Origin of the sequence: Xanthomonas sp. NCPPB 2922 (genome assembly GCF_041520885.1) — a bacterium.
Taxonomy (GTDB): Bacteria; Pseudomonadota; Gammaproteobacteria; order Xanthomonadales; family Xanthomonadaceae; genus Xanthomonas; species Xanthomonas campestris.
Genome location: NZ_JBGOFY010000003.1, coordinates 55,975 through 111,552, shown reverse-complemented (window position 1 = coordinate 111,552; position 55,578 = coordinate 55,975). Strand labels below are relative to the sequence as shown.

At 66.0% G+C, this 55,578-nt stretch carries 58 protein-coding genes (2 of these 58 cut by a window edge); 34 read left to right on the top strand and 24 right to left on the bottom strand.

Annotation, left to right across the window (positions count from 1 at the left end):
• The 3 genes from ACD584_RS05290 to ACD584_RS05280 form a co-directional block, all read right to left on the bottom strand.
• Window positions 1–21: the 5' end (the start) of a response regulator transcription factor gene (locus tag ACD584_RS05290; protein ID WP_217694204.1), read on the bottom strand. 663 nt of this gene lie to the left of the window's left edge; only the first 21 of its 684 coding nucleotides appear in the window; it begins with the start codon at window positions 19–21; the stop codon falls past the left edge of the window.
• 139 nt (window positions 22–160) lie between these two features.
• Window positions 161–1,132, bottom strand: a complete 972-nt coding sequence (locus ACD584_RS05285) for an aspartyl/asparaginyl beta-hydroxylase domain-containing protein (RefSeq protein WP_076036651.1) — start codon at window positions 1,130–1,132, stop codon at window positions 161–163.
• A 58-nt stretch (window positions 1,133–1,190) separates the two neighbouring features.
• A complete protein-coding gene (locus tag ACD584_RS05280) occupies window positions 1,191–1,997 on the bottom strand; it encodes a MipA/OmpV family protein (RefSeq protein WP_040940955.1) in 807 nt (268 codons plus the stop codon).
• Between ACD584_RS05280 and ACD584_RS05275 the strand changes: the two genes are divergently transcribed.
• Entirely contained in the window at window positions 1,996–2,415 is a 420-nt protein-coding gene (locus ACD584_RS05275) for a hypothetical protein (protein ID WP_228437972.1), read from the top strand. The genes ACD584_RS05280 and ACD584_RS05275 overlap by 2 nt on opposite strands.
• A 196-nt stretch (window positions 2,416–2,611) precedes the next feature.
• Here the strand turns inward: ACD584_RS05275 and ACD584_RS05270 are convergent, their stop codons facing one another.
• Window positions 2,612–3,127, bottom strand: a complete 516-nt coding sequence (locus ACD584_RS05270) for a single-stranded DNA-binding protein (RefSeq protein ID WP_040940953.1) — start codon at window positions 3,125–3,127, stop codon at window positions 2,612–2,614.
• A gap of 281 nt (window positions 3,128–3,408) precedes the next feature.
• Here ACD584_RS05270 and ACD584_RS05265 point away from each other — a divergent pair, with 281 nt between their 5' ends.
• Window positions 3,409–4,407 carry a polyprenyl synthetase family protein gene (locus ACD584_RS05265; RefSeq protein ID WP_040940952.1) on the top strand — a complete coding sequence of 333 codons (999 nt, stop codon included), beginning with the start codon at window positions 3,409–3,411 and terminating at the stop codon, window positions 4,405–4,407.
• Between the two features lie 243 nt (window positions 4,408–4,650).
• Here ACD584_RS05265 and ACD584_RS05260 read toward each other — a convergent pair whose 3' ends face one another.
• From ACD584_RS05260 to ACD584_RS05240, 5 genes are all read right to left on the bottom strand, one after another.
• A complete protein-coding gene (locus ACD584_RS05260; protein ID WP_070690367.1) occupies window positions 4,651–5,451 on the bottom strand; it encodes a dienelactone hydrolase family protein in 801 nt (266 codons plus the stop codon).
• A gap of 153 nt (window positions 5,452–5,604) precedes the next feature.
• A complete protein-coding gene (murD, locus tag ACD584_RS05255; protein WP_076036649.1) occupies window positions 5,605–7,011 on the bottom strand; it encodes a UDP-N-acetylmuramoyl-L-alanine--D-glutamate ligase in 1,407 nt (468 codons plus the stop codon).
• Entirely contained in the window at window positions 6,992–8,347 is a 1,356-nt protein-coding gene (gene murL / locus ACD584_RS05250; protein WP_076036648.1) for a UDP-N-acetyl-alpha-D-muramoyl-L-alanyl-L-glutamate epimerase, read from the bottom strand. The genes murD and murL overlap by 20 nt, the downstream gene beginning before the upstream one ends.
• Window positions 8,344–8,802: a hypothetical protein gene (locus ACD584_RS05245; protein ID WP_076036647.1), complete on the bottom strand. Its 459-nt coding sequence runs from the start codon at window positions 8,800–8,802 to the stop codon at window positions 8,344–8,346. Before ACD584_RS05245 ends, murL begins: the two co-directional genes overlap by 4 nt.
• Entirely contained in the window at window positions 8,786–11,395 is a 2,610-nt protein-coding gene (locus ACD584_RS05240; protein WP_076036646.1) for a bifunctional aspartate kinase/diaminopimelate decarboxylase, read from the bottom strand. Before ACD584_RS05240 ends, ACD584_RS05245 begins: the two co-directional genes overlap by 17 nt.
• A 195-nt stretch (window positions 11,396–11,590) precedes the next feature.
• On the opposite strand from ACD584_RS05240, the gene ACD584_RS05235 reads away from it, so the two are divergent.
• Both ACD584_RS05235 and ACD584_RS05230 read left to right on the top strand, forming a co-directional pair.
• Complete coding sequence (locus tag ACD584_RS05235; RefSeq protein WP_076036645.1) at window positions 11,591–12,469, top strand: PhzF family phenazine biosynthesis protein; 879 nt, start codon at window positions 11,591–11,593, stop codon at window positions 12,467–12,469.
• Between the two features lie 31 nt (window positions 12,470–12,500).
• Window positions 12,501–13,382: a PhzF family phenazine biosynthesis protein gene (locus ACD584_RS05230; RefSeq protein WP_070690357.1), complete on the top strand. Its 882-nt coding sequence runs from the start codon at window positions 12,501–12,503 to the stop codon at window positions 13,380–13,382.
• Between the two features lie 394 nt (window positions 13,383–13,776).
• Here ACD584_RS05230 and ACD584_RS05225 read toward each other — a convergent pair whose 3' ends face one another.
• The 5 genes from ACD584_RS05225 to ACD584_RS05205 all read right to left on the bottom strand — a co-directional run bounded on the left by ACD584_RS05225 (window position 13,777) and on the right by ACD584_RS05205 (window position 17,302).
• The gene (locus tag ACD584_RS05225) at window positions 13,777–14,379 is read right to left on the bottom strand and encodes a glycine zipper 2TM domain-containing protein (RefSeq protein ID WP_012437811.1); all 603 of its coding nucleotides are present in this window, start codon (window positions 14,377–14,379) and stop codon (window positions 13,777–13,779) included.
• 152 nt (window positions 14,380–14,531) lie between these two features.
• Window positions 14,532–14,966 carry an OsmC family protein gene (locus ACD584_RS05220; protein ID WP_014508429.1) on the bottom strand — a complete coding sequence of 145 codons (435 nt, stop codon included), beginning with the start codon at window positions 14,964–14,966 and terminating at the stop codon, window positions 14,532–14,534.
• Between the two features lie 346 nt (window positions 14,967–15,312).
• Entirely contained in the window at window positions 15,313–16,260 is a 948-nt protein-coding gene (locus tag ACD584_RS05215; protein WP_076036644.1) for an aspartate carbamoyltransferase catalytic subunit, read from the bottom strand.
• Between the two features lie 15 nt (window positions 16,261–16,275).
• Complete coding sequence (gene ruvX, locus ACD584_RS05210; RefSeq protein WP_076036643.1) at window positions 16,276–16,743, bottom strand: Holliday junction resolvase RuvX; 468 nt, start codon at window positions 16,741–16,743, stop codon at window positions 16,276–16,278.
• Window positions 16,736–17,302 carry a YqgE/AlgH family protein gene (locus tag ACD584_RS05205; RefSeq protein ID WP_011037878.1) on the bottom strand — a complete coding sequence of 189 codons (567 nt, stop codon included), beginning with the start codon at window positions 17,300–17,302 and terminating at the stop codon, window positions 16,736–16,738. The genes ruvX and ACD584_RS05205 overlap by 8 nt, the downstream gene beginning before the upstream one ends.
• Before the next feature lie 78 nt (window positions 17,303–17,380).
• On the opposite strand from ACD584_RS05205, the gene ACD584_RS05200 reads away from it, so the two are divergent.
• The 4 genes from ACD584_RS05200 to ACD584_RS05185 all read left to right on the top strand — a co-directional run bounded on the left by ACD584_RS05200 (window position 17,381) and on the right by ACD584_RS05185 (window position 22,154).
• Complete coding sequence (locus tag ACD584_RS05200; RefSeq protein WP_076036642.1) at window positions 17,381–19,237, top strand: DUF4153 domain-containing protein; 1,857 nt, start codon at window positions 17,381–17,383, stop codon at window positions 19,235–19,237.
• Complete coding sequence (locus ACD584_RS05195; RefSeq protein ID WP_011037880.1) at window positions 19,234–19,773, top strand: DNA-3-methyladenine glycosylase I; 540 nt, start codon at window positions 19,234–19,236, stop codon at window positions 19,771–19,773. The genes ACD584_RS05200 and ACD584_RS05195 overlap by 4 nt, the downstream gene beginning before the upstream one ends.
• Window positions 19,770–21,032: a hypothetical protein gene (locus ACD584_RS05190; protein ID WP_076036641.1), complete on the top strand. Its 1,263-nt coding sequence runs from the start codon at window positions 19,770–19,772 to the stop codon at window positions 21,030–21,032. Before ACD584_RS05195 ends, ACD584_RS05190 begins: the two co-directional genes overlap by 4 nt.
• 222 nt (window positions 21,033–21,254) lie before the next feature.
• Window positions 21,255–22,154, top strand: coding sequence for a DUF72 domain-containing protein (locus ACD584_RS05185; RefSeq protein WP_076036640.1), 900 nt, complete (start codon window positions 21,255–21,257; stop codon window positions 22,152–22,154).
• Window positions 22,155–22,167: 13 nt separating this feature from the next.
• On the opposite strand, the gene ACD584_RS05180 is transcribed toward ACD584_RS05185, so the two are convergent.
• The 3 genes from ACD584_RS05180 to ACD584_RS05170 form a co-directional block, all read right to left on the bottom strand.
• Window positions 22,168–22,842: a YitT family protein gene (locus ACD584_RS05180; RefSeq protein WP_014508435.1), complete on the bottom strand. Its 675-nt coding sequence runs from the start codon at window positions 22,840–22,842 to the stop codon at window positions 22,168–22,170.
• Between the two features lie 279 nt (window positions 22,843–23,121).
• On the bottom strand, window positions 23,122–24,252 hold the full coding sequence (locus tag ACD584_RS05175; protein WP_005990431.1) for a PilT/PilU family type 4a pilus ATPase: 1,131 nt from the start codon (window positions 24,250–24,252) through the stop codon (window positions 23,122–23,124).
• Window positions 24,253–24,374: 122 nt separating this feature from the next.
• Complete coding sequence (locus ACD584_RS05170; protein ID WP_003489919.1) at window positions 24,375–25,412, bottom strand: type IV pilus twitching motility protein PilT; 1,038 nt, start codon at window positions 25,410–25,412, stop codon at window positions 24,375–24,377.
• Window positions 25,413–25,699: 287 nt separating this feature from the next.
• On the opposite strand from ACD584_RS05170, the gene ACD584_RS05165 reads away from it, so the two are divergent.
• The 7 genes from ACD584_RS05165 to ACD584_RS05135 all read left to right on the top strand — a co-directional run bounded on the left by ACD584_RS05165 (window position 25,700) and on the right by ACD584_RS05135 (window position 30,787).
• The gene (locus ACD584_RS05165) at window positions 25,700–26,383 is read left to right on the top strand and encodes a YggS family pyridoxal phosphate-dependent enzyme (RefSeq protein WP_076036639.1); all 684 of its coding nucleotides are present in this window, start codon (window positions 25,700–25,702) and stop codon (window positions 26,381–26,383) included.
• Window positions 26,384–26,423: 40 nt separating this feature from the next.
• Entirely contained in the window at window positions 26,424–27,284 is an 861-nt protein-coding gene (proC, locus tag ACD584_RS05160) for a pyrroline-5-carboxylate reductase (protein WP_016944106.1), read from the top strand.
• Between the two features lie 543 nt (window positions 27,285–27,827).
• Window positions 27,828–28,250, top strand: coding sequence for an HU family DNA-binding protein (locus ACD584_RS05155; RefSeq protein WP_076036638.1), 423 nt, complete (start codon window positions 27,828–27,830; stop codon window positions 28,248–28,250).
• 143 nt (window positions 28,251–28,393) lie between these two features.
• A complete protein-coding gene (locus ACD584_RS05150; protein ID WP_011037887.1) occupies window positions 28,394–28,984 on the top strand; it encodes a M23 family metallopeptidase in 591 nt (196 codons plus the stop codon).
• Window positions 28,985–29,076: 92 nt separating this feature from the next.
• Window positions 29,077–29,385 carry a DUF3861 domain-containing protein gene (locus ACD584_RS05145; RefSeq protein WP_175611605.1) on the top strand — a complete coding sequence of 103 codons (309 nt, stop codon included), beginning with the start codon at window positions 29,077–29,079 and terminating at the stop codon, window positions 29,383–29,385.
• Between the two features lie 53 nt (window positions 29,386–29,438).
• Window positions 29,439–29,978, top strand: a complete 540-nt coding sequence (locus tag ACD584_RS05140; protein WP_011037889.1) for a hypothetical protein — start codon at window positions 29,439–29,441, stop codon at window positions 29,976–29,978.
• Between the two features lie 212 nt (window positions 29,979–30,190).
• A complete protein-coding gene (locus tag ACD584_RS05135) occupies window positions 30,191–30,787 on the top strand; it encodes a DUF1439 domain-containing protein (RefSeq protein WP_070690340.1) in 597 nt (198 codons plus the stop codon).
• A 99-nt stretch (window positions 30,788–30,886) separates the two neighbouring features.
• Here the strand turns inward: ACD584_RS05135 and ACD584_RS05130 are convergent, their stop codons facing one another.
• On the bottom strand, window positions 30,887–31,429 hold the full coding sequence (locus ACD584_RS05130) for a type 1 glutamine amidotransferase domain-containing protein (protein ID WP_076037816.1): 543 nt from the start codon (window positions 31,427–31,429) through the stop codon (window positions 30,887–30,889).
• Window positions 31,430–31,536: 107 nt separating this feature from the next.
• A complete protein-coding gene (locus ACD584_RS05125) occupies window positions 31,537–32,004 on the bottom strand; it encodes an SET domain-containing protein (RefSeq protein ID WP_016944109.1) in 468 nt (155 codons plus the stop codon).
• Between the two features lie 173 nt (window positions 32,005–32,177).
• Here ACD584_RS05125 and ACD584_RS05120 point away from each other — a divergent pair, with 173 nt between their 5' ends.
• The 15 genes from ACD584_RS05120 (at window position 32,178) to ACD584_RS05050 (ending at window position 47,721) form a co-directional block, all read left to right on the top strand.
• Window positions 32,178–32,636, top strand: coding sequence for an SUF system Fe-S cluster assembly regulator (locus ACD584_RS05120; RefSeq protein WP_076036636.1), 459 nt, complete (start codon window positions 32,178–32,180; stop codon window positions 32,634–32,636).
• A gap of 15 nt (window positions 32,637–32,651) precedes the next feature.
• Window positions 32,652–34,109 carry a Fe-S cluster assembly protein SufB gene (sufB, locus tag ACD584_RS05115; RefSeq protein ID WP_011037894.1) on the top strand — a complete coding sequence of 486 codons (1,458 nt, stop codon included), beginning with the start codon at window positions 32,652–32,654 and terminating at the stop codon, window positions 34,107–34,109.
• 268 nt (window positions 34,110–34,377) lie between these two features.
• A complete protein-coding gene (gene sufC / locus ACD584_RS05110; RefSeq protein WP_076036635.1) occupies window positions 34,378–35,142 on the top strand; it encodes a Fe-S cluster assembly ATPase SufC in 765 nt (254 codons plus the stop codon).
• Window positions 35,142–36,404 carry a Fe-S cluster assembly protein SufD gene (gene sufD, locus ACD584_RS05105; RefSeq protein ID WP_076036634.1) on the top strand — a complete coding sequence of 421 codons (1,263 nt, stop codon included), beginning with the start codon at window positions 35,142–35,144 and terminating at the stop codon, window positions 36,402–36,404. Before sufC ends, sufD begins: the two co-directional genes overlap by 1 nt.
• On the top strand, window positions 36,401–37,642 hold the full coding sequence (locus tag ACD584_RS05100; protein ID WP_076036633.1) for a cysteine desulfurase: 1,242 nt from the start codon (window positions 36,401–36,403) through the stop codon (window positions 37,640–37,642). Before sufD ends, ACD584_RS05100 begins: the two co-directional genes overlap by 4 nt.
• A 128-nt stretch (window positions 37,643–37,770) precedes the next feature.
• Complete coding sequence (locus ACD584_RS05095; protein ID WP_076036632.1) at window positions 37,771–38,310, top strand: GNAT family N-acetyltransferase; 540 nt, start codon at window positions 37,771–37,773, stop codon at window positions 38,308–38,310.
• Window positions 38,307–38,636, top strand: coding sequence for a non-heme iron oxygenase ferredoxin subunit (locus tag ACD584_RS05090; protein ID WP_014508448.1), 330 nt, complete (start codon window positions 38,307–38,309; stop codon window positions 38,634–38,636). Before ACD584_RS05095 ends, ACD584_RS05090 begins: the two co-directional genes overlap by 4 nt.
• A gap of 343 nt (window positions 38,637–38,979) precedes the next feature.
• Window positions 38,980–41,298, top strand: a complete 2,319-nt coding sequence (locus ACD584_RS05085) for a TonB-dependent siderophore receptor (RefSeq protein ID WP_076036631.1) — start codon at window positions 38,980–38,982, stop codon at window positions 41,296–41,298.
• 48 nt (window positions 41,299–41,346) lie between these two features.
• The gene (locus ACD584_RS05080; protein WP_076036630.1) at window positions 41,347–42,033 is read left to right on the top strand and encodes a Fe2+-dependent dioxygenase; all 687 of its coding nucleotides are present in this window, start codon (window positions 41,347–41,349) and stop codon (window positions 42,031–42,033) included.
• On the top strand, window positions 42,026–42,784 hold the full coding sequence (locus ACD584_RS05075; protein WP_076036629.1) for a tetratricopeptide repeat protein: 759 nt from the start codon (window positions 42,026–42,028) through the stop codon (window positions 42,782–42,784). Before ACD584_RS05080 ends, ACD584_RS05075 begins: the two co-directional genes overlap by 8 nt.
• A 5-nt stretch (window positions 42,785–42,789) precedes the next feature.
• Window positions 42,790–43,434 (top strand): PepSY-associated TM helix domain-containing protein, encoded by a 645-nt coding sequence (locus ACD584_RS05070; RefSeq protein WP_012437791.1) that lies wholly within the window; start codon window positions 42,790–42,792, stop codon window positions 43,432–43,434.
• Window positions 43,435–43,455: 21 nt separating this feature from the next.
• Window positions 43,456–43,971, top strand: a complete 516-nt coding sequence (locus tag ACD584_RS05065; RefSeq protein WP_042598109.1) for a DUF2271 domain-containing protein — start codon at window positions 43,456–43,458, stop codon at window positions 43,969–43,971.
• Window positions 43,972–44,123: 152 nt separating this feature from the next.
• Window positions 44,124–44,927, top strand: a complete 804-nt coding sequence (locus ACD584_RS05060) for a DUF4198 domain-containing protein (RefSeq protein ID WP_076036628.1) — start codon at window positions 44,124–44,126, stop codon at window positions 44,925–44,927.
• A 218-nt stretch (window positions 44,928–45,145) separates the two neighbouring features.
• Entirely contained in the window at window positions 45,146–46,120 is a 975-nt protein-coding gene (locus ACD584_RS05055; protein WP_175611604.1) for an FAD:protein FMN transferase, read from the top strand.
• The gene (locus tag ACD584_RS05050) at window positions 46,117–47,721 is read left to right on the top strand and encodes a sulfite reductase subunit alpha (RefSeq protein ID WP_076036626.1); all 1,605 of its coding nucleotides are present in this window, start codon (window positions 46,117–46,119) and stop codon (window positions 47,719–47,721) included. Before ACD584_RS05055 ends, ACD584_RS05050 begins: the two co-directional genes overlap by 4 nt.
• A 152-nt stretch (window positions 47,722–47,873) precedes the next feature.
• Here ACD584_RS05050 and ACD584_RS05045 read toward each other — a convergent pair whose 3' ends face one another.
• Both ACD584_RS05045 and ACD584_RS05040 read right to left on the bottom strand, forming a co-directional pair.
• Window positions 47,874–48,470, bottom strand: coding sequence for a HutD family protein (locus tag ACD584_RS05045; RefSeq protein WP_029216841.1), 597 nt, complete (start codon window positions 48,468–48,470; stop codon window positions 47,874–47,876).
• A 474-nt stretch (window positions 48,471–48,944) separates the two neighbouring features.
• The gene (locus ACD584_RS05040) at window positions 48,945–49,319 is read right to left on the bottom strand and encodes a ComEA family DNA-binding protein (RefSeq protein WP_372357277.1); all 375 of its coding nucleotides are present in this window, start codon (window positions 49,317–49,319) and stop codon (window positions 48,945–48,947) included.
• A 157-nt stretch (window positions 49,320–49,476) separates the two neighbouring features.
• Here ACD584_RS05040 and ACD584_RS05035 point away from each other — a divergent pair, with 157 nt between their 5' ends.
• The 4 genes from ACD584_RS05035 (at window position 49,477) to murU (ending at window position 53,206) form a co-directional block, all read left to right on the top strand.
• Window positions 49,477–50,970: a M20 family metallopeptidase gene (locus ACD584_RS05035; protein ID WP_076036625.1), complete on the top strand. Its 1,494-nt coding sequence runs from the start codon at window positions 49,477–49,479 to the stop codon at window positions 50,968–50,970.
• Between the two features lie 163 nt (window positions 50,971–51,133).
• Window positions 51,134–51,406, top strand: coding sequence for a GlsB/YeaQ/YmgE family stress response membrane protein (locus ACD584_RS05030; RefSeq protein WP_011037910.1), 273 nt, complete (start codon window positions 51,134–51,136; stop codon window positions 51,404–51,406).
• A gap of 55 nt (window positions 51,407–51,461) precedes the next feature.
• Entirely contained in the window at window positions 51,462–52,499 is a 1,038-nt protein-coding gene (locus ACD584_RS05025; protein ID WP_076036624.1) for an aminoglycoside phosphotransferase family protein, read from the top strand.
• The gene (murU, locus tag ACD584_RS05020; RefSeq protein WP_076036623.1) at window positions 52,496–53,206 is read left to right on the top strand and encodes an N-acetylmuramate alpha-1-phosphate uridylyltransferase MurU; all 711 of its coding nucleotides are present in this window, start codon (window positions 52,496–52,498) and stop codon (window positions 53,204–53,206) included. Before ACD584_RS05025 ends, murU begins: the two co-directional genes overlap by 4 nt.
• Before the next feature lie 19 nt (window positions 53,207–53,225).
• On the opposite strand, the gene hda is transcribed toward murU, so the two are convergent.
• The 3 genes in view from hda to ACD584_RS05005 are tightly spaced (each overlapping or abutting the next) and all read right to left on the bottom strand, a layout consistent with a single transcriptional unit that may run on beyond the window.
• Complete coding sequence (gene hda / locus ACD584_RS05015; RefSeq protein ID WP_070690315.1) at window positions 53,226–53,927, bottom strand: DnaA regulatory inactivator Hda; 702 nt, start codon at window positions 53,925–53,927, stop codon at window positions 53,226–53,228.
• Window positions 53,924–55,090 (bottom strand): AI-2E family transporter, encoded by a 1,167-nt coding sequence (locus ACD584_RS05010; protein ID WP_012437783.1) that lies wholly within the window; start codon window positions 55,088–55,090, stop codon window positions 53,924–53,926. Before ACD584_RS05010 ends, hda begins: the two co-directional genes overlap by 4 nt.
• Window positions 55,087–55,578, bottom strand: partial view of a DUF2066 domain-containing protein gene (locus ACD584_RS05005; RefSeq protein WP_016944112.1) — the final stretch only. Its footprint extends 621 nt past the window's final position; the window shows 492 of its 1,113 coding nt (coding positions 622–1,113); its start codon lies beyond the right edge, outside the window; its stop codon occupies window positions 55,087–55,089. The genes ACD584_RS05010 and ACD584_RS05005 overlap by 4 nt, the downstream gene beginning before the upstream one ends.

Below are 55,578 nucleotides of genomic sequence, written 5' to 3'. Positions count from 1 at the left end.
CTCGATGATGAGGACCTGCAGAACCTGCGCCTGGGCGACCGGATGCGTCATCGACATGGCAATTCTCGGGAATGGAAACATCATACGCAGCGCGCGGTCCATGGCCTGGGCCGATGCCCGCAGGCCGCACCACCAGCGCACCGCCCAATGGTGCCTGCGCTCAGCCATGCAGCAGCCATCGCAGCACACCAACCCCGGCAGCAAGCAGTGCAAGCATGGCGCCCAGCAGACTCAGATTGATCGTCCACTTGAGCAACGCATACAGCGGGCGGTGCTGCGCGCGCAGGCGCCTTCCGTAGGCCATCAGCGGTGCGACAGCCGCATACAACGCGCTCACCGGGCCGCGCCGGTCGCGCGCGTCGTTGGGCGTTCGCGCTGCACGTGCGAGCTGCGTATAGACCAGGTTGAACCACCGCCCTGGCCAGCGCATCGGCCGCTCCACATCGCACATCAGGATCAGCCGCGGCGCATCGGTGTCGTTACGCACGAAGTGCAGGTAGGTCTCGTCGAACACGAACGCATCGCCGTCCTGCCAGGCACGGTTGCGTCCGTCCACGTTGATGAAGCACTGCGCCGCATTGGGCGTGGCCAGGCCCAGGTGATAGCGCAACGAGCAACCCAGCGGGTCCGCATGCGGCGTCAGCACCGAACGCGGCGGCAACACGGCGAACATCGCCGCCCGGATCTCCGGGTAGCCGGCCAACAGGTCCAGCGTGCGCGGGCAGCTGGCACGTGCGGAGGCATACGGCGCGCCATACCAGCGCAGGTAGTAGCGGCTCCACCCGTATTTGTAGAAAGTGCGGAAGCCCACATCGAACGCGGCCGGTGAGCCGTCGCGCCGCACCTCGTCGAAGCTGCCATCTCCCAGCAAGGCCATTGCTTCGTCGCGGATGCACTCCCAGTGCTGCGCCAAGGCCGGAAGCCTGCGATATAGCTCCAGCGGCACGAACGGCCCGCGCGCCGCCGTGCGGGTGAAGGCATACAGGATGACGTTCGGCAGCGCGAACACCGGCCAACTCTTGCGCAGGTACTGGCGCAGGCTGGCGTAGCGCCCCTGGCCGCGGAAACGGTAGACGTAGGTCATCGCCGCAATCCAGCTGGCGATCACGCACAGCAGCGTGGTGGCGATCATGTGCGGACCGTCCTGGCCGCGCGGCGGGCGGCGCCGGGCATCACTTGAGTGCGGCCCATCAGAAGCCCCGCGAGAACCCGATCAACACCGAGCCGACTCCGTCGCTATCCGGCGCGAGCAGCGGGCTGTCACTCAGCGCATCGGGCAACACGCTGTACTGCAGCCGGGTCAGGAACTGCCAGCGTTTGCCGATCGGCCGCATATAAGTCAGCCCCACTGTCGGCACGGTCGCCGCGCCCGGCTTGTAGTCCACGACGCCGCGCGCGACCTCGGCATCGAGCGTGCCGTAGTAATAGTTGGCCATGTCCTTGGACAGGTGACTGACACTGATGCTCGGTGTGAGCTGGCCACGTCCGACAGCGAAGGCATAGCCGTAACGGGCGGTCAGTTCATAGCCTTCGCTGGTGCCGGTGACATCGGCCTTGGCAGTGAGTTCCAGCTCGCCGGCGGCACCGCGCCACGCACCGACCAGGCCCATGTCCAGGCTATCGTCGCGGTCGTCCAACAGGGCACGGTCGATGCCGTTGCGGGCCAGTTCGGCCACGCCCAGATCGTCCGCAGCCACGCCATCCAGGCGCAGCGCCACGATGGCATCCAGGCCGAAGCTGTCGCCCTGGACCAGATGCGCCCCGCCGGTGATGCCGCGGAAGAAGAAGCGCTCACCTTCGAACAGGATCAGCGGGATCGGATTGGTGCGCGTTCCCTCGCCGGCAAACGGGCTGTCCGACGCCACCACGCCCACGCCGATGCCCCAGCGATACCGACCTTGCTCGGACAGCGATGGATCGGTCTGCGGGGTGGTCTGGGCGACGGCAATGGCGGGCAGTGCGAACAGCGCAGCGAGCGCAAGGCGGGAGCAAGTCATGGGCGGGCGTCTTGAGGGGAAGGAGTGCCGCGCTGTTGTGGCCAACCGGATTGGCGCCTATCGCAGCGGTGCGGCGGCAGCGTGCCGCAGCGATGTCGGTCAAATGTCGTCGTGGCAGACAACGCCGCCGCTGCGCGCACACGACATGCCACCGACATCGGCCTGCCATGGTCAGTGCCGCCCCGTAGACGCCAGATGCCATCCGATGCCAGCGAACCTCGCGCCACCGCCCTGCCCCGACACCGCCATCCTTCAGCTCGCCGGCCTGCTCGTACCCGCGCACGAAGCCAGCCGCTGGTTCCAGCACGACCCCATCGACGAACTCGGCGGCTGGACCGCCGCGCAGCTGAGCCGGATGCAGCGACAGCCACAGGTCATCGCGTTCCTGCAGTCGGTGCTATGCGGCGAGCGCGGCTGAGGGACGCTGCGATCACTGCATTCCGCTGGGCTGCAATGCATTGCATTGCCATGAATTGCATCGGCAAGTATTTGACGACGCAATGGCGAAAGCTTGCGCAGAAGTCACTCTGCCGCGTCGCTCACCACGCCGTTCCGCCAACGAAAAAGGCCCGCGCGAGCAGGCCTTTCGAGTGTGCAAGCAACGATCGCCGGGATCAGAACGGGATATCGTCGTCCGCAAAATCGTCCATCGGCGGCGCCGACTGCTGCTGGGCCGGCTGCTGACGGCGCGGTGCGTAGTCCTGACCGCCACCACCACCGCCGCCACCCTGCTGCTGGCGCGGGGCCTGCGTGCGCTGCGGGCGATCGCCGCCCATGCCACCGCCGCCGCCTTCACCGCGGCCGCCGAGCATCTGCATCTCGTTGGCGACAATGTCGGTGCTGTACTTCTCTACGCCGTCCTGGCCGGTGTACTTGTCGTAGCGCAGCTCGCCTTCGACATACACCTGCGAGCCCTTGCGCAGGTACTCACCGGCGATCTCGCCCAATTTTCCAAAAAACACCACGCGATGCCACTCGGTGCGTTCCTGGTTATTGCCTTCGCGGTCCTTGCGCATGCTGGTGGTGGCCAGGCTCACGCGGGTGATCGCCATGCCGGCCTGGGTGTACTTGGTGTCGGGATCGTTGCCGAGGTTGCCGACGAGGATGACTTTGTTGATGCCGCGGGCCATAGGTGCTTCCGAGATGGTGCGCCGGCGCCGTGGGGCGCGAGGCGATGAATGTCTGTTCTGGGGGCCAATGTTACCGCACCTGCCTGCCACCGCACCTGACGCATTCCCCCACTGGCAGGCCGGACAACCGCGCGTGGCTGGGTCGGGATCCTGCGCACCCGCAGCGGCGAAATGCCCGCCACAGCTGGTTCCGGGGCCACCGCGCCAGGGCTGGAACAGGCGCGGCGGGACGGATCTGGCCCAGGCACCTATAATCGACCGACATCTCGATTTGCCTGCGCATGACCATCGCCCAAGACCTCCCCACCGTACTGGGCCTGCCCCAGATCCAGTCCCTCGCCGCGCCCGACATGGCGGCGGTCGATGCCTTGATCCGCCGCCGTCTGGCGTCGGACGTCGTGCTGATCAACCAGATTGCCGATCACATCATCTCCGCCGGCGGCAAACGCCTGCGCCCGATGCTGGTGATGCTGGCCGGCCACGCCGCGGGCGGCTCCGGGCCGGAGCACCATCAGCTTGCGGCGATCATCGAGTTCATCCACACCTCCACGCTGCTGCACGACGACGTGGTGGACGAATCAGACCTGCGCCGCGGCCGCAGCACCGCCAATGCACTGTGGGGCAACGCACCCAGCGTGCTGGTGGGCGACTTCCTGTATTCGCGCAGCTTCCAGCTGATGGTCGAACTGGACCGCATGGAAGTGATGCAGATCCTGGCCGACACCACCAACCGCATCGCCGAAGGCGAAGTGCTGCAGCTCTTGCATGTACACAACCCCGACACCGATGAAGCCGCGTACCTGCGCGTGATCGAGCGCAAGACCGCGGTGCTGTTTGCCGCCGGCACGCGCCTGGGCGCACTGGCCTCGGGCGCGAATGCCGACGTGCAGCAGCGTCTGTACGACTACGGCATGCAGCTGGGCTTTGCGTTCCAGATCGCCGACGACGTGCTCGACTACGCCGCCGATGCCACCGACCTGGGCAAGAACCTGGGCGACGACCTGGCCGAGGGCAAGGCCACCCTGCCGCTGATCCACGCCATTGCGCATTCCGATGCCGCCACCCAGCAGCGCCTGCGGCAGATCGTCGAACAAGGCGATGCCGAGGCGATGCCGGAGGTGTTGACGGCCATCCGCGCGACCGGCGGGCTCGATTACAGCCGCCAGCGCGCCGCCGAATACGCCGCCGCCGCCGAACAGGCCCTGGACGGCTTGCCGCCGAGCCCGGCAGTGGCCGCATTACGCGGTCTGGCGCGTTATGCGGTGGAACGGACGCACTGATCGCAGCACGCGGCGCTGGGCGAGTGTCCGGCGCCGCCACCGAGCGAAGTGTCCCGCAAAGCGCTTGTGGTTGTCAGTCCGGCACCGCCCTGCAGGGCCGTCCTGCAGGCCACAACAGCTGACAACGCTCATCCAAACGACACGCGCCACTGCGTTCCGACAGTGACGCGCTGAAACACGGCCGCTGCATCCGATCAAGTGGAAACGCTGGCGCGCAGGACATGCCGCACGCCAGCGCCACCCTCACTTACCGAAACGTTCGTCGAAGAACCCGTGCAGCATGCCGAACGCACGCTTGGCCGCACGCGCGTTGTACAGGCAGCCCGGCGGGCTGTTGGCATCGGCTTCGGCGAAGCAATGCACCGCGCCGCTGAAATTCACGAACTGCCAGTCTGCGCCGGCGCCGTTCATTTCGGTTTCGAACGCGGCGATGTCGGCCTGGGTCACGCTCTTGTCATCGGCGCCGTTGAGCACCAGCACCGGCGTCTTCGCGGAGTTGGCGGCCGCCGGCGCGGGTGTGGAAATACCGCCGTGCAGGCTGACCACGCCGGCCAGCTGCGCGCCCGCGCGCACCAATTCCAGCACCGTGGTGCCGCCAAAACAGAAACCCACCGCACCGATGCGTGCTGCATCCAGCGGTGCGCTGCCGGCCTGCGCCTTGAGCACATCCACCGCCTTGAGGGCACGCGCTTGCAGCGTGGGCCGGTCATCGCGCAGCGTCTTGGCCTGCGCGCCGGCTTCGGTGTCGTTCTTGGGCCGGATGCCCTTGCCGTAGACGTCCGCCACCAGCACCACGTAGTCGTCGCCGGCCAGCTGCTTGGCCTTGGTCACCGCCGAGTCGTTGACCCCGCGCCAGTTGGGCACCATCACCAGGCCCGGGCGCTTGGCGGGGCCGGCATCGTCGTACACCAGCACGCCGCTGAAGCTGTCCTTGCCGATGGTCCATTCCAGCGGCTTGGCCTGCATCGCCGCCGTGGCCGGACCGGCCATCAACGCCAACAGACCGGCCAGGCCGGCGCGTTTCCATTTCGATTGCGTCTGCATGCACATGCTCCCGGGGATGTGCAGCGAGTCTAGGCGTTTGCGCAGTGCCTGGATGGTGACGGCGCGCGGCGTGTAGCCGGCCCGCCATCCATTCCGACAAACCGGACCACAGGCTTGCAACCCGAAACGCGCAACGTGAAAGACAGCTTGGAGCTACTGCACACCCAGACCGGGAATCGCACTGATCGCCGCAGGATCGAACCCCGCCAGCTGCGCAAAGTGGCGGCCACGCGCCACGTAATCGCTATACACGCCAAAGCTGGGCGCGCCGGGCGACAGCAGCACCACCCCGCCCTGTGCACCGAGCGCGCTGCGTGCCAGCTGCATCGCATGCGCCAGGTCATCGGCGGCATGCAGGCCAAAGCCGGCGCTCTGCGCCAGTGGTGCCAGCAACGCATGGATGCGCGGGCCGTTGGCGCCCATGGTGACGATTTCCAACGGCGCCTGCTGCGCCATGTGCGCGGCGAAGTCCTGCCAGTCCAGCCCACGGTCGTGCCCACCCACCAGCAGCGCCACGCGCTGCTGTGCGAAGCAGGCCAAGGCCGCCAGCGAGGCATGCGGTGTGGTGCTGATGGAATCGTTGACGTATGCGATGCCGTCCACGCTGCCGAGCCACTGCAGCCGGTTGGGCAACGGACGAAAGGTCAGTGCCGCCGGCGCCAATGCCGCCGCATCCAGGCCCAGGGCCTCCACTGCCGCCAGCACGGCGCACAGGTTGCGCCGGTTGTGTTCCCCCGGCAGCGGCACCTTGGCGGTATCGAAGATCGGCTGTTGGCCGCGATAGACCACATCGCCACGCAGGTGCCAGCCGTCGGGATGATTGAACCAGCGCACCTCGCTCTCAGGCAGCTGCAGCTGCGCCAGATGCGGGTCGGCGGCATTGAGCAGCGCGATGCGCGGGCGGCCGTCGGTCACCAGCGCCAGCTTGTCGCGCACGTAGGCCGCTTCGCTGCCGTGCCAGTCCAGATGCTCGGGGAACAGGTTCAGCACCAGCGCCAACTCCGGGCGCGCGCCACTGCGCCCCACCTCACCGGTCTGGTAGCTGGACAACTCGATCGCCCAGTACGCAGGCGGCGGCTGTGGGGAGAGCACTTCCAGCAACGGCTGGCCGATATTGCCGACCAGCGCGGTGCGATGGCCGTCGGCGCGCAACAGATGCGCCAGCAGCGCGGTGGTGGTGCTCTTGCCCTTGGTGCCGGTCACGCAGATCGCGCCCGGCACGTAGCCGTCCGGCTGCGCGTGTTCGGCAAACCACAGCGCGGTGCCGCCGATGAAGCGCGTGCCCTGCGCGGCGGCGGCGCGTGCCTCCTCACGGTACGGGCTGATGCCCGGTGACTTGATCACGACCTCGAACGCGGCCAGCGCCTGTGCGCTCGCTTCGGTCTGCACCTGCAACGCGGGGTCTGCCAATGCGGCAACGTCGCGTGCCTCTTCGGCGTTACAAAAGACCGTCAGCGCCTGCGCAGGCAGCTGTTGGCGCAGCGCGCGATAGGCGGCGCGCCCTTCGCGCGCCCATCCCCACAACGCAACCGCCTTGCCCTCAAGCTGCGAAATTCGCACGCACGCGCTCCCACAGCGCCGAAGGAACGCGGTGCTCGCCATCGATGGTCATCAGGGGCTGCAGCTGCAGCGCGTCCTGCTCCAGCTGCGGTTGGATCTCGCGGATAAACCTCTTCACCAGCGCGTCTTCCTTCCATTCCGCACGGGTGGCCAGCACCGCCATCGCGGCGCGCGACTCGCGCCCCTCGCCCACGCATTCGAATGGCTTGTGGTCCTGGAATTCCAGCAACGCATCGTAGCCGCCGGCCTGGGCGGCATCGTCGAGCAGGTTGCGCCCGAAGATCTTGACCAGGCGCGTCTTCGGCATGAACGGCGCCAACGCCAGAAACACGAAATGGCATTTGGGGCACACCCCGCACCAGCGATGCACCGGCCGCTCGCCCATGATGTGGAAATTGCGGTTGCAGCTGGAAAAATGCGCGTCGTAATGATCGGTCTTGGCGAACTGCCGTGCCACTGCAAGCTCGGAGAGCGGCCGCAGCAGGGAGTAATAACGCAGGTCGGCGGCAACATGCTGCTGCACGTACTCACCAAAGGCTTGCTCGAACGCCCAGCCCTTGGACCATTGGTGATTGACCTCGCCGGTGCCGGGAATCTGGCTGCCATAGCTGGCCGAACGCTCGTTGGAAAACACCACCTGGTCCACGCCGGTGAGCAGCGCCGACAACACCAGGATGGCCGAATTCACCGCCGTCACCGGGATGTGCCCGTTCCAGGCACCCTGACGATTGAGCTCGAACAACTCCGGCGCCAGCACGCGGCCGATGTTGAGCACCGGCAGCCCGGTCCGCTCGGCGCAGGCGCGGATCAATTGCGAACCGCCGATCCAGCTGACGGTCTGATCCACCCCGGCCTGCCGCAGCGCTTCAATACTGACCAGCGAATCCTTGCCGCCGCCGATGGCCACCAGCGCATGCTCGCGCAGCCCTGCGGCCGGTGCCTGCTCAGCCGACGGCGCCGTCACCGGGAAGTGGATCTTGCCGTGCAGGTTCAAGCCATTGCGGTAGGCGAATTCGCCCAGGCCGTGCAGATAGACGCTTTCCACCAGTGCGGCGGTCTTCGCATCGATGGCGTAGTCGTCGATCTGGATGGTCGGCGGCACCGCCGCCTTGTAGTAGCTGACACCGGCGATCAGGTGCAGCAGGCGCAAGGCCTGTTGCACGGCCGCCGCACGCGTGGCGTCCAGCACGAACGGGGCACCGGGCACCGCCACGGTCTCCACCAGTTCCGGCCCCTGGTCGAAGGCATACACCAGCGTCGCCACGCCGGTCTGCGCATCCAGCGCGCAGCGGACAAAGCGGAACGTGGACACCTGATGTTTGTCGAAAGCGCTCATACACACCCTGCAGGCACACGTGCGCGACGCAGATAACGCCGGCACAGGAAATATTCGATGATGGAAAATGGCACAACGGCCCACAGCAGCGGCAGGCAACCAATCAGGAACACCAGCAGCAGTGCCTCCGAGCCAATGACTTCTGCGCTGCCAGTGACCGCCAACGCGATCACCAGATACAACAACAACAGCGGCGGATAGCTGAGTGCGTTCAACACCAGCGTGCGCAACGCCATGCCGCCGGCATGCTGCGCCGGCGCGCGACGCTGGCGCCAACGCTGCCAGCGCGCCGCACCCCATGCGCCTACGCCGGCAGCGACCAGCGCGGGCAGCGCCCACTTCAGGCTATCGGTCCACGGCATTGCCTGGCCGGCCATGTCGATGGCGGTGGACACCACCATCGACACACCACCGGCCAGCGTGCTCAGCGCGATGAACTCAGCCAGTGGCCGCATCGATCACCTCTTCGCGCGGCAACTCCCGCTGGTTGTAGGTGCTGGCCATGGAATACCCATACGCGCCGGCATCGGCGATCAGCATCACATCGCCCGGTGCGGTGGCCGCAGGCAGGCGGCGGCGCTTGCCGAACACATCGGAGGATTCGCAGATCGGCCCCACCACATCGAAGCTGCCATCGGCAGGCGCACCGAGCTGGCTGAGGTTTTCGATGTCGTGCCAGGCGTCGTACAACGCCGGGCGGATCAGGCTGTTCATGCCGGCATCCAGGCCGACGCGATGGATGCCGTCCTTTTCGATCACCTGGGTCGCCTGGGCCAGCAACACGCCCGCCTCGGCCACCAGATAACGGCCAGGCTCGATCGCCAGGCGGAAGCCCGGATGCACGGCCTTGACCTCGGCCAGGCCCTTGGCCCACAGTTCCAGGTCGAACGGCTCGTCTTCGGCGCTGTAGGGAATCGGCAGCCCACCGCCGATGTCGATGGTCTCAACGGTGCCGATGCGGCGCGCGAAGCCAGCCAGTTCGTCGTACATCATCCGCCAGTGTTCGCCGGTCTCCACGCCGCTGCCCAGATGCGCATGCACGCCGGTGATGGTGACTTCCAGCGTGCGCGCCAATTCGACGAACTCATCCACGCGCGTGGACGACAGCCCGAACTTGGACGCCTTGCCGCCGGTGTTGACCTTCTCGTGGTGGCCATCGCCGTGGCCCAGGTCGATGCGCAGCCACACGTTGCGGCCGCGGAACACCTCCGGCCAGCGCTTGAGCGCTTCGACGTTGTCCACGGTGACGGTTACGCCCAGCGCAAACGCGGCCTCGTATTCGCTACGCGGCGCGAAGCTCGGCGTGAACAACACGCGGCGTGGCGACAGCTCAGGCAACGTGTCGAACACGCGGCGCAATTCGCCGTGCGAGACGCATTCCAGGCCGAATCCAGCCTGTTCCAGCGCCATCAGGATGGCCGGATGCGAGTTGGCCTTGATCGCGTAATAGCGCTGATCCACTGCGGCAATTTGCGCCAGCGCTTGCGCGCGCGCGCGCACCGTGGGCAGGTGATACACGTAACGCGGCGTGCCGGCCTTGGACAGCGTCAGCAGATGCGCGCGCTCGGCATGCCACCACGGCGTGGGCCGCGGGCGCACCGAACCGATGATGTCACGCCAGCGTGGGCCAAACACCTCGCCTTCGCTGACCGGCATGGCGCCGCTATCGATCAATTCCGCATGCAAAATCGGCAACAGGCCGTCGGCATCGGATTCGTCGATGACGAAGGTCAGATTCAAGTCGTTGGACGACTGCGAAATCATGTGCACGCGCTCCTGCCCGAACGTGGCCCACACGTCGGACAGCTTGTGCAGCAGCGAGCGCATGCCGCGCCCGACCAGCGTGATCGCCGCGCACGGCACGATGATCTTGACCTTGCAGATCTGCGACAGGTCTGCCGACAACGCCGCCAGCACATCGGTGTTGACCAGGTTTTCGGACGGGTCCAGCGACACGGTGACGTTGGTTTCGGCCGAGCCGATCAGATCCACCGACAAGCCATGCTTCTTGAACAGCGTAAATACGTCGGCCAGGAAGCCGACCTGCTGCCACATGCCGATGCCTTCCATCGACACCAGCACGATGCCGTTGCGGCGGCTGATCGCCTTGACGCCGAGTACTGGTTCGGCGCTGCCATCGATGCTGGTGCCTGGCAGATCCGGGCGTTCGGTATCCAGGATCGCCATCGGCACGCCGGAATCGCGGCAGGGCTTGATCGAGCGCGGATGCAGCACCTTGGCGCCGGTGGTGGCGATTTCCTGCGCTTCGTAATAGTCCAGGCGGGTCAGCAGACGCGCGTCCGGTACTTCCTTCGGGTTGGCGCTGAACATGCCGGGCACGTCGGTCCAGATTTCCACCCGGCTGGCGCCGAGCAATGCACCGAAATACGCCGCCGAGGTGTCCGAGCCGCCACGGCCCAGGATCGCGGTGCCGCCATCGGCGTGCCGCGAAATAAAGCCCTGCGTGATCAGCAGGCGCGTGGGCTGCGCATCGAAACGCGCCCGCCATGCGGCATCGGATTGCCACTGGCACGACACCGACAAGCGCTTGGACCACTCGCTCTGGTTGGGCTGCGGCGGCAACGCCGACAACCACTCCCGCGCATCCAGCCAACCCATGTCCAGGCCGTTGGCATGCAGATATGCCGCACCGACCGTGGAAGACAGCAGTTCGCCCTGCCCCAGCACCTCGGCCTGCCAGTCGAGCGTGCGGCTGGCAGCGCGTGCATCGCCCACCAACGCGTGCAACGCGGCAAGCCGCGCACCCAGCACTGCGTCGGCATCGAGCTCGAGCTCGGCAAGGAATTCGCGATGCCGCAGTTCCAGTGCCGCCACACGCTGCGCGCTGTCGGCAGCACCATCGGCGATGGCAGTGAGCTCGTTGGTGACGCCCGACAGCGCAGACACCACCACCAGCACGCGGCCGCCGGTTTCGTTCGCCCGTTTGCTCGCCAGTTTTCCAATCGTGTCCCAGCGATGACGACGCGACACCGAGGTGCCGCCGAACTTGAGGACGATCCAACGATCGGTAGAAAGGGAAGCTGACATTAGATGTGGGCGTTTAGGATGGGGGGAGTTGCCCGGTACGCCGGGCGGAACCTCCGATTCTACTGCCAATATCCCAGCCATGACCCCTCCTCGCGTCACAGCCGCGCTGCCAGGCACCATCGCGCCCATGCACCCCGCGCGCCTGCAGCCATCGCTATCTGCGCGCACTGTCCTTTCACTGTAACGGCCGCCCTGATGCGCACATTTCGCTACCTGCAACTGGATGTTTTCTCCAACCGCCCTGGCGCTGGCAACCCGCTGGGCGTGGTCGTCGATGCCGGCGCACTGTCAGCGCAACAGATGCAACAGATTGCCGCCTGGCTGAACCTGTCGGAGACGGTGTTTTTCCTGCCGGTGAGCGCGCCGGGCGCGGATTACCACATCCGCATTTTCACCCCGCGCGCGGAGCTGCCGTTTGCCGGGCACCCCAGCGTTGGCGCTGCCTGGGTCGCCAGGACGCACGGCCTGGTGGGATACCGCCAGGACAACCGGCTGTACCAGCAATGCGCCGCCGGCGTGCTGCCGGTGGATGTGTTCGACCGTCACGACGTGGTGCTGGTGCGTCTTCGCGCGCCGCGCGCGCAGTGCAGCGACACCGGCACGCAACACGCCGCTGCGCTGGCGCAGGTCACCCGAGCGTTCGCCATGAGCGCGCAGGCGCCTGCCCTGTGGAACAACGGGCCCAGCTGGTGGTTGCTGGAGCTGGCCGACGAGGCCGCGGTGCGGACGGCTGTGCCCGACCTGGCCGCCATCGCCGCACTCACCGCGGCCAGCGGGGCGGTCGGGCTGGCCATCTACGCCGCCGCGGCTACCGATGCGGAAGATCTGGTGGTACGTGCGTTCTGCCCGGGCGACGGCATCCCCGAAGACCCGGTCACCGGCAGCGCCAATGCCTGCATCGCCGCGCGCCTGCTGGCCGAGGATCGGCTGCCGGGCAGGCAGGGCCGCTACGTCGCCAGCCAGGGCCGCGAGGTCGGCCGCGATGGCCGCGTGGAGGTGGAAGTCGACGCCGCCGGCGATGTATGGATCGGCGGCGCAACGCAGCAAGTGATCGAAGGCCGCATCGCTTGGTAAGCTGCCGCGCCCTGCTCGCGGACCCGCTCCCATGACCACGCGTCGATTCCTGCAACTGGATGTGTTCTCGGCCCGCCCCGGCAGCGGCAACCCGTTGGCGGTGGTGCTCGACGCGGAAGGCCTGGACGATGCCGCAATGCAGGCCATTGCGCGCTGGACCAAGTTGCCGGAAACCACCTTCGTGTTTCCGGCCCCCGATGACGCCAGCAGCTATCGCCTGCGCATGTTTTCGCCGCAAAAAGAGGTGCCCTTCGCCGGCCACCCCAGTGTCGGCACCGCGCATGCAGTGCTCGACGCCGGCCTGGCCGCGCCGCGCGACGGCGTGCTGGTGCAGGACGGCATCGCCGGGCAATTGCCGCTGCGCGTGGAGCAGATCGCCGGCCATCGCAGCATCGCCATCCGCACGCCGCGTGCGCGCGTCACCGAACAGGTGCAGGCCGACGACCCACGCCTGAGCGACAGCCTGCGCGGCTGGCCGCTGGGCGCATTGCCGCCAGCCCTGATGGACGGCGGGCGTACCTGGTGGGTGGTGGAACTGGCCAGCGAAGCCGCCTTGCGCAGCCTGGACCCGGACTGGAACGCGATTGCGACCTTGGCCGAATCCACCGGCAGCATGGGCGTGTTCGCCTACGCGCGTGCAGCGGCAACCGGCGCCTACGATCTGGCGGTGCGCGCCTTCGTCGGCAATGGCCGCCGTTTCGAAGACGCCGCCTCTGGCGCCGCCAACGCCGTGCTTGCGGCCTGGCTGGATAGCAAGGATGCCTTGCCCGGCACCGACGGCCGCTACGTGGTCAGCCAGGGCCGCGAAATCGGCTTCGACGCGCTGCTGGAGCTGCGCATCGATGCCAACGGCGAGGTCTGGTCGGGTGGACAGGTGCAGACGGTGATTCGCGGCACGCTGGATTGGGAGTGATTGGACTTCCCTTGCCCATCACCGGCACGGGAGACGGGACAGCTGTTCGTGATCGGTCATTGGAACATTGAACGCAAGAAACGCCAGGGCCGGATAGTGCGGCAACTCTGACGCTGAAGCCTTCGCGTACAGCGCGCACCGCGCGCGAGATGAAAAAACGCTGCGGTCTCCCGCAGCGTTTTGTCTATTCGAAACCCCAGGACCAGCAACCACCACATCGTAGGAGCGCGCTCGCGCGCGAGGGCGTTATCGGGAATGCCTCATCGCGCGCAAGCGCGCTCCTACACAGCCTATGTTGTTCTAGGCACCACTCCAAAAAACATCTGCACCACCCGCACGTGCCATGCACCCACCGCTGTATCCGCACTCCGGATGCAGCGCCCACCATCGACACTCAGTCGGGGCGTACATCCACGCGCACGCGGATGCGGTCACCGGGGTTGTAGTCGCTGCGGGTGTGGTACATCCGGCCGCCGTATTCGTAGGTCACGTCATAGCCGTCGACACGGTCGCGCTCACGGCGGTAGGACACCGGCTCGCAGACGCTGACATTGCCCTGGTAAGAGCGGTGATTGGCTTCGTAGATCGAGCGGCCCGCAGCGACGCCGGCCATGGTGCCGACCGCAGTGCCGACAAGGCGTCCATTGCCGCCACCGACCTGGCTGCCCAGCACTGCACCGGCGATGCCGCCGATCACGCTGGCAACCCCACGGTTGGAGGGATTCGCCCCGCCATAACCACCGTCATTGCGGTAGTAGCCGTCGTTGCTGGTGTAGTACCCGTCGGAGGGGCGGTTGTAGCAGCGCTCGCTGGTGCGCTCGGTGTACGCGTCTGAGACGATGATCGGATCCACGCGCACCACGCGGGCGTATTCGTAGCGCCCATCCTCGTAGCCGCCGCGGCCATTGTCGCGGTAGCCATTGTCGTACCGCTGCGCCGTCGCGTTGCCCGCAACAGCCAGACCCATCACCAGCGCACCAAGCAGAAGAGTTTTCATTGCGGCAGCTTCACAGGGAGGACACGCTGCCGATCCTCGGCTTGCTGCAGTGAAACCGCCCTGAACCGAACGGCATGCGCAAAGCCCTATTCAGCAAGCCGCCAGCTGCGTACATCGACGCCTTGCGCCGATGTACGCAGCCAGCGCCGCGGTCAGCTGGAAAACTCGGTTTCCAGGCTGATCGGCACAGCGCTCAGCGCCTTGGACACCGGGCAATTCTTCTTGGCGGTGTCGGCCAGCTCGCGGAACTTGGCTTCATCGATGCCCGGCACCACGGCCTTGAGCTTCAACCGGATCTGTGACAGCTGTGGGCCACCTTCCATCGACAGATCGACATCGGCGCGAGTATCGAGCGAGGTCGGCGGAAAGCCGGCTTCGGTCAACTGCGCGGACAGTGCCATGGTGAAGCAGCCGGCATGCGCGGCAGCGATCAACTCTTCGGGGTTGGTGCCCTTTTCGTCGCCGAAGCGGCTGCTGAAGGCATACCGGGTGTTGTCCATCAACCCGCTCTGCGGGGTGCTGAGCTGGCCCTTGCCGGTCTTGAGGTCGCCTTCCCAGTGTGCGGTGGCGTGACGCGAAATGCCCATTGCGGTCTCCTGCGATTGAAAGAGACCGTTACCTTAGGTGAGCGGGTGTTATGGCGTTGAGAGGTGGAATTGGGAATTGGGAATTGGGAATTGGGAATTGGGAATTGGGAATTGGGAATTGGGAATCGTAAGAGCGTGCGGCGTTGCGGGGGTGTTGTCACGCTAGACGAATGGAGTTAGTTCGAATGCTGGGCTTGGCCATGCTGCGTGCTTACCTGGCGGGAAAGCAGCCAAGCACGAAACAAAACGGGCGTCGCGATGATTGTCGCGACGCCCGTGAGAAGGCGGTCTTTTTGCATTCACTACGATCGCGCTGTTACGCGATCGCAGCAGCGTATGCGGGCCATCAGCCCAACAGGGTTTCCAGGACCGCCATGCGTACGGCCACGCCGTTGGCCACCTGGCGCAGCACGCAGGACTGCGCGCCATCGGCCACCTCGTCGGTGATCTCCACGCCGCGATTGATCGGGCCCGGATGCAGCACTGCCGCGTCGCGTCCCGCGCGTGCCAGGCGCTCGCGGGTCAGGCCATAGTCGGCGTGGTACTGCTCCAGCGATGGCACCAGGCCTTCTTCCATGCGCTCGCGCTGCAGGCGCAGCATCATCAGCGCATCGGCGCCTTCCAGCATCGCGTCGAAGTCCTCGCCGACCACGCAGCCGTCCAGCATGTCGTCGTCGGGCAGCAGGCTGGCCGGGCCGCACACGCGGATCTCGCCGGCACCCAGCGTGCGCAAGGCGTGCAGGTCCGAGCGCGCCACGCGCGAGTGCTTCACGTCACCGACAATCACCACCTTGAGCTTGGAAAAATCCGTGCCCTTGGCCTGGCGCAGGGTGAGCATGTCCAGCAGGCCCTGGGTGGGATGCGAGCTGCGTCCGTCGCCGGCATTGATCAAGGCGGTGCCCTCGCCGGCAGCCTCGGCCAGCGCTTCCACCGCACCGTCGTCGGGATGGCGCACCACGAAGCCACGCACGCCCATCGCCTCGAGATTCTTCAAGGTATCGCGTGCAGTTTCGCCCTTGCGGGTGGACGAGGTGGACGCGTCGAAATTGAGCACGTCTGCGCCCAGCCGCTGCGCGGCCAGGTGGAACGAACTGCGGGTGCGCGTGGAGGGTTCGAAGAACAGCGTGCACACCGCGGTGCCGGCGAGCACGCTGCGCTTGCCCACGCGCCCCACCGCCGCATCGCGGATCTGGCCGGCGCGATCGAGCAGCTGCCGCAAGGTGGCGCGCGGCAGTCCTTCCAGGGTGAGCAGGTGGCGCAGGCGTCCGTCCGAATCGAGTTGCATGGTGGTCATCGCAGGTCGGGAGAATCAGGGAAGAAGAGTGGCTTGCTCGGGCGCCGACAACCAGCGCTCGACGATCACCGCCGCGGCCATCGCGTCCAGCGCGTCGGCGTCGCGGCGGCGCTTGCGCCCATCGGCGCGCTCGCGCGCGAAGCGCTGCGCAGCCTCAACCGAGCTGGAGCGCTCATCGATCAGCACCACCGGCAGCGCATAGCGCTCGCGCAGTTCGCGTGCGAAGGCGTGCGCGCGCTTGCGTGCGGGCTGGTCCTTGTCGTCCAGGGTGAGCGGGTCGCCGACCACCAGGCCGGCGGGGCGCCATTCCTTGTGCACACGATCCAGCGCCACCCAATCGGGGCCGTTGGCATGCACGTTGATCACAGCCACGGCGCGGGCACCCGCGCCAAGTGCGGTTCCCAGGGCCACGCCGATCCGGCGCGACCCCACGTCGAAACCCAGCACCGTCGCGTCGGGGCGGATCGCGCCCGCCTCAGGCATGCCCGGAGTAATCCGTGAGCCGGAACAGATCCACGCCGATGCGGCCGGCGGCGGTCTGCCAGCGGTCTTCCAGCGCGGTATCGAACAGCACATTGGCGTCCGAGGGCGCGGTGAGCCAGCTGTTTTCGCCGAGCTCGAATTCCAGTTGCCCGGCGCCCCAGCCCGCGCAGCCCAGCGCCACCAGCGCATTGCGCGGGCCGTCGCCGGCCGCCATGGCCTCGAGGATGTCGCGCGAGGTGGTCAGGTAGACGCCCTGGCCCACTTCCAGGCTGGAATCCCATGCGCGCGCGTCGTCGTGAATGACGAAACCACGTTCCGGGTGCACCGGCCCGCCGCTAAGCACCGGTTGCTCGCGCAGGCGCTCGTCGCTGGTGTCGATCCCCATCTGCGACAGCACTTCGCCCAGGGTGTACTCGGACGGGCGGTTGACCAGCACACCCATGGCGCCGTTCTCGTCGTGCTGACAGATCAGCGCGACGCTGCGCGAAAAGGTGGGGTCGGACAGCGCCGGAAGCGCAATCAGCAGTTGGTTGGCCAGAGGCGTGGGCAAAACAGACATGCGGCCATTCTAGCGGTTCGTTTCGAACCGCGCTGGGGCGCTGCCATACTGAGCGCTTGCCTCAGCCATGGACTGCCGATGCTGCCCACATCTGCGCTGCACCCCGCCCCCGACGATCTGCCCCTGCCCCGCCAGACCCGCGCGTTCATCGTGCTGGTGGCCCTGCTGCAAGGCGGCCTGCTGTATCTGGCCGAATGGGGCGCAGACCACGGTGTGGCGCCGTTCGCTGCGCTGGGTGGGCGCGTGTGCTGGTACACCCTGGTGCTCACCGTTCCAAGCATGCTGCTGTTGAGCGTGCAGACCCTGCACGACCGTCGCCTGTGGCAGCAGTTGGCCGTGGTGGCGGCCGTGTTCGCCGCACTTGCCGGCTGGGCGGCGTGGAGCGCAACCGGGGCACCCGGCCTGGAAAGCAACAAGGTGCTGACCCCATTCGGCCTGAGCGTGGCGGCCGCGCTGTTGATCGCCCTGCCCTGGCTGCAGTTCCGTCAGCACCATGGCAGCTGGCGTGCCAGCTATCACGCGCTGTTCGAACACGCCTGGCAGAACACGCTCACGCTTGCGTTGGCACTGGTGTTCGTCGGCGTGTGCTGGGGCGTGCTGACGTTATGGGCCGAGTTGTTTGCATTGGTGAAGATCGATCTCTTCCGCACGCTGTTTCGCGAGGATGCCTTCATCTACCTGGCCACCGGCACGATGGCCGGCCTGGGCATCCTGATCGGGCGCACCCGCCAGCGTGCGGTGCAGGTGATGCGGCAGATCGTGTTCGCCCTGTGCACCGGCCTGGTGCCCTTGCTGGCCAGTATCGCGCTGCTGTTCATCCTCACACTGCCGCTGACCGGCCTGCAGCCGCTGTGGCAGACCCGCACGGCGGCGGCGATCCTGCTGTGCATGGTGTCCGGGCTGGTGCTGTTCACCAATGCGGTGTATCAGGATGGCGCGACGCCGCCTGCGTATCCGGGCTGGTTGCGGCGCGTTGTCGAGGCCGGGCTGCTCACACTGCCGCTGTATGCAGGCCTGGCGCTTTACGCGGTGGGCCTGCGCATTGCCCAGTATGGCTGGACCGGCGAACGCTTCTGGGGCGTGGTGCTGGCCGCGGTGGCCAGCGCCTATGCAGTGGGATATGCCATCGCGGTGCTGCGGCCACGCCCGGGGCAGTGGCTGGCGCCGCTGGCGCGCAGCAACAAGATGCTGTCGTGGGCGGTCGTTATCCTGCTGCTGTTGGTCAATACGCCTGTGCTGGATCCGTATCGGATTGTGGTGGCCAGCCAGCTGCAGCAGTTGGCACAGCGCGGCGGCACTGCAAACCCGGATCTGCTGCAGGACGATCTGGAATTCCTGCGGTTTGCCAACGGCCGCCGTGGTTATCACGCGGTGCAAGCGCTGCGGGACACCCCCGTCTTTGCCAACGATGCCAAGCGCAGCCGGCAGCTCACTCTATTGCTCGCGCGGACGCAACGTTGGCAGGAACCGCAGTCGGATGACGCACTGCGACGCACGCGCATGCACGACGCGGCCGAGCTGCAGGCACACCTGCTGCTCGCTGCAGGCAGCAACAGCCCGGACCCAGCCTGGTGGAGCGCCCTGGCGCAGGGCAGCTTGCACAACGACAGCTGCCTGCAGCGCGATGCCGACTGCGTGATCACCCGCCGTGACCTGGATCAGGACGGCCAGGACGAGGTGATGCTGTGCGATCTTTCAGCGAAGTTTGGTATCACCTGCACGCTGTATACCCGCGATGCGCAAGGCTGGTACCGGGTGGACACAGTGAACAGCTTCCCGCAGCGCAGCCAGCAGCAAGAAGCCCTGCGCGAGGCCGTGCGCCAAGGCAAACTCGCCACGCAGCCACGCCGTTGGCCTGACCTGCTGTTTCCCGGCGGTAAACCGATGCGCATCAACTCATCCGCCAACGCACGCAAGACAACGGAGACCCCATGAGCGGTTATTGCAGCATCGCACCCGGCCACCCGGTGCATGGCCACTATCACGATCACGAATACGGCTTCCCGCAGCGCGACGAACGCGAGCTGTTCGAACGCCTGGTGCTGGAGATCAACCAGGCCGGCCTGAGTTGGGAAACCATCCTGCGCAAGCGCGGCAACTTCCAGCGTGCCTATGACGGGTTCGACGTGGACACCGTGGCCGCGTACGGCGAGGCGGAGATTGCCAGGCTGATGCAGGATGCCGGCATCATTCGCAATCGCCTGAAGGTGCTGGCCGCCATCCACAACGCGCAGGTGATCCAGCGCCTGCGCGCAACGCACGGCAGCTTTGCCAACTGGCTGGATGCACAACATCCCCTCGACAAGCCGGCCTGGGTGAAAGTGTTCAAGAAGACCTTCCGTTTCACTGGCGGCGAAATCACCGGCGAATTCCTGATGAGCCTGGGCTACCTGCGCGGCGCGCACCATGCCGACTGCCCGGTATTTGCGGACATTCAGGCACTGTCGCCGCCGTGGATGCATAGCGCGTGAGCGACACCTTGCGTGCCGCGTGCGAGGCGCCTGTACTCAGCGCTGCGACCACACCGCATCGCACATTTCGCATGCGGCGCTTGCTGGGCATTGCTGGGTTACTGATTGCCTCCGCCGCGGCAGTGCCGCAGGCAGACGCGCACAAGGTGCCTAGGCTGTCGCTGACGCAGGTGCTGGACCAGTTGCGCCGCGACATTGCCGCCGTGCCGGCCAGCGACCCCACGCCGATCGACACGGTGATGAAGCGCTATGCCGATACCCACGGGCAAAGCTTCGACATCGCAAGCCCGGATCCGGAGCAAGACCCATCCGAGGCTGTGCCGCCCACGCAGCCGGCCGACGTCACCGATGCCGAGTGGCACGCGCTGCAGGCCTACCGCGCGCACACCACCAGCGAAGCAGACGATATCTCCGAGAACCGCAGCCACCACTACACCCTGATCGACCTGGACGAGGACGGCCAACGCGACCTGCTGGATGAGGCCTATGTCGGCGGCACTGGTTTGTTTACGCAGATCACGGTGCTGCAAGGCCATACCGATGGCTTCCGCGCCCCCACCGCCACGCCCACAGGTACGCCAGCGGATAGAGAAGCGGACGCTGGATTCAGCATCAACGGCCGCGGCGGCGACCAGGCGCTGTACTGGCTACGCATCGACGGACGCAGCTACGCGGCCTACCGCGACGGCGACTATTTCCAGGACACGCTGACTCTCTCGCGCCCGTTGTCGCCGCTGCCCGCCGAACGCCACCCGACCCAGGCACTGCAGATCCGCTATCGCTACCAGCACACGCTGGCGCCGCGGCGAAAAGATGCTGCCGAGCGCTTGCCAGAGGAACAGCAGGCGGACGACTGGCTGGCGCAACACCCGGCGATGCGTGCCGCGGTAGACACCCAGTTGCAGCACCTGCGCCTGGATGCACAAGGCCGGCAGCGTTCGCCTGATCCGGAGGCACGCTGCCCGAGTCCCGCCGAGAGCAGCGACCCCGAGCTGGAGGCGCAATGGCCATGGCATGACGCTGGGCATTACACGTTCGACTTTGTCGCCAATCTTCGCGTGCGCCATGGCAGCGACTGCTATAGCGCCAGCGTGGTGGCATTCCGCAGCAGCTTCCAAAGCGCCAATACCGCGTGCTGCGTGCTGTGGCTCTACGACGCGCCCGGCAACCAGGTTGCGAACCTGCCGCTACTGTCAAAGCGCACGCGCAGCGGCATTGCGTTGATCACGGCAGCGCCTGTGGATGCCTCGCAAGACTGACCGCACGTAGCGAGCCGCCAGCCAGACAGTGATGGCACCACAGTCGGGTGTTGGGTGCGCGCTCCATGCCCACTCCACGCACCGGCTGCGCCCACCTCGCGCGGCGCGATTGTTTCGAGAATGCCGCCCCGCTTATCCACTCGCACGCACCGGCGCACCAGATGACGCGGCCTTGCCACAGCATCCACGACCACTGCACACCTGCCGCGGCATGGTCGGCGCATGAGCATCCGCATCGGCATTTCGGGCTGGCGTTATGCACGCTGGCGCGGCACGTTCTACCCGACCGGCCTGGCCCAGCGGCGCGAGTTGGCCTATGCCGGGCGCTGTTTTCCCAGCGTGGAAATCAATGGCTCGTTCTATTCGCTGCAACGCCCGGAGAGCTACCAGAGCTGGCATGACGAGACGCCGGACGACTTCGTCTTCGCGGTCAAAGGCCCGCGTTTTGTCACGCATATGAAGCGGCTGCGCGATTGCGAACAGGCGCTAGCCAATTTCTTTGCATCCGGCGTGCTGCGGTTGGGCCCGAAGCTGGGGCCGATCCTGTGGCAATTGCCGCCAAGCCTGCGCTTCGATGAAGCGGTGTTGGATGCATTTCTCTCCAGCCTGCCGCGCGATACCGAGGCAGCACTCGCCCTGGCGCGCAAACGCGACACCACCTTGATGCATGGGCGCACGGACCTGCGCGTCGATCACAAGCGCCCGCTACGGCATGCGCTGGAAATGCGCCACCCCAGCTTCTGCGACCCGTCCTGCATGAAACTGCTGCGCAAGCACAAGGTGGGCGTGGTGGTGGCCGATACCGCTGGCAAATTTCCGTATCTCGAAGATGTCACCGCTGACTTCGTCTACCTGCGGCTGCATGGCGACGCGCAACTCTATGCCAGCGGCTACAGCGACCACGCCCTGGACCGCTGGGGCGAGCGGATTGCGGCCTGGGCCGCAGGTGGTGAGCCCTCCGATGCACAGCGTATAGGGCCGCGCGCCAGCAAGCGCGCACGGCGCGACGTGTACTGCTACTTCGACAACGACATGAAAGTGCACGCACCGTTCGATGCGCGCGGCCTGATGCAGCGGCTGGACCTGCCCACCGACTGCCCGGCGCGCGAGGAGGTCGTGTAACTCCGCTGCGCGCTCACACGCCCATATAGCGGTGCGGCCGGTGGTTGAACATCAGCACCAGGCTCAGCATCAACGCACCAATGGCCGAATACAGCACCTTGTCCGGCGTCAGCACGAAAAACGCGACCAGCATCAGCATCGCGTCGAAACTCATCTGCACCTTGCCCGCGCTCCAGCCGCGCTCGCGCTGCAGATACACCGCCAGGATGCCGATGCCGCCGAGGCTGCCGCGGTGGCGAATGAAGAACAGAATGCCCAGCCCGGCCAGCGCACCGCCTACCACCGCCGCAAACAATGTGCTCATGTGCGCGTAGTCGGCCCAGCGCGGCAGCAGGTCGGTCAAGGCCCCGCAGGCACCCACCGCAGCGAAGGTTTTCAGGGTGAATTCCCAGCCCATGCGGCGCACGCTCAGCCAATAAAACGGCAGGTTGACCAGCACAAAGACCAGGCCGAAATTCCAGTGCAGCGCGTAGTGCAGCAGGAACGCCACCCCGGCCATGCCACCGATCATCAGGCCGCCCTTGGCAAAGATCGCCAGCCCCAGCGAGGCCACCAACGTCGCCAGCACCATGCCTTGCGCATCTTCGGCCACCGAGTGGTGATAGGCGTGGTCATCGGCGCTGGTACCAGCCGAATCCGGCGGCGGCGTCAGCGGGCCGGAGGTGAACACGGCGCCATCGTCGGGCAACGGCTCTTGCTCCGGACGGAGATCGGAATCGGGAAGGCTCACGGGTCTGGGAATTGCTGTGGGGTGCGGATATTAGACACTATCGGCCACCCTGGTTACATCTGAAACGTCAGCCACCGATCACTGGTGGATGCATGGCTGCACTGGCTTGGCGCCCCACTGCACTCAATCGCCAGCGTTGGCTGCGAAGCACGACGCGCCCAGACTGATCGCAGCGCGTCGTTGGTACGCGCAGCGTTGGTCGCAACGCCGCCGCGTCATGAAGCGTGGCCGTGCGCCTTACCGAACCTCGGCAATCTCCACGCCATCCAGCCCCTGCGACAGCGTCTTGGCATCGCCGCCTTGCGAGAGCTTGATGCGCAGGCGTACCTCGTTCTGCGAGTCGGCGTAGCGCAGTGCGTCTTCGTAGCTGATCTCGCCCGCCTGGTACAGCTCGAACAGGCTCTGATCGAAGGTGCGCATGCCCAGGTTGGTGGACTCCTTCATGATCTCCTTGAGCTTGTGGATCTCGCCGTCGCGGATGTAGTCCTGCACCAGCGGCGTGCCGAGCATGATCTCCATCGCCACGCGGCGGCCGCGGCCATCCGGGGTCGGGATCAACTGCTGCGCCACCACACCCTTGAGGTTGAGCGACAGGTCCATCAGCAGCTGGTTGCGGCGATCTTCCGGGAAGAAGTTGATGATGCGGTCCATCGCCTGGTTGGCGTTGTTGGCATGCAGCGTACACAGCACCAGGTGCCCGGTTTCGGCGAAGGCGATGGCATGGTCCATGCCTTCGCGGGTCCGCACTTCGCCGATCATGATCACGTCCGGCGCCTGGCGCAGGGTGTTTTTCAGCGCATTTTCCCAGCTATCGGTATCGATGCCGACTTCGCGCTGGGTGATGATGCAACCCTCGTGCTTGTGCACGAACTCGATCGGGTCTTCGATGGTGATGATGTGCCCGGTGGAATTCTGGTTGCGGTAGCCGATCATCGCCGCCAGCGAGGTCGACTTGCCGGTGCCGGTAGCGCCGACAAAGATGATGATGCCGCGCTTGGTCATCGCCAGTGTCTTGATCACCGGCGGCAGGCTCAGCTCTTCCACGGTGGGAATACGCGTCTCGATCCGCCGCAGCACCATGCCCACCTGGTTGCGCTGATAGAAGCAGCTCACACGGAACCGCCCCACCCCGGACACGCCGATGGCGAAGTTGCACTCGTGGGTCTTTTCGAATTCCTCGCGCTGCGAGGGCGTCATCACGTTCAACACCAGGTCGCGACTCTGCTGCGCGGTCAGCGGCGTCTGGGTGATCGGGCTGATCTTGCCATGCACCTTGATCGCCGGCGGCATGCCAGAGGTGATGAACAGATCCGACGCCTTCTGGTGCGCCATCAGCTTGAGGAAGGAGGTGAAGTCGATGGTGCTCATGGCGTGCTCCCTCGGAGCAGGGAATAGGGAATCGAGAATCGGGAATTGGGTAAGCTGGAAACCGGGACCGGTCAGGGAAACGTGCTTTTGCAATTCCCCATTCCCGATTCCCTATTCCCGAGTCACTCGAATATCCGCTTGTCCTTGGCGTACTCGCGCGCCTGGTTGCGCGTGATCAGGCTGCGCTTGACCAGGTCCTGCAGATGCTGGTCCAGCGTCTGCATGCCGTATTGCTGGCCGGTCTGGATCGAGGAATACATCTGCGCCACCTTGTCCTCGCGGATCAGGTTGCGGATAGCCGGGGTGCCGACCATGATTTCCCAGGCTGCGGTACGCCCGCCGCCCACTTTCTTGAGCAATGCCTGCGAAATCACCGCGCGCAGCGATTCGGACAGCATCGAGCGCACCATCGGCTTTTCGCCGGCCGGGAACACGTCGATGATGCGGTCGATGGTCTTGGCCGCCGAGCTGGTGTGCAGGGTGCCGAACACCAGATGGCCGGTTTCCGCGGCGGTCAGTGCCAGGCGGATGGTTTCCAGATCGCGCAACTCGCCGACCAGGATGATGTCCGGGTCTTCGCGCAGGGCCGAACGCAGCGCCTCGTTGAAGCCGTGCGTGTCGCGGTGCACTTCGCGCTGATTGATCAGGCACTTCTGCGAGGTGTGCACGAATTCGATCGGATCCTCGACGGTGAGGATGTGGCCGTATTCGTTCTTGTTGATGTAGTCGATCATGCCGGCAAGCGTGGTCGACTTGCCCGACCCGGTCGGGCCGGTCACCAGGATCAGACCCTGCGGCTGGTCGATCAACTGGCGAAAGATCGGCGGGCAGCCCAGGTCTTCCAGCGTCAGCACTTCGGAGGGAATGGTACGGAACACCGCACCGGCGCCACGGTTCTGATTGAACGCATTGACGCGGAAACGCGCCAGCGACGGAATCTCGAACGAGAAGTCGACCTCGAGGAATTCCTCGTAATCGCGGCGCTGCTTGTCCGACATGATGTCGTAGACCAGCGCGTGCACCTGCTTATGGTCCAAGGCCGGAATATTGATGCGGCGGACATCGCCATCGACACGGATCATCGGCGGCAAGCCTGCAGACAGGTGCAGGTCCGATGCCTTGTTCTTGACAGAAAACGCCAATAGTTCAGCGATATCCATGCGCTGCTTTTCCCCTAGGCTGCGATTGGAAGATACTCCCCGGCCGGCAGTATAGCGTTCTGGCAGCGCCCTGGAAGCGCGCCGTGCGTCGGTTCAGCCCGCCAGCATGAATGCCGATGGCCGGCGTTTCCGATGTCCGGGGCGGCGGTATCGTTTGCCGCAGCGCGCCTTTATCCACCCCACCTCGCCGCAAGGACGATCCGCCGCGCCCGGCGCGCACCGGCACAACTGGAAGGAAAGGCACGGGCGCGGCACTATGGCCGCCTTGTTTACCCGTTGGCTGACCTGTGCCCGTTTCCTCGTTGCACCAGATGCTGGCCGCCATCCAGGCGGCAACCCCTCCCAACGCCGCGCCTGCGCGCCTGCTGGCGGTGTCCAAGACCCAGCCGGCCGACGCCGTGGCCGCGTTAGCCGCGCAGGGCCAGCAGGCCTTCGGCGAGAACTATGTGCAGGAAGCGGCCGCCAAGATCGCGCAGCTTCAAGCGCTGCAGCTGGAGTGGCACCTGATCGGCCACCTGCAATCCAACAAGGCCGACATGGCCAGCCAGTGTTTCGATTGGGTGCAGACCGTGGACCGCGCCAAGCTGATCGCACTGCTCGCCCGGCATCGCCCGGACGGCCGCGCGCCCTTGAATGTGCTGATCCAGGTCAATATCGACGATGAGGACAGCAAGCACGGCTGCGCGCCGGAGGCGATCGACGTCCTGGCCGCGGAGATTGCCACCCACCCCCCACTGCAGCTGCGCGGATTGATGGCGATTCCCGCGCCGTTTCCCGAGGTCACGCGCCGGCACCAGGCATTCGCGCGCATGCAGGCCTTGTTCGCAACACTGCGCAGCCAGTATCCGCAGGCAGATACCTTGTCGATGGGCATGAGCGCGGATTTCGCCGATGCCATTGCGGCCGGCGCCACCATGGTGCGCGTGGGCACGGCGCTATTTGGCCAGCGCAACGCGCCACCGGCCGCCTGACACGTCGGCCGTTTCCTTCCTCCTTCTTGATGGTGCTGCAATGACCCAGCCTTCCTCCTCCACAGCTGTGGCTGCACACGGCGATGTTCCGGTGGTTGCCTTTGTCGGTGGCGGCAACATGGCGCGCAGCCTGATCGCCGGGCTGCTGCGCCAGGGCGCGCCGGCCAGCGCCATCCGCGTCGCCGAGCCGGTCGCCGAACTGCGTCAGGCGCTGTCCGCTGACTTCGGCGTGCAAGTGTTCGACGACGCGCGCAGCGCCGTGGAGGGCGCCGCACTCTGGGTACTGGCGGTCAAGCCGCAGGTCATGTCCACCGTGTGCACGCAGCTGGCCGATCTCGCGCAGCAACAGCATCCGCTGCTGCTGTCGATCGCCGCGGGCATCACCGCAACGCAACTGGAGCGCTGGTGCGGCGGCACGGCCGCCGTGGTGCGCGCCATGCCCAACACGCCGGCCCTGCTCGGCGCCGGCGTGACCGGCCTGTACGCCAATGCACGCGTCAGCGCGGCGCAGCGCACACAGGCAACCCGGCTGCTGGAAAGCGCTGGCGTCACCGTCTGGCTCGACGACGAGGCACAGATGGATGCGGTCACCGCGGTGTCCGGCAGCGGCCCGGCCTATGTCTTTCTGCTGGCCGAAGCGATGGAGGCCGCGGCGCGCGCGCAAGGCCTGCCCGCCGAGACCGCCCGCACGCTGGTGCTGCATACCCTGCTCGGCGCTGCACGCATGCTGACCGAATCCGGCGAAGCACCGGAGGTATTGCGCCGGCGCGTGACCTCCCCCAACGGCACCACGCAGGCCGCGATCGAGGAATTCCAGGCCGGCGGTTTCGAAGCGTTGACCGCCACCGCGATTGCCGCGGCGACCGAACGCGGCCGCAGTTTGTCGGCAGCGAACGACTGATCCGCGGGAGCGATGCGTCGTCGCTGGCTGGCTGGATCGCTCGCTTGCCTGGAAACGCGCTATTCGGCGCATCGCTGTCCGAATGCGGAATGATGCGAGCCCCGGCTTCATCGAATGCGCTTCGTTTGGCGCCTGCAATCGATTGGCAGGGAGCACGCACGCCATGCTTCGCCACATTGGCATGCGCCCTTTGCTCGACCACGGCGCCCTGGCTGGGTCGAGGCATGCCTTGCCAAGCGAACGCATTGATCGACATGCGCCTGCGCAGCAGCTGCCCAGATTGCGCCAATCCGCGATCCATGCCGCGTCATCTTGACCTGCTGCTGTGCGTCAGACCGCGCGTAGCATCCCACGCCAAGCGAACCCACAGCGCTTTTTCTCGTGTTTTTTGGCGTCCAGTGAACGAATGCCCGTGCCAGGTCGGTCTTTTCGTGTTGTTTCATCGATTCCCTATTGGCGGCGCGCGGCAGTTGCCCTACATTTCGCGTTGCCGACTGGGTCGGCAGACCCAAACACCACCAACGAATACGGAACACATAACTCATGGCAAAAACCGCCGCTAAGAAGGCTGCCCCCAAGAAGGCAGTGAAAAAGGTCGCCGCCTCCAAGACCGCAAAGCCGGCCAAGGCCGCTAGCAAGACCGCCGCGCCGAAGCCGATCAAGGAAGCCCTGAGCAAGACCGGCCTGGTCGCGCACATCGCCGAAACCACCCAGCTGGCGCCGAAGGACGTCCGCGCCGTGCTGGCGTCGCTGGAAGCCACCGCGCACGCGTCGCTGAGCAAGAAGGGCGTCGGCTCGTTCGTCCTGCCGGGCATGCTGAAGATCACCTCGGTCAACGTGCCGGCCAAGCCGAAGCGCAAGGGCCTCAACCCGTTCACCAAGGAAGAGCAGGTGTTTGCTGCCAGGCCTGCGACCTGCAAGCTGAAGGTCCGTGCGATGAAGCGTCTGAAGGACGCCGCGCTGTAATCGCGCTGCATCCGGTTTGATCGAGACGGCCTTAGGGCCGTCTTTTTTTTGCGCGTTTGCCACGTCTTCTCCGCCTCCTGACAGGCACACCACATCGCACTCATCGCCGCTGCCCTACCCTGGCGGTGAGTTCGCAACCAAGAGTGCCCGTGACCGCGCCATCGCCCACCCGCAGCCCAGCCAGACGCGTGCGCCACCTGCTGGTATCGATCGTGATGCTGTGCGCGCTGGGTGTTGCCGCGCGCTGGGCCTGGCTGTCACCGATGGCCGAACGCCTGCGCACCAGCTGGGAGTTATCGCAAATGCCGGCACCCACGCAGTTGCACATCCCGGTAGACGGTGTGCGTGGTCGCCAGATTGCCGACACCTTCGGCGCCCCACGCGGACGCGACCGCAGCCATGCCGGTGTGGATATCTTCGCGCCGCGCGGCACAGCGGTGGTGGCTGCCACCCGTGGCGTGGTCAGTTCCATTCGCGACACAGGGCTGGGTGGCAAACAGGTGTGGGTGCTCGGCCCGGCGATGGAACGGCACTACTACGCGCACCTGGACGACTGGGCACCCGGACTGGCAGTCGGCGATGTGGTCGAGCCCGGCACTGCACTGGGCATGGTCGGCACCACCGGCAACGCGCGTGGTACGCCGCCGCATCTTCATTACGGGATCTATGGGCGCAACGGTGCGTACGATCCGCTGCCACTGCTCCGGCAACCCGCGCCACAGCAGGCACCCTGAGCGCGCTGGAACACTGCGTCATGGCCCGGCCTATCGAGACCCTGCGCATGCGCGCCTATGGTGGAGCCAGCCCCACAGTGACGCGACCTTCCATGTCCCGCAAACGCTACCGCATTACGGTCACGCCCATCGAAAACGACGGCAGCCCCTGCCATGACCGCTGCACCATCGAGTTCGAACAGCGCTCGCGCGCGGACTGGATGCGGCTGTTCGAAGAGCTGCACCTGCGCCGCGACCTGAGCAGTGACGAGTGCGCCGCGCTCACCGTCGGTTCGCAATTGCTCGAGGACCTGGCGGCGCGCCCACGCGCGCGGCCCAGCAATGCCCTGGACGCGCTACGGCCGAAATTGCAGCTATTGCTGGAGCGCCTGCAACACGTGCATCCCGCTGCCGGGCGCTGATCCGCGCGGTGCCAACTGCCGCTACACTGCGCCGATCGTGACGGGGAGCGGCGATGCGCCAACTGATCAGTGTCTTTTCGCTACTGCTGCTGGCCGGCTGTAGCTGCCAGCGCACGCCCGAACCACAGGCCGCCAACGGCTCGCCTGCATCGGCGACTGTCGCCACAACTGCGGCATCGCCCGTGGCCAGCGAGCGTCCCGGCGCTGCATCGACCGCCACCGATCCCAAACAGGCGCTTGCAAGTGCGAACTACGCGCAAGCAAGCGCAACCGTGCACCGTTATCTGGGCGCACTGCCCGGTGCTGCACGTGCCGATGCGGATGCCCTGTGGACCGGCGGCCATCCCGCACCCGTGCCGGACGATGCGGTGCTGCGCAACATCGGGCAGATCATCAGCCTGCGCATCAACAACGATCCGCCGATCGCGCTGGACCAACAGCACCCGCCGCGCTTGATCGAAGTGCCGGTGCAGCTGGCCGTGCGCACCACGACCGGCACCGAACGGCTGGTCGGTGCTTACCGTCTGCAGCCACGCGTTGGCAGCGACACCTGGGAAATCTATTCGGCCACCCTGCAGCCGGTGCTGCGTTAAAGCCGCCGTCCAAGCAATTGCACGTTCGCAGGCAGAGGTGGCGGATACCCGAGATCCGCAGTCGACACCCACAAACACCGAAGCGCATTCGCGGCGAGCACCCCAACCACCGCGGCACGCAGTGTCGTACTCATCCCGCCACACCGCAGCACGCTAACCCGTGGTTCACCGGCGCTGGCTAAGGTGATGCCATCCACCGCCGGAGTTGCCCGATGAAACTGCGTTTAGTTGCCGGATCCCTGCTTGCCCTCGCCCTGGCGATGCCACTGTCCGCAGCGTGGGCGGCGCCTCAAATCCAGGGGCGGCAGATCAGCGTGCAGGCCGCCGACGTGCAGCAGTACCTGGGCGGGCGCTTCCCGCAGACGCACGATGCACTGGGCGGCCTGATCGAAATGACGGTCAGTAACCCCGCACTGTCGTTGCCACCTGGCGACCGTTTGAAGATGGCGTTCGACCTTGCATTGGCCACGGCCGGCGGCGCGCCGGCGCCGGTGGGCAACGTCACCTTGAGCAGCGCGCTGCGTTACGACACGGCAAAGCAGGGGTTTTATCTCGACCAGCCAACGGTCGATGATTTCCGCCCCGCCAACGCCGGCGCCAAGTTGGACAGCAGCACGCGTCAGTTGCTCAACGCATGGTTGGCCGACTACGCACGCAAGGAGCCGATCTACAAGATCGACCCCGCCATTGCGGCCGTGATGGGCAATGTGCAGGTGGAGTCGGTGGCGATCCAGAACGGCCGGCTGGCGGTGAACTTCAACCAGGATATCGAGCAGCTGGTGCCGGCCGGCGCCATGCCAGGCAAGTAACCCATCGGCGCTGCGAGCACACCGCGCCTCTTCCAACGTGAAACCAAAAGAGCCCGGCGCAGCGATGCACCGGGCTCTTTTTTTAGCTGCTGCGTGACCTCAGGCAGCCAACGCCTTGGCAACCGCATCGGTGAATGCAGGAATATCGTCCGGCTTGCGGCTGGTGATCAGCTGGCCATCCACCACCACCTCGGCATCCTCCCAGCGGCCGCCCGCGTTGCTCAGATCGGTCTTGACCGACGGCCACGACGTCACCTTGCGGTCGCGCACCAGCCCACTTTCCACCAGCAACCACGGCCCGTGGCAGATTGCAGCCACCGGCTTGCCGCTGGCCGCAACGCTGCGGATGAAGTCGATCGCCTGCGTGTTGGTGCGCAGGTTGTCCGGGTTGATCACACCGCCCGGCAGCACGAGCGCGTCGTAACGGTCGGGTTTAGCCTGCGCAAGTGGCGTATCCACCGGCACGCTGTCGCCCCAGTCGGTGTGGTTCCAGCTACGAATCTGTGCCTCGTCGCCGGGCGCGATGACCTCGACGATGGCGCCCCAGGACTCAAGCAAGCGCTTGGGCTCCTGCAGCTCGGATTGTTCGAAGCCACTGGTCGCGAGCACGGCAACGGTCTTGCCGGAGAGCGAGTGGGTCATGAGGAACTCCTCAATCTGCAAAGGAGCCTGCACCCTAGGAATGCGCGTGTTGCGCATCCGTGAACCGATGTGCGCGCCGCGTCATGCCGACCGCAGCGCGCCGTCGCTCAGCGCTTGGGCTGCAACATGGTGCCGGTGCAATTCTTCGAACCGCAGCGGCATTCCCAGATCTTCTTCAAGCGCGGCGTATGTCGCTCGCCCAGGGTAATGCCGTAGTTATAGGTCAGCTCCTGGCCCGGCTTGATCGCACGCTTGGCTTCGATGAAGACCTTGTCCTTGCTGCGGTCGTCGCCTTCTGCCTCTTCGATCACTGCTTCGCAATTGGGATTGCAGCTGTGGTTGATCCAGCGCGCGATGTTGCCTTCGTAGTTGGCGTCGAGCACGTAGTCATCGCTCAGCGTAAACAGAAAGGTGTGCCCGCTTTCCACATCGCCGGTGTCGTCGGCATCCACTTCGGCATGCGTCCGCAGGCGCCCCTTGTACTGGATGATGCGTTCGCCCTTGCTGAGCGCAGCGACGGCGAACACGCCATTGCCATGGATACGTGACTTGCGGGCGGCAACTTTGCGCGACATGAAAGGGTCCGTTGATGGGGCCGCTCATTGTGACCGCAGCGCGCCCACGCGCCAAGCACAAGCGCACCTGCCACCGCAACGGGCTGGCCTTTCCGGCGGCTGAACCACGCGGTTGGACTGAGCGGAGCAAAAGAGTACAATTTCGGTCCGCTTTAGGGATTCACCTTCTTCGCATGTTGCGCGTCACCAAATTGACCGATTACGCCACCGTTGTCTTGACGGTGCTGGCTACACGGAGCGACCAGGTGCTCAGCGCGAGCGAACTGGCCGAACAGGCCGGCCTGGAAGCGCCCACCGTCAGCAAGATCCTCAAGCCGTTGTCGCAGGCTGGCCTGGTGGAAGGGTTGCGCGGTGTGCACGGCGGCTACCGGCTTGCGCGTGCGGCCAGCGCGATCACCCTGGTGGAGATCGTCGAGGCCATGGAAGGGCCGCTGGCCATCACCGAATGCAGCCAGGACCACAGTCAATGCGGGATCGCCCACCAATGCGGTGTGCGCTCCAACTGGCGCCTGATCAACGATGTGGTGGGCGATGCCCTGCGTCGCGTGACACTGGCGCAGATGCTGCACCCCCTCTCCCTCCCTGGCGACAACCGTCGGCGTTTCATCGCCGCGCGCGTCGCGACCACCTGACCCAGTAGGCAGCCGATGGCCACCGAACTTGCCCCCCCGCAGAATGCGCAGATCCTCGAACGGTTGGGCCGACGTTATGACGCCGGCTTCATCACCGAGATCGAATCCGATTCGCTCCCGCCCGGTCTGGACGAAGACATCATCCGTGCACTGTCGGCCAAGAAAGAAGAGCCGCAATGGATGACCGACTGGCGCCTGGAGGCCTACCGTCACTGGCTGAAAATGCCGATGCCGGAGTGGGCCAAGCTGAAGATCGCGCCGATCGATTTCCAGGCGTTGAGCTATTACTCCGCGCCCAAGGGCCCGAAGTACGCCTCGCTGGATGACGTGCCCAAGGAGCTGCTCGACACCTACGACAAGCTCGGCGTGCCGCTGCACGAGCGCGCGCGGCTGGCCGGCGTTGCGGTGGATGCAGTGTTCGACTCGGTCTCGGTCGGCACCACGTTCCGCAAGGAACTGGCCGAAAAGGGCGTGATCTTCTGCTCGATGTCCGAAGCGATCAAGGAACATCCGGAGATCGTCAAGCAGTACCTCGGCAGCGTGGTGCCGGTGGGCGACAACTATTTTGCCGCGCTGAACTCGGCCGTGTTCTCCGATGGCAGCTTCGTGTTCATTCCCAAGGGCGTGCGTTGCCCGATGGAACTGAGCACCTACTTCCGCATCAACGCCGGCCACACCGGCCAGTTCGAGCGCACCTTGATCGTGTGCGAAGACAAGGCCTACGTGTCGTACCTGGAAGGCTGCACCGCGCCAATGCGCGACGAAAACCAGCTGCATGCGGCCGTGGTGGAACTGGTGACGCTGGAAGATGCGGAAATCAAGTATTCGACCGTGCAGAACTGGTATCCGGGCGATGAAGAAGGCCGCGGCGGCATCTACAACTTCGTCACCAAGCGTGCCGAATGCCGTGGCGACCGCAGCAAAGTAACCTGGACCCAGGTCGAAACCGGTTCGGCGATCACCTGGAAGTATCCGTCGTGTGTGCTGCTCGGCGACGATTCGGTGGGCGAGTTCCACTCGGTAGCCCTCACCCATCATCGTCAGCAGGCCGATACCGGCACCAAGATGATACACATCGGCAAGCGCACCAAGAGCAAGATCGTCAGCAAGGGCATCAGCGCGGGCCGCGGCCAGAACACCTACCGCGGCCTGGTCAAGGTGGATCGCAACGCCGATGGCGCGCGCAATTACACCCAGTGCGATTCGCTGTTGATCGGCAAGCAGTGCGGCGCCCACACCTTCCCTTATATCGAGGTGAAGAACCCCGGCGCCACGGTCGAGCACGAAGCCACCACTTCCAAGATCAGCGACGACCAGCTGTTCTACTGCCGCGCACGCGGCATCAGTCAGGAGGACGCGGTGTCGTTGATCGTGGATGGGTTCTGCAAGCAGGTATTCCGCGAACTGCCGATGGAATTTGCGGTGGAAGCCAAGAAGCTGCTGGAAGTTTCCTTAGAAGGCAGCGTCGGCTGACACCTTTCCCCTTCTCCCCTCGGGAGAAGGTGCCGCGCAGCGCCGGATGAGGGGCGCCAGGAGGATCTCGAAAAGATTGGCTATGACGAACGCGTCGCCACGCGCCAGTCAGGTGAATAATCGAAGAGCTCCTGGATGTTCACTTCAATGGCGCGTGGCGACGCGTTCATCAGTCGCTGACGCCTTCGAAGTTGTTTGCGGCGCCCCTCACCCCAACCCCTCTCCCGGCGGGAGAGGGGCTACATACGAATTCTGACGGACCATCAGCATGCTCAACATTCAAAATCTCCACGCCAGCATCGCCGGCAAAGACATCCTCAAGGGCCTGTCGCTGGATATCCAGCCCGGCCAGGTGCACGCCATCATGGGGCCCAACGGCGCCGGCAAATCGACCCTGGGCAATGTGCTCGCCGGTCGTGACGGCTACGAAGTCACAGCCGGCACCGTGCAGTTCGAAGGCACAGACCTGCTCGACCTGCAGCCGGAAGAGCGCGCCGCGGCCGGCCTCTTCCTGGCCTTCCAGTACCCGGTGGAAATCCCCGGTGTGAACAACACCTACTTCCTGCGTGCCGCGCTCAATGCGCAGCGCAAGGCGCGTGGCGAAGAAGAGCTGGATTCCATGCAGTTCCTGAAGCTGGTGCGGCAGAAGCTGGCGGTGCTGCATTTGAAGGACGAGCTGCTGCACCGTGGCGTCAACGAAGGGTTCTCCGGCGGCGAAAAGAAGCGCAACGAGATCTTCCAGCTGGCCGTACTCGAGCCGAAGTTGGCGATCCTGGACGAAACCGACTCCGGCCTGGATATCGACGCACTCAAGAGCGTGGCCGACGGCGTCAATGCGCTGCGCTCGACCGAGCGTTCGTTCCTGGTGATCACCCATTACCAGCGCCTGCTCGACTACATCAAGCCGGACGTGGTGCATGTGCTGTCCGATGGGCGCATCGTGCAGAGCGGCGGCCCGGAGCTGGCACTGGAACTGGAAAAGCACGGCTATCACTTCCTGAAGGACCGTGTGGTGCCGGAGGCCGCCGCCTGATGAGTGCCTTGTTGGAATCCCTTGCCAGCGGGTTTAGCGGCAACGCTGCACGGCGCGCCGAACTCGACGCGGCCTTGCAGACCGGCTTGCCCGGCGCACGCGCCGAAGCCTGGAAATACACCTCGCTGCGCCAGCTGGAACGCCGCAGCTTCCAGCCTGCACCGTTGGTGCCGGCGCTGATCGATGCCGCGGTGCTGGATGAGATCCCCACCCCGCGCCTGGTGTTCGTCAATGGCCGTGCGTCGGATGCGCTGAGCGATCTGTCCGAACTTCCGGCAGGCGTGCAGGTGCAGACGCTGTCGTCCGCACTGGCTGCCGATGAATCAGCGCAGCAGCTGCTCGGCCGCCGCTTCGAGCGCAGCGATGAAATCTTCGCGCGTCTGAATGCCGCGCTGGCCGACGAAGGCGCGCTCGTGCGCGTGGACGCAGGCGTCAAGGTGGCGCTGCCGCTGCAGCTGGTGTTCGTCAGCGTGGCCGGCGAGCACGACCTGGCCTGGCACCACCGCCATCTGATCGAATTGCGTGCCGACGCCGCGCTCGGCGTGGTCGAGCACCACCTGCATGTGGGCGATGCAGCGCATCTGGACAACAGCGTGATGCATGTCCATCTGGCCCAGGACGCTGTGCTTTCGCACGCACGCGTGCAGGCCGATGGCGCACGCGCCACCGCGTTCGCGCGGACCGATGCGGTGCTGGCGCGCAATGCGCAATACCAGCGTGTGGATCTGGAGCTGGGCGCGGGCCTGTCGCGGCACGAACTCAATGCGCGGCTGGAAGGCGACAATGCACGGCTCACCGCCAATGGCGTACTGCTCGGCAATGGCCGCCGGCATGTGGATACCCGCCTGGGCATCGAGCACATCGCACGCGACACCGCTTGCGAGCTGGTCTGGCGCGGTGTCGGCGCCGACCGCAGCCGCGTGGTGTTCCATGGCGGCATCCACATCCGCCAGGGCGCCGATGGCACCGATGCACGTTTGTCGAACAAGAACCTGTTGCTCTCGGATAACGCCGAAATCGACACCCAGCCGGTACTGGTGATCGACGCGGATGAAGTGCAGGCCGCGCACGGTGCCACCGTGGGTCAGCTCGACGACAACGCGCTGTTCTACCTGCGCTCGCGCGGGTTGCCGCAGCAGCAGGCACAGCGCTTGCTCAGCGCCGCGTTCTGCCATGAGCCGCTGCGCGCACTTCCGTCGCCGTTGCGCGATTTGCTCGCCGTGCAGCTGGACCGCGCCCTGAATTCGGCGGGCGTGGCATGAACGCCTCCGTCGCCGCCACCCCGGCACCGGACTGGGAGCGCGTACGCTCCGATTTCCCGCTGCTGATGCGGCAGGTGCACGGCAAGCCGCTGATCTATTTCGACAACGCCAACACCGGGCAGAAGCCGCTGCAGGTGATCGCTGCCACCGACGAGTTCTATCGCCGGCAGAACGCCAATGTCAGCCGCGCGGTGCATGCACTGGGCACCGAAGCCACCGACGCGTTCGAGGGCGCACGCAGCAAGCTGGCGCGTTTTCTCAACGTGCGCGCCGACGAGCTGGTGCTGTGCAGCGGCACCACCTTCGCGATCAATCTGGTGGCCTATTCCTGGGCGCTGCCGCGCCTGGGGCCGGGCGATGTGATCCTGGTGTCGCGCATGGAGCACCACGCCAATATCGTGCCGTGGCAGCTGGTGGCCCAGCGCACGGGCGCCACCATCCGCGTGGCCGAGATCACGCCTGAGGGCGCGCTGGATCTGGATGCACTGCGCAAGGCGATGACCCCCGAGGTCAAGCTGCTGGCCGTCACCCACGTGTCCAACGTGCTGGGCACGGTGAACCCGGTGCGCGAGATCTGCCGTGAGGCACGCAAGCGCGGCATCGTCACCGTAGTGGACGGCTCGCAGGCCGCACCGCACCGCCGCGTCGACGTGGCCGGCATCGGCTGCGATTTCTACGCCATCACCGGCCACAAGATGTGCGGCCCCACCGGCACCGGCGCATTGTGGGCGCGCCGCGAACATCTGCAGGCCATGCCGCCGTTCTTGGGCGGCGGCGAGATGATCAAGGAAGTGAGCTTCGAAGGCACCGTGTTCAACGACGGCCCGCACAAGTTCGAAGCCGGCACGCCGAATATTGCTGGCTTCATCGGCCTGGGCGCGGCGGTGGACTATCTGGACGCAGTCGGCCTGGCGCATGTGGAAGCGCGCGAGACCGAGCTGCTCGCGCACTTCACCGAAGAGCTGCAACGCATCGACGGCCTGCGCATCTTCGGCACCACGCCGGACAAGGCGGCGGTGGTGTCGTTCCTGATAGAAGGCGCACACGCGCACGATCTGGCCACCCTGCTCGACCTGGAAGGCGTGGCCGTCCGCTCCGGCCAGCACTGCGCCCACCCGCTGCTGCAGTACTACGGCGTGGCCGCCACCTGCCGCGCCTCGCTGGCGTTCTACAACACGCATGACGAGATCGAGCGTTTTGTTGCCGCGTTGGTGAAGGTGCGGCAGCTTTTGGGCTGATTGATTGCGGGAATCGGGAATGGAGGATCGAACAAGCGGCTCTCCCACATGCTGTCGCTGGTCGGCAGAGGCGAAGTAGCTCATTGAGCGGCGCAACGCTTTTCCCGATTCCCGATAAACTGTTCCACATGCAGACCACCACCTTCCGCACCGCCACCGTCGACGATATCGATGCCATCGTCGCGCTCGTCACCTCCGCCTATCGCGGCGACAGCAGCCGCGTCGGCTGGACCACCGAAGCCGACATCCTGGACGGTGCGCGCATCGACCCGGCGATGTTGCGGCAGGACATCCTGCGCGGCCGCAGCCTGGTGCTGCTGGTGGAACAGGACGGCGCCCTGGTGGCCTGCGCGCATGTTGCCGACGAGGACGGCGCCGGTTACTTCGGCATGTTCTCGGTCAGCCCCACCCTGCAGGGCGGCGGTATCGGCAAGACCGTGCTCGCCGAAGCCGAACGCATCGCCGCCACCGAGTGGGCCCTGCCGCTGATGCGCATGACCGTGATCGACGTGCGCAACGAACTCATCGCCTTCTACGAACGCCGCGGGTATCGCCGTACCGGCGTGTCCAAGCCTTTCCCCTATGGCGACGAGCGCTTCGGCGTGCCGTTGCGCCAGGACCTGCGCTTCGAAGTGCTGGAGAAGCCGCTCGGCGAGGCCGCGTTGTGAGCGACAGCTGGACCTTTGTCTGCGCCAGCGGCGAGTTACTGCCGGGCGAGCTGAAGACCGTGTGGGATGAAGTGACCGATGCGCCGATCGTGGTGTTCAACCTCGACGGCGCGCTGTACGCGCTGGAAGACCGCTGCAGCCACGAAGATTACGAACTCTCGCCCGGCACCTTCGACGCAGCCGCCGGCACCATCGAGTGCCTGCTGCACAGCGCGCGCTTCGATATCCGCGATGGGCGTCCTCTGTGCGCCCCGGCCTATTCCGCAGTGCCCAAGTTCCCGGTGAAGCAGGAACACGGCGGTATCTGGACCCGCGACGACCGCTGAGCGCAGCGCCCAGCCGCCACTGGCAGCGCACTGCAGGGCCCCAATCTTTTGGGCGCATGCCTTCCGTCGGCAAAGATTGCAAAGAAGAATGATTTGCATTTAAGATCGCAGCCCTTCAGGCCTTCTTAACAACTGGCCTTCCTGCGATCCCATGCGCCTGCCCCTGTCCATGCCTTTTTCTTCCTGGTGTTCGTCCGCCCTGTGCCGTCTGGCGCAGCGCTGCCGCGTGCACGGACGCCGGGCCTGGCAGCAGGCGGCATCGGGCTGACAGGCGCGCATTCCCTTCCCGCATCCGCCGAGCCATCGCCAGGCCGAAGCATCGCTTCCCTCTTCGAGACGTCCCATGACTCCCAGGATTTCCCCGCTCACTTCGGCCGTGTTGCTGACGCTGTCCGCTCCTGCCTTCGCCCAGCCTGGCGACGCGCCGGCACCTCCAGGCGCGGTGGATCTGGATGCGATCCGGGTGCAGCAGGAACGTGCGCAGAAGCCGTCCTCGCCCAAGTACACCGAGGCGCTGCGCGACACCCCGCAGACCATCACCGTGGTCACCAAGCAGACCATGGACCAGCAGAACCTGCTGTCGTTGCGTGATGTGCTCAGCACCCTGCCCGGCATCACCTTTGGCGCGGGCGAAGGCGGCGGCGGCTATGGCGACAGCATCAACCTGCGCGGCTTTACCGCCAGCAGCGACATCACCACCGACGGCGTGCGCGACAGCGCGCAGTACAGCCGCAGCGACACCTTCAACCTGGAAGCGGTGGAGTTGATCAACGGCGCCAACTCGGCCATGTCCGGCGCCGGCTCGGTGGGCGGCAACATCAACCTGGTGACCAAGACCGCCGGCCAGGGCGACTTCACCAACGTGCTGATCGGCGGCGGCAGCGACCGCTACGGCCGGCTCACCGCCGACAGCAACTACGACTTCGAAAACGGCACCGCGGTGCGCTTGAACGCCATGGGTCACACCCAGGACGTGCCGGGCCGCGATGAGGAATTCCGTCATCGCTGGGGCTTTGCGCCGTCGGTGGCGTTCGGGCTGGGCTCGGACACGCGCTTCACGCTGAGCTACCTGCACCAGCACGACAACAACCTGCCGCAGTACGGCGTGCCGTTCGCGCTCAGCCCGTTCAACGATGGCCCGCTGCCGGGCGTGGACCGCGAAACCTATTACGGCTATCGCAATGTGTCGCGTCAGGAGATCGACGTGGACATGCTGACCGGCGTGCTGGAAATGGACTTCGACGACAACGTCAAACTGCGCAGCCTGGCGCGCGTGCAGCGCGTGGACCAGACCACCACGGCCACCGCGCCGGAAGGCACCTGGTGCCTGCCCAACAATACCAACGCCTACACCGGCCGCGCCTGCGTCGGCCAGCCGCCGTCCACCTGGAACCCGAACAGCGGCCCGCGCGGGCTGGTGCGCGAGACCGAAAACTTCATCGCCCACAGCCAGACCGACCTGACCGCCACCCTGCACACCGGCGCCATCGAGCACCGCGTGGTGGCCGGCGTGGCCTTCAGCAAGGAAGATTTCGAACTCGATAGCGGCAGCATCTTCCGCAATGCCGACGGCTCCACCACCGGCATCACCTACCCGCTGCAGACCTTCGACAACCCGTACAACATCTGGACCGGCCCGCAGAACTATTTCCGCACCGGACGCAGCAAGGGCAGCCTGACCAATCAGGCGGTGTACCTGTTCGACACGCTGCAGTTCAACGAGCAATGGATGCTCAACCTGGGCGGCCGTTACGAACACAACGAAGGCGACAGCACCACCTACACCGTCAATGCCACCGGCGGCGTAACCGGCGTGACTCCGGGGTTCCCGGCAGGCAGCGAAGAGGATCTGTTCTCCTACCGCGCCGGCCTGGTATTCAAGCCGGTCGACAACGCCAGCCTGTATCTGTCCTACGCCAACAGCAAGACCCCGTCCAAGGCCTCGGTCAATGGCTCGTGCACGCCGATCGCCACTGCCACCGTCGGCGCCAACTGCAATGTGGAGCCGGAAAGCGCGGTCAATATCGAACTCGGCGGCAAATGGGATGTGCTGAACGAACGTCTGGCACTGACGGCGGCGGTGTTCCGCAACGAGCGCGAAAACTACAAGGTCAACAGCGGCGACCCGCTGATTCCCGAGCAGGTGCTGGACGGCAAGGCGCGCGTGGATGGCATTGCGCTGGGCGCGGCCGGCTACCTGACCGAGCGTTGGTCGGTCTTCGCCAACTACACCTTCCTGGACAGCGAAGTGCTGCAGAGCGTTTCCAACCGCACCGCCAGCCTCACCGGCGACCCGATTGCCGGACGCGAACTGGTGCAGACCCCGCGCAACGCCGGCAATCTCTGGACCACGTATCAGCTCAACGAGTGGACGTTCGGGTACGGCGTCAATTACCAGGGCAGCTTCTATCCGAACAACACCTCGACCGCGGTCTACCGCAAGACCGACGCGTACTGGGTGCACCGCGCGATGGTCGGCCTGCGCGTCAACGACTGGCTCAGCCTGCAGTTGAACGTCAACAACCTGTTCGACAAGGAGTACTACACCAGCATCCGCAACAACCTCACCGTCAACGCCGCGGGCACCGTCACCGCCGGCAGCGGCTGGGCGTTGCCGGGTGATGGCCGCTCGGCGGTATTGAACGCGACCTTCAGCTTCTGATTCATCAACGCGCCGTCCGCAGTCCGCGGACGGCGTGGAGACCACTGCATGTTGTTGCCCATTCCCGACGTCCTGACGCCCGCCCAGCTGAGCCAGCTGCGTGAGCGTTTGGACGCGGCCGACTGGGCCGATGGCCGCATCACCGCCGGCCATCAGTCCGCGCAGGCCAAGGACAACGCGCAGTTGCCCGAAGACAGCCCGATCGCGCGCGAGGCCAGTGCGCTGGTGCTCGACGCGCTGTCGCGCAGCAGTACGTTTTTTTCCGCCGCGTTGCCGCGCCGGATCTATCCACCGCTGTTCAATCGCTACAGCGGCGGGCAGTCGTTCGGCTACCACGTCGACAATGCGGTGCGTTACGACCGCAGCCGTGGCGGCGCCGATCCGGTGCGCACCGACGTCTCCGCCACGCTGTTCCTCAGCGACCCCGAAAGCTATGACGGCGGCGAGCTGGTGATCGAAGACACCTACGGCACGCAGTCGGTGAAATTGCCGGCCGGGCATCTGGTGATCTACCCCGGCACCAGCCTGCATAAAGTGATGCCGGTGACGCGTGGCACGCGCATGGCGTCGTTCTTCTGGATACAAAGCATGCTGCGCGATGATGCACAGCGCCGCCTGCTGTTCGAATTGGACGTGTCGATCCGTCGTTTGACCCAGGACACGCCCGGGCATCCGTCGCTGATCCAGCTCACCGGCGTGTATCACAACCTGCTGCGGCAATGGGCCGATGTCTGAGCCGGCGCTGGACACCGCGCAGGTGATCGCCGCACTGCGCACGCAGCCCGCGCAGGCGGTGGCGTTGCTGCGCAAGGCGGCCGATCGCCAGGACGTGGCCGCACAGCTGCTGCTCGCACAACTCTACGCAGAAGGCCGCGGCGTCGCGGCCGATCCGATCCAGGCGATGCTGTGGTACGAAGTGGCCGCCAATGCCGGGCATCCGGAAGCGATGAACCAGCTCGGGCGTTGCCACGAACTGGGCTTCGGCACGCCCTGCAATCTGGAACTGGCGGCGCTGTGGTTTCGCCGCGCCGCCGCGCATGGCCTGGACTGGGGCATGTACAACCTGGCCCACCTGTACGCCTCCGGCCGCGGCGTCGCGCAGGACCACACCCAGGCGTTTGCGCTGTATCGCCGCGCTGCCGAACACGGGCACGCCAAGTCGATGAATTTCGTGGCGCGCTATCTGGAGCAAGGCCTGGCCGGCGCTGCAGATCCGCATGCCGCCCGCGACTGGTACCGCCGCTCCGCCGAGGCCGGCGATTTCCGCGGGCAGGCCGGTTTTGCGACGGTGCTGGCCGACGACGGCGACATCGATCAGGCCGAAGCCTGGATGCGCCGCGCCATCGCTGGCGGGCATGCCGGGTTCCTGCGCCAACTCACCCCGCTGCTGGCCGCCGCTCCACAGCCCCGCCTGCGCGCATTGCTGAGCGAAGTGCGTGCGCGGCAGTCGCCTGCGCCGCCCGCCACCACCACGGCGGCGGCCTGACCCACATGGCACCCGCCTCCTCCACCGATCAGCTCGGCGCGGCGCAACAACGGCGCGGCTTCTGGCTGCGCATGCTGCACCAGTGGCACTGGATCAGTTCGGCGGTGTGCCTGATCGGCATGCTGCTGTTTACCGTCACCGGCCTCACCTTGAATCACGCCGCGCGCATCGAAGCCACTCCTTCGACCGAGCACCGCACGCTCACGCTGCCTACCGCGCTGCTACGGACTCTGGGCACGCGCCAGGAAGGCAATGCGCCACTGCCGCCACGCGTCGCCCAGTGGCTGGGCCGCGAACTGGACATCAGCGTCGGCACGCGCGAGGGCGAATGGTCGCCGGAGGAAATCTATCTCGCACTGCCGCGCCCCGGTGGCGATGCCTGGCTGAGCCTGGACCGAAGCACCGGCGCGGTGGAATACGAACGCACCGGGCGCGGCGCGATTGCCTACCTCAACGATCTGCACAAGGGCCGCAACGCCGGGCCAGCCTGGGGCTGGTTCATCGACGTGTTCGCCATCGCGTGCCTGGTGTTTTGCATCACCGGCCTGTGTTTACTGCACCTGCACGCGCGTCAGCGGCGCATGACCTGGCCGTTGGTTGGCCTGGGTTTGCTGATTCCGCTGTTGCTTGCCCTGTTGCTGATCCACTGACCCTCGCCTCCGGAGACGACCATGCGCGCCACCTTGACCATCGCCCTGAGCGGCCTGCTCGCCATGCCGGCGTATGCGGCCACGCTCGATATCAACGTCGAGATCCCCAAGCTCAATGTCGCCGAATACCACCGCCCGTACGTGGCGATCTGGGTCGAAGGCGCCGACCAGAAGGCCGCTGCCAACCTGGCGGTCTGGTACCAGTCCAAGGACACCGCCGAAGGCCACGGCACCAAATGGCTGCCAGACTTGCGCCAGTGGTGGCGCAAGAGCGGGCGCACCCTGGAGGTGCCGGTCGACGGCGTTACCGGCCCGACCCGCCCCGCCGGCGCGCACGCGTTGTCTTTCACCGATACCAAGGGTGCGCTGAAGTCGCTGCCGCCCGGCCAATACACGCTGGTGGTGGAGGCCGCGCGTGAAGTGGGCGGCCGCGAGTTGGTCAAAGTGCCTTTCACCTGGCCGGCCACCGCTGCACAGACGGCCAAGGCCAGTGGCAGCAGCGAACTGGGCACGGTCAGCCTGGTCGCCAAGCCCTGACCGTGCGCTGCGCGCGGTCGCTCGCACGCGCCGAGTGCGATGCGAGTCCCCCACACGCACGGCGTTATTCGATCGTCCACGCATCCACGCGGCGCAGCTGTGCGCTGACCAGACACGCGACCACCCGCCCTCATCTTCTGCAAGGAGTTGCCATGAAACGTCCTCTCGTCCTGATCGCCCTGCTCGCCGCACTGCCAGTCACCGCCCTCGCGCACAAGGCCTGGTTGCTGCCTTCGCAGACCGTCCTCGCCGGCGAAGCACCATGGGTCACCGTCGATGCCGCGGTGTCCAACGACCTGTTCTACTTCAACCACGTGCCGCTGCGGCTAGATAACCTGAGCATCACCGCGCCCGATGGCAGCGCGCTCAAGCCGGAGAATTCGGCCACCGGCAAGTACCGCAGCGTGTTCGATCTGCAGCTCACCCAGCCCGGCACCTACAAGCTCAGCATCACCAACGCCGGCCTGTTCGCCAGCTGGAAGGAAGACGGCAAGCCCAAGCGTTGGCGCGGCAACGAAACCAGCTTCGCCACCGAAGTGCCGAAGAATGCGCAGGAACTGCAGGTCTCCCAGTCGCTCAATCGCGTGGAAACCTTCGTGACCCGCGGCGCGCCCACAACGACCGTGTTCAAGCCCAGCGGCAAGGGCATCGAGCTGATTCCGGTCACTCACCCCAACGACCTGGTCGCTGGTGAAGCCGCGCAGTTCACCCTGCAGCTGAATGGCAAACCGGCGGCCGGCCTGGAGATCGAAATCGTGCGTGGCGGTACCCGCTACCGCGATGCGCAGAACGAGATCAAGCTCAAGACCGACGCCAAGGGCGGCTTCAGCGTGACCTGGCCGGAGCCGGGCATGTACTGGCTGGAAACCACCACCGAAGACACCAAAACCTCGCTACCACAGGCCAAGCAGCGCCGCCTCGGCTATGTCGCCACACTGGAAGTGTTGCCGCAGTAATCGCCGCACGCACGCCACTGCATTGATCCTTTGATCAATGCAGTGGCGCTGTTGAGGCGGCACATGCTATCGGCGTGTACGGTCTACCGCGTGCGCAGCGCACGCTGCACCAACCGACGCATCCTCTGCTGCTTCAAAGGCACGCCGCGTGATGCAAACGGCACGTTTGCGCGTCACCATGGCTGCCTCAAGGCAGCGCCTGCTCGACCGGTCCACACATGCACCCAGTTTCTTCCGCAGATGACGCCGTTGCCACCCTGGGCGGCCGCAGCATGGGCACCACCTGGAGCGTGAAGCTGGTGGCGCCGCGCGGCCGCGACCTGCATCCGTTGCATGCGGTGATCCAGGGTGCGCTCGATCGCGTAGTCGCGCAGATGAGCACCTGGGACGCAGACTCGGACATCACCCGCTTCAACCGTGCTGCCGCCGGCACCTGGCAGCGGTTGCCGGACGCATTCCACCGCGTGCTGACCACGGCGCTGGAGATTGCGCGTGCCAGCGATGGCGCGTTCGATCCGACCGTGGGCCCGATGGTCGACCTGTGGGGCTTCGGTGCCGCCGGTGGGCCGCGCAAGGTGCCCAGTGCCGAGCAGATCGCCCTGGTCCGGCAGCGCTGTGGCTGGCAGCGCCTGCACCTGGAGGCAGACCGCGCACTGCAACCCGGCGCGCTTGCATTGGATTTGTCGGGCATCGCCAAGGGCTTCGGTGTGGACTGCGTGCAGCGCGCGTTGGCGCAGGCGGGAATCACCAGCGCGTTGATCGATGTCGGCGGCGAGCTGTTTGGATACGGCCGCAAACCCGATGGCAGCGCATGGCGTGTCCTGGTGGAATCAGCGCCCGACGAAGACGCAGGCACCGCACTGCCCGCGCGCGTGCTGGCACTGGATGGACTGGCCGTGGCCACCTCCGGTGACCGCTGGCACCGCTTCGAGGCCGGCGGCGTACGTTACGCGCATACCTTCGACCCACGCCTGGGCGCGCCGGTTGCGCAGGCAGCGGCCGCGGTCACCGTGCTGGCGCACGATGCGATGCATGCCGATGCCTGGGCAACCGCAATGACCGTGCTCGGTGTTGACGCGGGCCTGGCTTATGCGACGAACGCAGGGCTGGCGGTGCGCTTTTTGCAGCGCCGTGGCGCGGATTTGCAGGAATCCATGAGCCCGGCGTTTGAAACGCATCTGGCCGCCGCATGAGCCTCGCCTCCCCACGCGTGTGGCTTGGCAACGGCGTCATCCTGCTGGCCTTGGCGGTACTGGCCGCCTGGTTGGGCAGCCTGCATGCGGGCCCGTGGTGGAGCGCCCCCGCCCCACACCGTTGGCACTGGGCGGGCCTCAGCCTGGCGGCTTACGCCATCGTCTGTTTCGGCCTGTGGCTGCGCGGGCGTCCACGCGTTGCAACCGCGCGCGGCGATGACAGCAACCTGCTGATCGCCTGGGCGAGCCAGACCGGGTTCGCGCGCGAATTGGCCGAACGCAGCGCCACTGCCCTGCAGCAGGCCGGCGTCGGTGCGCATGCATTGCCGCTGGACGCGTTGGATGCCAATCAACTATCGCGCGTGCCGCGCCTGCTCTGCATCGTCAGCACCACCGGCGAAGGCGATGCGCCCGATCACGTACAAGCAGCCGAGCGCACCTGGCTGGCCGGCAGCGATACCGATCTGGCCGCGCTGCGTTACGCGGTCCTGGCGCTGGGCGACCGCCGTTACGCGCAGTTCTGCGCATTCGGGCGGCGTCTGGATGCACGCCTGCAGGCGCAAGGTGCAACCCCCTTGTTCGCACGCATCGAGGTCGATAACGCCGAGCCGCAGTCCCTGCAGCAGTGGCAGCAACGGCTCGCCGAACTCGCACCGGCGCTGGCGACGCAAGCGGATTGGAGTGTGCCCAGTTATGCCGACTGGCAGCTGCAGCAGCGCGTGCATGTCAATCCGGGCAGCGCGGGCGCCGCGGTGTATCGCTTGCGCCTGATCCCGTGCGACGGTCATTTGCCGCAGTGGAGCGCGGGCGACATTGCCGAAATCCGCCCGCAGCATGCGCCACAGGTGGTGGAGACCTGGCTGCAGCGGCATCTGCTGGACGGCACCCAACAGGTGCAGGGGCGTTCGTTGCACGCCTGGCTCAGCGGCGCGACCCTGCCTGACGATAGCCCCGACACCACTTCGCTGGATGCATGGGTACACACACTGGCAGCGCTGCCACACCGCGACTACTCGCTGGCCTCGCTCCCCGAAGAAGGCCATGCCGAACTGCTGATCCGCCAACACCTGCATGCCGACGGTACGCGCGGCCTGGGAAGCGGCTGGCTTTGCCAGGCGGCTCCAATCGGCGCGCGCATCGCGCTACGCGTGCGGACCAATCCCGGCTTCCACCCGCCCGCCGCCGCGCAACCAATGCTGCTGATCGGCAATGGCACCGGGATCGCCGGCTTGCGTGCGCACCTGCGCGCGCGCATCGCCTCCGGTGCGCGCCGCAACTGGCTGCTGTTCGGCGAACGCAACGCAGCCTACGACACGCTCTATGGCGATGAACTCGAACACTGGCAGCGCGACGGCTGGATCGAACGACTGGACCGCGTCTATTCCCGCGACAGTAGCCAGCCGCATCGCTACGTTCAACACGCCTTGGCCGCCGCGGCGGCGGACGTGCGCGCATGGGTGGCGCAAGGCGCCTGCGTGTACGTCTGCGGCAGCCTGCGCGGCATGGCCCCGGAGGTCGATGCCACCCTCGACAGCATTCTGGGAACCGACCTCAAACAGGCACTACTCAGCAGCGGGCGGTATCGTCGCGACGTGTACTGACGGTCGTTATTGCAAGCGAAACTCCACTGCTGTGAACGGATATGTTGCGCTTCACTTGTTAGCCGCAGTGCAGCGGCTTGCATGGATCTGCACATGCAACGGCCCCGTGAAGCTGCACCTGCACCTGCACCTGCATCTGAAAGTCCACCACCTCAGCCAGCCGGGCTCACCCGGATCGCCAGCAGTTCGCCGCCGCCATCCAGCACGAAGCGGCTGCGCGTTCGCGCCGACAACCACGCGGTGTCACCGGCCAGCAACGGCGGCAACCCGCTATCGCGGCCAAAACTTGCCTGCCCGGCAAGCAGATGGATCGCCCAGGCACTGCCGGGGTCGGCAAAGAACAGCATCGTGCCCACCAGCGGGCGGTGCAGCAGCTCGGTCTGCAACACAGCGCGCCGCCACATCAGGTTGAAGTCCTGCGTCGGCCCGTCGCCCAGCACCGCGGTGACCGCCTCCTCGCCCGCGAACCGCAGCCGCTGATACGGCGGCAGCAAGCTGTGCTGCCGCCCGTCGCCAAACTGCAGCTGCATGCCATTGCCACGCAGCAACACCAGCTCGCGGTCGATCCCGGGAAACGCGGAGAACGCCGCGTCCTGCTCGATCTCGGCAATCGACAGGCGCAGCGCCCAGGCATCGTCGGGCTCTCCCAGCCGCAGGATCTCGCGGGTCCAGCCCAACTGGTTGCGCCACCGCTCACGGCGGTACTCGGTGGCCGGGATCACCCGGCTGCTCAGGTCTGTCAGCTGCATCGGCGCATTGTGCCGCAAGCGTGCATGTGTGCCTGCATGAGTGTGTTTGCCTGCCTACTTGCCCATGTCCAGACGAGCGCACGCGCGCAATTGCCATCGCGTACGTCCATACCGAAAGTGCCATCATCAAGATGCCGAGACATCAGCATCAGTCTCCGGCGTACTGATGCGTACCGCAGAACACATGGCAGTGCGGAACACGTATGCAAGGTCGCGCGCGTACACCACGCAGCCCACCGTCAAGCCAGAGATCAGCGTCACGCCCATACCGGATCCGGCACTACAGCCACCTAACCCGGGCTGCGCAGCTGGCTGCTATGAAGCACCCAAACGAAAAACGCCCGGCTGCACATCCAAGTGCAACACCGGGCGATTTCACGTCCTTGTCGGCTTCCAGCCATCCCCCAGACATCCTGTCCAGTTAGGTTGCGGCCACGCATCCTCGCGTCGAACCGTATCTCGGATCCCTTCCCCTTAACGCCGTCCCACCGGTTTCACCGCCGCCCCCTTGGCAGCCTTCTTGGCGGGAGCCATCGTGGCGCCCACTTCGATCAGGTCTCGATTCCGTTCGACCGTCTTGAGTCCGATGCCCTTGACCAGTGCCAGTTCCTCGGCACTTTTGAAGGGACCGTTTGCCTGACGGTGCTCAACGATTGCCTCGGCTTTTGTTCGCCCGACATTCATCAGCACCTTGTCCAATTCCTCAGCAGACGCGGTGTTGATATCGACCTTGGCGAGTGCATACGCATTCGAGGACAACAACAACGCCAGTAGCAGGGACTTCAGGACTACGGTAAATGACTTCATTGCAACGCTCCTTGTGGCTTGGGTGATGGTCCTAGCCAGCATTCCTGCCGGCGGAGCCAGTGTCCCGCGCCACATGCAGCAATCCTATCGCCAACGAACTTTTCACACAGCCGGTGAACTGCGCGGTGCCTTGTAGGGAAATCCCTACCCCCTGGCTGCGGCGTAGAATGTGCCATTACGTCACGCATTCGGAGCCCGTATGGATAGCGCCAAGATCGACCAATTCGCCAGCGACACGTGGGATCGCGAGATCGTCCCGCAACTGGTCGATTACATCCGCATCCCCAACAAGTCGCCGATGTTCGATGCCGACTGGGTCGCGCATGGCTATATGGAACAGGCCGTCACCCTGATGGAAACCTGGGCACGCGCCCAGGCCATCAACGGCATGCAGGTCGAGGTGGTGCGCCTGGAAGGCCGCACGCCGTTGATCTTCATCGAGATCCCGGCCACCGGGCCGGAGTCTGGCGAGGACACCGTGCTGTTGTACGGCCACCTGGACAAGCAGCCGGAAATGACCGGCTGGGATGCCGATCTCGGCCCCTGGGAGCCGGTGCTGCGCGACGACAAACTGTATGGGCGCGGCGGCGCGGACGATGGCTACGCGATCTTCGCCTCGCTGGCTGCGGTGATGGCGCTGCGTGCACAAGGCCTGCCGCATGCGCGCTGCGTGGTGCTGATCGAAGCCTGCGAGGAATCGGGTAGCTACGACCTGCCCGCCTATGTGGACCACCTGGCCGAGCGCATTGGCAAGCCGTCGCTGGTGGTGTGTCTGGATTCGGGTTGCGGCAACTACGAGCAGCTGTGGTGCACGACTTCGTTGCGTGGCCTGACTGGCGGCAACCTGACCGTAAAGGTGCTGGAGGAAGGCGTGCACTCGGGCGACGCGTCCGGCGTGGTGCCGTCCAGCTTCCGCCTGCTGCGCCAGCTGCTGTCGCGGATCGAGGACGAAACCAGCGGACGCATCCTGCTCGATGGCCTGCACGTGGACGTGCCCGCCGAGCGACTGGCACAGGCCCGCAGTGCGGCGGCAACGCTGGACACGGCCATCTTCGACAAGTTTCCGATGGTGGACGGGCTGGTGCCGATGCACGAGGACCTCACCGAGCTGGTGTTGAACCGGACCTGGCGCCCGGCCTTGTCGGTCACGGGTGTGGATGGCATGCCGCCGCTGGCCTCGGCCGGCAACGTGCTGCGTCCGCAGACCGCGGTGAAGCTGTCGCTGCGCCTGCCGCCCACTGCTGACGGCAAGGCCTGCGGCGAGCTGCTCAAGCAGGCCTTGCTGCGCGACCCACCGAACGGCGCGCAGGTCACGTTGGAACTGGAAAAGGCCTCCTCCGGCTGGAACGCGCCGGGCATGGCGCCTTGGCTGGAGAAAGCCATCGACGACGCCAGCCGTGCCTTCTTCGACAAGCCGGCGATGTACATGGGCGAAGGCGGCTCGATCCCGTTCATGGGCATGCTGGGCGAGAAATTCCCCGGTGCACAGTTCATGATCACCGGCGTGCTGGGCCCACATTCCAATGCGCATGGCCCGAACGAATTCCTGCACATCCCGATGGGCAAGCGCGTCACCGCCTGCGTTTCTAAGGTGATCACCGAGCACCACGCCGCCTGCCTGCGTGGCGAAACCAGCGGCTCGCCGGTGGCAGCGGACAGCGGCACCCGGCATGGTGGACACGGCTGCTGCTGAGGCAGCGCACTGCGACGATCGGCCGGCCTGGCGCACTGCGGGCCGGCTGGCTGTCTTGACCGCACGGCTGCAAGCGCTCCTTGCAATCACCCCACGTCGATCTGCACATGGCGTCGGTGACGCGCAATGCTAGTCTGCCGCTCTTCTTCCCGCTGGTGCTGCAATGAACAACCTGTTTGGTAGCGACAGTTGGCTGTACATCATCCTGGTCGGCTTTGTGGTCGGTCTGCTGGCACGTTTCATCACGCCCGGCACGCAACGGCTGGGCTGCCTGCTGACCATCGTGCTGGGCATCGCCGGTGCCTTGCTGGCCAGTTGGTTCGGCCGCTACATGGGCTGGTACCACGCCGGCGAACCGGCAGGCTTCCTGGGCGCGTTGCTGGGCGCCATCGCAATCCTGGCCCTGCTGCGCCTGTTCAGCGGCAGCAAGCGCTAAGACATCCCTCCTTTCTGCGGCGTGCGCTGCGCGCCGTTTCACTGTGCGCTTTGCCATGACTTCATCGCTTTCTTCCGATATCTCGCGTGACAGCCAGCGCCTGCAGTGGGCGCGACAGGCACTGGGCGATCCACAGGCCACGCTGCAGCGTGCGTCGGTGGATGCCGGTTTTCGCAGTTACTGGCGCAGCCGCAGCGCCGGGCCGGATCGCATCGTGATGGATTCGCCGCCGGATCTGGAAAATGTCGCGCCATGGCTGCGCATGCGCGACCTGCTCGAGCAGCACGGCGTGCGCGTGCCGCAGGTGTTGGCGCGCGACCTGGATGCAGGCTTGCTGTTGCTCGAAGACCTGGGTGTGCCGACGCTGGCACAGGTGCTCACCGATTCCACGGCTGATGCTCTGCTTGAGGCGGCGATCAGCCAACTGCTGTTGCTGCAGCACATCCCGCCGCCCGAGGGCAGCGGTGTGTTTGGCGAAGCGCTGCTGCAACGCGACGCCGGCCTGTTCGAGGAATGGTTTCTTGGCCGCCACCTCGGCCTGCAGCTGGACTGCGCGCACGCGGAGCAATTGCAGCTGGTGCAGCGCCGTCTGATGGATAACGCGCTGGCGCAAGCTCGCGTGTTCACCCATCGCGACTTCATGCCGCGCAACCTGATGCCAGTCGCGGACGGCCCGGCGGTGCTGGACTTCCAGGACTGTGTGATCGGCCCGATCGCCTACGACCCGATCAGCCTGTTCAAGGACACCTCGGTGAGCTGGCCGCTGGCGCGCGTGGACGCGTGGCTGGCGCAATACCACGCACGAGCGCAGGTGGCCGGTTTGCCGGTGCCGGCGTGGCCGCAGTTCCTGCGCGATGCGGACTGGATGGGCGTGCAGCGGCACTTGAAAAACCTCGGTATTTTTTCGCGATTGAGTTACCGCGATGGCAAGCACTGGTACCTGGACAACGTGCCGCGCTTCATCACCTACCTGGACGAAGTGTTGCCGCGCCATGCCGAATTGGCACCCTTGATCGACTTGCTCGACCAGCAGATCAAACCCGCACTGGCCGCACGCATGGCACACGGCAACGCCAATGGAACCGCCGCATGAAGGCGTTGATCTTTGCTGCCGGATTCGGTGAGCGCATGCGTCCGTTGACCGAACACACGCCCAAGCCGCTGTTGTCGGTGGGCGGCACGCCGTTGATCGTCTGGCATCTGCGCAAGTTGGCTGCACTGGGCGTGGACGAGGTGGTCATCAATACGTCGTGGCTGGCTGCGCAGTTTCCGCAGGTGCTGGGCGATGGCAGCGCCTTCGGGCTGCGTCTGACCTATTCCTACGAAGGCAGCACCCCGCTGGAAACCGGCGGCGGCATGCTGCACGCGCTGCCGTTGCTGGGCGATGCGCCCTTCCTGCTGGTCAATGGCGACATCTGGAGCGACATCGACTTCGCCACGCTCGACATCGCAGCCGACAGCCTGGCAACGCTGGTGCTGGTCGACGCGCCAGCCTATGCGGCACGCGCGGATTTTGCGTTGACTCACGAGGGCAAGATCAGCAGCACGGCGATGCCGACGCTCACCTATGCCGGCATCGGTCTGTATCGCCCGGCCTTACTGCACGCGTGGGAACGTGTGATCGGGCCGCTTCCCAGCACCGGTGAGGCCCCGCCGCGCTTCCCGTTGGCGCCGATCCTGCGCGCGCAAATGGCGGCTGGCCGGATCGATGGCGTGCACCACCGTGGTCGCTGGACCGATGTAGGCACACCACAGCGGCTGGCCGAGCTGGATGCACAACTAACTCAGTGCCGCGACTGAGCGCGCGGCAGCGCCGTCGTCAGGACGTGCGGTCGTCGAGCACGCGGCGCAGGAACGGCACCGTCACCCGCCGCTGCGCAGCCAGGGATTCGCGGTCCAACCGGTCCAGCAAGGCCACCAGGCCGGCCAACTCACGCTCGCTGTGGGTCAGCAGCCAATCGATCGCTGCCTCGTCCAGCGCCAGCCCGCGCCGCTGCGCGCGGTCGCGTAAGACCGCCGCGCGTGCAATGTCGTCCAGCACCGGCAAATTGATGCGGACGCATTGCGACAGGCGTGAGCGCAGGTCGGGCAACACCAGCGCCAGGCCGTCTGGCATCTGGCGGGCGGTGTACAGCAGCGTGATCCCGGCAGCTCGCGCACGGTTGTGGAAATCGAACAGCGCCACTTCGTCCTCGCGCTGGCCGGCAATGCTGTCCACGCCATCCAGCGCCACCACGCTGCGCCCTTCCAATGCTTCGAGCGCATCGCGCAAGCGGCCAGCCGCCGCCTGCAACGGCAGGTAGGCCGAGCTGCGCCCGGCCTGCTCGGCCGCCGCGCACACCGACAAGGCCAGATGGGTCTTGCCGGTGCCGCTTGGGCCGGCCAGATACAGCCAGTCGCTCAGCTGGCCGGCGGCGAACGCCTGCAGTTGCGCGATCAAACCGTCCGGTGCGGCGATATAGCTGTCCAGTCGCTGGTCGGAAGGCGCACGCAACGCCAACGGCAATTGCGGCACGCTCACGACCGATCCGCGTCCTTGCTGGCGTCGATGATCACGCTGCGCTCGGGCCCGGATTGCAACACGATGCCGGCACGCTCGCCGGCATACAGATCGCTCTGGGTGTAGCGCTCATGCGCATAGCGCAGCAGCACGTTGGCCACCGCCGCCACCGGCAGCGCCAGCAGCATGCCGAGGAAGCCGAACAGCTGGCCGCCGGCCATCACCGCAAAGATCACCGCCACCGGGTGCAGGCCGATCTTGTCGCCGACAATGCGCGGGGTCAGCACGTAACTTTCCAGCAGCTGGCCGACGGTGAACACCACGCCCACGCCGATCAGCAATTTCAGGTCGAACCCCTGCGCCTGCACGATCGCTGCCAGCAACGCGAGCACGATGCCGGTGGTGGCGCCCAGGTACGGAATGAAGCTGATAAAGCCGGCGATGATGCCGATCAGCAGGCCCAGGTTGAGCCCGATGATGGACAGGCCGGTGGCATAGATGGCGCCCAGCGCCAGCATCACCAGGAACTGGCCGCGAATGAAGCCACCCAGCACGTCGTTGGACTCCAGCGCGAGCCGGCTCACGGTGCCGATGTAGGCACGCGGAATCACCGCCGCCACGCGCTCCACCATGCGGTCCCAGTCGCGCAGGAAATAGAACGCCAGGATGGGCAACAAGGCCAGGTTGATCACCCAGGTGACCATTGCAAAGCCCGAGCGTGAGACATAGCCGAAGAAGGTCTTGGCAACGCCGCCCGCCTGCTCCCAGTGGCTGCGGATCCACTCTATGAGGCGTTCCGGGTCCAGCCAGCCCATCAGCTCCACGCCGGTGCGGCGCTCCAGCCAGGGAATGGCGGTGCCGATCGCCCAGTCGCGCATCTGCGGCAGCGCATCGATCAGGGTCATGATCTGGCGCTCCATCATCGGCACCAGGATCATCAGCGCCAGCACCACCAGCAGCACCATGAGAATGAAGACGAGGGTGACCGCCATGTTGCGCGAGCGCCCGGCACGTTCGATGCGGTCCACCAGCGGGTCGCCCAGCCAGGCCAGCAACAGCGCCAGCACGAACGGGGTGAGGATCGGCGACAGCAGCGATACCACCCACAGCACGCCGACGATCACCGCCGCCCATTTGAGGCGGCGCAGGAACTGGGCGATTTCCGCCTCGGGGGTCAGGATCATTTGAGGCGGTACTCGGCGTGCTCGTTTTCGAGAATGATGGGGCCTTCGGTCGGCACGGAAACCGAGATCAGCGGGCTGTTGTCGCCGAGCATACGGTTGAGCCCGGAAATTCCCGTGAGCAGTTCCAGGTCCAGCTCCATGCGATCGCCATTTGCGCTCACCGGGCGGATGCTGCGCACCACCGACACGCCCTGCAGCGCAGCGGAAACGCGCAGGTAGTCGTCGGCGCTGCTGATGCCGGTGATCACCACGCGGTAGACCCCGGGCACGCCCGAGTCCACCCGCTTGGCGTAGCGCTTGACCAGGGCATCGGCGGCGCCGTCGGCACCGGCGGCCATCGCGCGGCGGGCATCGCCGTCGCTGCTGGTCCAGCTGGAGAGCACGTTGCCGTTGTCCACGAACACCCAATCGGCGGTCCAGCCGCTATCGGTGCGGTAGAGCTTGCCGATCAACTGCATCGGCGGGCTGTACTTGGCCGACGCGCGCGC

Bases quoted from the DNA above. Each gene is read 5' to 3' on its own strand.
- ACD584_RS05050 (WP_076036626.1), top strand. From the start codon at position 46,117: ATGAGCCTCGCCTCCCCACGCGTGTGGCTTGGCAACGGCGTCATCCTG.
- ACD584_RS05040 (WP_372357277.1), bottom strand. From the start codon at position 49,319: ATGCTGGCTAGGACCATCACCCAAGCCACAAGGAGCGTTGCAATGAAG.
- ACD584_RS05225 (WP_012437811.1), bottom strand. From the start codon at position 14,379: ATGAAAACTCTTCTGCTTGGTGCGCTGGTGATGGGTCTGGCTGTTGCG.
- ACD584_RS05080 (WP_076036630.1), top strand. From the start codon at position 41,347: ATGTTGTTGCCCATTCCCGACGTCCTGACGCCCGCCCAGCTGAGCCAG.
- ACD584_RS05220 (WP_014508429.1), bottom strand. From the start codon at position 14,966: ATGGGCATTTCGCGTCACGCCACCGCACACTGGGAAGGCGACCTCAAG.
- ACD584_RS05075 (WP_076036629.1), top strand. From the start codon at position 42,026: ATGTCTGAGCCGGCGCTGGACACCGCGCAGGTGATCGCCGCACTGCGC.
- ACD584_RS05130 (WP_076037816.1), bottom strand. From the start codon at position 31,429: ATGACCCACTCGCTCTCCGGCAAGACCGTTGCCGTGCTCGCGACCAGT.
- ACD584_RS05170 (WP_003489919.1), bottom strand. From the start codon at position 25,412: ATGGATATCGCTGAACTATTGGCGTTTTCTGTCAAGAACAAGGCATCG.
- ACD584_RS05045 (WP_029216841.1), bottom strand. From the start codon at position 48,470: ATGCAGCTGACAGACCTGAGCAGCCGGGTGATCCCGGCCACCGAGTAC.
- ACD584_RS05240 (WP_076036646.1), bottom strand. From the start codon at position 11,395: ATGTCAGCTTCCCTTTCTACCGATCGTTGGATCGTCCTCAAGTTCGGC.
- ACD584_RS05230 (WP_070690357.1), top strand. From the start codon at position 12,501: ATGACCACGCGTCGATTCCTGCAACTGGATGTGTTCTCGGCCCGCCCC.
- ACD584_RS05280 (WP_040940955.1), bottom strand. From the start codon at position 1,997: ATGACTTGCTCCCGCCTTGCGCTCGCTGCGCTGTTCGCACTGCCCGCC.
- ACD584_RS05205 (WP_011037878.1), bottom strand. From the start codon at position 17,302: ATGTCTGTTTTGCCCACGCCTCTGGCCAACCAACTGCTGATTGCGCTT.
- ACD584_RS05095 (WP_076036632.1), top strand. From the start codon at position 37,771: ATGCAGACCACCACCTTCCGCACCGCCACCGTCGACGATATCGATGCC.
- ACD584_RS05030 (WP_011037910.1), top strand. From the start codon at position 51,134: ATGAACAACCTGTTTGGTAGCGACAGTTGGCTGTACATCATCCTGGTC.
- ACD584_RS05100 (WP_076036633.1), top strand. From the start codon at position 36,401: ATGAACGCCTCCGTCGCCGCCACCCCGGCACCGGACTGGGAGCGCGTA.
- murL (WP_076036648.1), bottom strand. From the start codon at position 8,347: ATGAGCGCTTTCGACAAACATCAGGTGTCCACGTTCCGCTTTGTCCGC.
- ACD584_RS05285 (WP_076036651.1), bottom strand. From the start codon at position 1,132: ATGATCGCCACCACGCTGCTGTGCGTGATCGCCAGCTGGATTGCGGCG.
- ACD584_RS05265 (WP_040940952.1), top strand. From the start codon at position 3,409: ATGACCATCGCCCAAGACCTCCCCACCGTACTGGGCCTGCCCCAGATC.
- sufB (WP_011037894.1), top strand. From the start codon at position 32,652: ATGGCCACCGAACTTGCCCCCCCGCAGAATGCGCAGATCCTCGAACGG.
- ACD584_RS05135 (WP_070690340.1), top strand. From the start codon at position 30,191: ATGAAACTGCGTTTAGTTGCCGGATCCCTGCTTGCCCTCGCCCTGGCG.
- ACD584_RS05070 (WP_012437791.1), top strand. From the start codon at position 42,790: ATGGCACCCGCCTCCTCCACCGATCAGCTCGGCGCGGCGCAACAACGG.
- ACD584_RS05085 (WP_076036631.1), top strand. From the start codon at position 38,980: ATGACTCCCAGGATTTCCCCGCTCACTTCGGCCGTGTTGCTGACGCTG.
- ACD584_RS05035 (WP_076036625.1), top strand. From the start codon at position 49,477: ATGGATAGCGCCAAGATCGACCAATTCGCCAGCGACACGTGGGATCGC.
- murU (WP_076036623.1), top strand. From the start codon at position 52,496: ATGAAGGCGTTGATCTTTGCTGCCGGATTCGGTGAGCGCATGCGTCCG.
- ACD584_RS05120 (WP_076036636.1), top strand. From the start codon at position 32,178: ATGTTGCGCGTCACCAAATTGACCGATTACGCCACCGTTGTCTTGACG.
- ACD584_RS05125 (WP_016944109.1), bottom strand. From the start codon at position 32,004: ATGTCGCGCAAAGTTGCCGCCCGCAAGTCACGTATCCATGGCAATGGC.
- ruvX (WP_076036643.1), bottom strand. From the start codon at position 16,743: ATGCCTGAGGCGGGCGCGATCCGCCCCGACGCGACGGTGCTGGGTTTC.
- ACD584_RS05260 (WP_070690367.1), bottom strand. From the start codon at position 5,451: ATGCAGACGCAATCGAAATGGAAACGCGCCGGCCTGGCCGGTCTGTTG.
- ACD584_RS05060 (WP_076036628.1), top strand. From the start codon at position 44,124: ATGAAACGTCCTCTCGTCCTGATCGCCCTGCTCGCCGCACTGCCAGTC.
- ACD584_RS05185 (WP_076036640.1), top strand. From the start codon at position 21,255: ATGAGCATCCGCATCGGCATTTCGGGCTGGCGTTATGCACGCTGGCGC.
- ACD584_RS05245 (WP_076036647.1), bottom strand. From the start codon at position 8,802: ATGCGGCCACTGGCTGAGTTCATCGCGCTGAGCACGCTGGCCGGTGGT.
- ACD584_RS05275 (WP_228437972.1), top strand. From the start codon at position 1,996: ATGGGCGGGCGTCTTGAGGGGAAGGAGTGCCGCGCTGTTGTGGCCAAC.
- ACD584_RS05145 (WP_175611605.1), top strand. From the start codon at position 29,077: ATGTCCCGCAAACGCTACCGCATTACGGTCACGCCCATCGAAAACGAC.
- ACD584_RS05270 (WP_040940953.1), bottom strand. From the start codon at position 3,127: ATGGCCCGCGGCATCAACAAAGTCATCCTCGTCGGCAACCTCGGCAAC.
- ACD584_RS05140 (WP_011037889.1), top strand. From the start codon at position 29,439: ATGCGCCAACTGATCAGTGTCTTTTCGCTACTGCTGCTGGCCGGCTGT.
- ACD584_RS05200 (WP_076036642.1), top strand. From the start codon at position 17,381: ATGCTGCCCACATCTGCGCTGCACCCCGCCCCCGACGATCTGCCCCTG.
- sufD (WP_076036634.1), top strand. From the start codon at position 35,142: ATGAGTGCCTTGTTGGAATCCCTTGCCAGCGGGTTTAGCGGCAACGCT.
- ACD584_RS05175 (WP_005990431.1), bottom strand. From the start codon at position 24,252: ATGAGCACCATCGACTTCACCTCCTTCCTCAAGCTGATGGCGCACCAG.
- sufC (WP_076036635.1), top strand. From the start codon at position 34,378: ATGCTCAACATTCAAAATCTCCACGCCAGCATCGCCGGCAAAGACATC.
- ACD584_RS05025 (WP_076036624.1), top strand. From the start codon at position 51,462: ATGACTTCATCGCTTTCTTCCGATATCTCGCGTGACAGCCAGCGCCTG.
- ACD584_RS05195 (WP_011037880.1), top strand. From the start codon at position 19,234: ATGAGCGGTTATTGCAGCATCGCACCCGGCCACCCGGTGCATGGCCAC.
- ACD584_RS05010 (WP_012437783.1), bottom strand. From the start codon at position 55,090: ATGATCCTGACCCCCGAGGCGGAAATCGCCCAGTTCCTGCGCCGCCTC.
- ACD584_RS05235 (WP_076036645.1), top strand. From the start codon at position 11,591: ATGCGCACATTTCGCTACCTGCAACTGGATGTTTTCTCCAACCGCCCT.
- proC (WP_016944106.1), top strand. From the start codon at position 26,424: ATGACCCAGCCTTCCTCCTCCACAGCTGTGGCTGCACACGGCGATGTT.
- ACD584_RS05215 (WP_076036644.1), bottom strand. From the start codon at position 16,260: ATGACCACCATGCAACTCGATTCGGACGGACGCCTGCGCCACCTGCTC.
- ACD584_RS05055 (WP_175611604.1), top strand. From the start codon at position 45,146: ATGCACCCAGTTTCTTCCGCAGATGACGCCGTTGCCACCCTGGGCGGC.
- ACD584_RS05065 (WP_042598109.1), top strand. From the start codon at position 43,456: ATGCGCGCCACCTTGACCATCGCCCTGAGCGGCCTGCTCGCCATGCCG.
- ACD584_RS05155 (WP_076036638.1), top strand. From the start codon at position 27,828: ATGGCAAAAACCGCCGCTAAGAAGGCTGCCCCCAAGAAGGCAGTGAAA.